This window comes from Herbaspirillum sp. Sphag64 (assembly GCF_014192645.1).
GTDB lineage: Bacteria > Pseudomonadota > Gammaproteobacteria > Burkholderiales > Burkholderiaceae_D > Herbaspirillum.
Genome location: NZ_JACHYE010000009.1, coordinates 57,672 through 115,342, shown reverse-complemented (window position 1 = coordinate 115,342; position 57,671 = coordinate 57,672). Strand labels below are relative to the sequence as shown.

Sequence of the window (57,671 nt, the reverse complement as noted above, 5' to 3'; positions counted from 1 at the left end):
GCGCAAGGCTGCGCGACAACTACTGGGCGACAACAAGTCTCGCGGCGATGTCATGCCCGATAACGCGCAAGTTGAAGAAGAAGTACGTCTTTATAATGAGCTTTTCTTCGGCGATACGCAGCCAGCCCGACTCTTGCAGTTAAGACAACTTGCATTGCAACTGATGCAGGATTTGTCGCACTTCAACCCCTATCTAACTGGTGCCGTGCTCAACGGTACCGCTGGCGAGCATTCCGACATTTACCTGCAGCTCTTTACCAGTAGTGCCAAGGATGTGGAGATTTTTCTTTTAAACAAGAATATTGATTTCGAGGTCAGTGAAAGTACCCACTTCAAAGGCGCAGACCGACATGCTCCAGTGGAAACGCTGAGCTTTCTGTACCGGCAGCGCGGCAACGCTCCAGAGGGCGTTCATCTTGCCGTGTATGATACCGACGACCTGCGCGGCGGACTACGCAACGGCAAGCGCGGAGAACAAGGCAAAGAGTCCGCAGAACGCGCCAATATCGAGGCGGTGCGCCGCCTGATCATGAAAGAGAACGATGAAAACTCGTAACCTGTTGATTTTTATCATTGTTGCCGTGATTGCAGCAGGCATAGGTGCCTATGTCAGTCACCAGCGCACTACAGTCAAGCTCGCCACAACGGCGACCGATCCCGCATTGGCAGCACTGTTTGCACAAACCCTGCCTGACAGTCATGGCAAGCCACAAGCCTTATCACAATGGCAAGGAAAGCCGCTGATCATTAACTTCTGGGCTACATGGTGCGCGCCATGTGTTCAAGAAATGCCGGAACTGGCTGCCATGCAGAAAGAAATCACCCCGGTCCAGATCATTGGCATCGGCGTCGACAGTCAGGAAAACATCGCGCAATTTGCAGAAAAAATGCATATCAATTATCCTCTCTATGTTGCCGGTACCGGTGCCACGGAATGGATGCGACAATTCGGCAATTCTGCCGGTGGTTTACCTTTCACGGTATTGGTCGGACTGGACGGCAATGTCAAAAAAGTCTATCTTGGCCGCCTCAACTTTGAGCAGTTACGCCAAGATCTGAAATCCCTGTAAAACACTCAAATCAAGTTTCTCTTGCCAAATGCAGTCATTTGACGGCAAAATGCGCGCATCGCCGTCAAACGGAGCTTTATCTCAATGGCAAAACACCTTCTCCTCCTGAATGGCCCCAACCTGAATTTACTGGGGACGCGGGAGCCTGAAGTCTACGGTTCGACGACCCTGGCAGACATTGAACAGCGTGCTTCCTTGCAAGCCAGCAAGGCCGGTGCGACGCTCAACAGCTTCCAGAGCAACCACGAAGGCGCCCTGATTGACCGTATTCACGCCGCACGTCAAGAGGGCGTCGATGCAATCGTGATCAACCCGGGCGGACTCACCCACACCAGTGTTGCCCTGCGGGATGCGCTGGCTGGCGTGGCTATTCCTTTTGTGGAAGTGCATATCTCGAACGTCCATCAGCGCGAATCCTTCCGCCATCACTCCTATCTGTCAGGCATTGCCAAGGCAGTGTTATGTGGTTTCGGTGTCGATGGGTACCGCCTCGCAATTGATCACCTGTTACAAGTATCGGCTTAGGTTCAGCTTAGCTTCATTTCATCCACATCGCCACTGTCTGAGGCGATGTTGGGTTAATCAAATGCATTTTTCTTGCTACTAATTACTTACTGAGGAATTCACATGGATTTACGGAAACTCAAAACGCTGATCGACCTGGTCGCCGAATCTGACATCGAAGAACTGGAAGTCACCGAAGGCGAAAGCAAGGTACGTATCGTCAAGTCGTCAGCGACACCGCAAAACCAGGTCGTGATGATGCAGCCACAAGCGTCCTATCCACAAACACTGCAAGCCGCTCCTGCTGCTGCACCTGTGGCAAGCGCCGCACCGGCAGCCCCTGTCGTACCAGAGGGTCATATCGTCAAGTCGCCAATGGTCGGCACCTTCTACCGCTCTTCGGCGCCAGGCTCTCCCGCTTTCGTGGAAGTGGGCAAGGAAGTCAAGGAAGGCGATACGCTGTGCATTATCGAAGCAATGAAGCTGCTCAACGAAATCGACGCCGACAAATCCGGCGTGATCAAGCAGATCCTGGTTGAAAACGGCCAACCGGTCGAATTCGGTCAACCGTTGTTCGTGATTGGCTAAATCCTGCCAGAACGGAATCGGGGATGGCACGCCGGGCTCGGCAGGCATCATTAAATGCCGTCGCCGTCCCGAACTCCCTGGCGGATCTGGTTATCTGACTCTAAACGCTTGACTCTTGGCGAAGCACATTTCCTCTTATGTTTGAAAAAATACTTATCGCCAATCGTGGCGAAATTGCCCTTCGTATCCAGCGCGCATGCCGCGAAATGGGTATCAAGACCGTGGTCGTGCACTCCGAGGCCGACCGTGAAGCAAAATACGTGAAGTTGGCAGATGAATCAGTATGTATCGGCCCCGCACCTTCCGCGCTGAGCTATCTGAACATGCCGGCCATCATCAGCGCCGCTGAAGTTACCGATGCGCAGGCGATCCACCCCGGTTATGGCTTCCTCTCTGAGAATGCCGACTTCGCCGAACGGGTTGAGCAATCCGGCTTCGTCTTCATTGGTCCGCGTGCAGAAAACATCCGCATGATGGGCGACAAGGTCTCGGCTAAACAAGCCATGATCCGCGCTGGCGTGCCATGCGTACCTGGCTCGGAAGGTGCGTTGCCAGACAATCCAAAGGAAATCGTTCAAATTGCACGCAAGATCGGTTATCCGGTCATCATCAAGGCAGCTGGCGGTGGCGGTGGACGCGGTATGCGCGTGGTGCATACCGAAGCGGCACTGATCAATGCGGTCACGATGACCAAGACGGAAGCTGGCGCTGCGTTCGGCAATCCCGAAGTCTATATGGAGAAATATCTGGAAAATCCACGTCACGTGGAAATCCAGATTCTGGCCGACGAACACAAGAATGCCATCTGGCTGGGCGAGCGCGACTGCTCGATGCAACGTCGCCACCAAAAGGTTGTCGAAGAAGCACCAGCACCCGGTATTCCACGCAAAATCATCGAAAAGATCGGTGAGCGCTGCGCCGAAGCTTGCCGCAAGATGAATTACCGCGGCGCGGGTACCTTTGAATTCCTCTACGAAAACGAAGAGTTCTACTTCATCGAAATGAATACCCGCGTGCAGGTTGAACATCCGGTCACAGAAATGATCACCGGCGTCGATATCGTGCAGGAGCAGATCCGTATCGCTGCCGGCGAAAAGCTGCGCTACCGTCAGCGCGACATCGAACTCAAGGGCCATGCCATTGAGTGCCGTATCAACGCTGAAGATCCGTTCAAGTTCATCCCGTCGCCAGGTCGCCTGACCGCCTGGCACGTACCTGGTGGTCCTGGTATCCGGGTTGACTCGCATGCCTATGCCGGCTACTTCGTTCCGCCAAACTATGATTCGATGGTGGGCAAAGTGATCTCCTATGGCGCAACGCGCGAACAGGCAATCCGCCGGATGCAGATCGCGCTGTCGGAGATGGTGGTTGAAGGTATTCAGACCAACATCCCGTTGCATCGCGAACTAATGGTGGATGCCCGCTTCATCGAAGGTGGCACCAATATTCATTACCTCGAGCATAAACTGGCAGAACGTCCCGCGACGCCGCCAGCGGCCGAGAAACCTGCGAAGAAGTGAGCGATGGGCTGGACCGAAATTGTGATTGAAGTCACGCGCGACCAGGCTGAGGCCTTGTCGGACGCGTTGATGGAAGCTGGTGCCTTGTCGGTGTCGGTAGAAGATGCTGACGAAGGCACACTGGCAGAGCAGCCGCTGTTTGGCGAACCAGGGATGGAGCCAACGGAAGCCGCCTGGGAGCGTAGTCGCGTCGTGGCGCTGGCCGATATCGATGCCGACCATGCCGCGCTGGTCAATGCGGCTGGCGCTGCCATCGGTGCCTCTGCCAGCTTGCCATTCACGCTGCGCTCAGTGGCTGATCAAGACTGGGTGCGCCTGACGCAATCGCAATTCGATCCTATCCATATCGGCAAACATATCTGGGTCGTGCCAAGCTGGCACGACGCGCCAGAGCCCGATGCGCTGGTTCTGGAGCTTGATCCAGGGCTGGCCTTTGGTACCGGCAGCCACCCAACCACGCGCTTGTGCATGGAATGGCTGGAGCAGCATGTCAGTGCCGAGACCGGCAATCTGCTCGATTACGGCTGTGGTTCCGGCATTCTGGCGCTGGTCGCCAAAAAACTGGGCGTGCAGCACGTGATTGGGGTCGATATTGACCCGCAGGCACTGGAATCGGCGCACTTCAATAGCGAACGCAATACCTGCGAAATCGACTACTTCCTGCCAGAAGCATTTGCACAGCAGTCCCCAGAAGGCGAAACCTATAACGTCGTTGTCGCCAATATTCTAGCCGGCCCTTTGCAACTGATGGCGCCAATGTTGGCAGGCCGCGTTGCGGCAGGTGGTTCGCTGGTCTTGTCGGGTGTGCTGGATCGGCAGGCAACCGAAGTGATTGCAGCCTACTCACCTTATATCACCCTGCAGATCTGGGCCGAGCACGAAGGCTGGGTCGCGCTTAGCGGCCAGCTGCCTGCTGCCTGAGAATGCAACGCGGCAGGGTGACATGCTTGTTGGTGTGCTTCGTGTCTGGTAGCGAGGCCTGCTGATGAAATTGGCAACCCAGTGCCCGTTCTGCCAAACCACCTTTCGGGTAGCGCCTGAGCAATTGACGTTGCGTGGCGGTCTGGTACGTTGCGGCCACTGCAAGGAAGTCTTTGATGGTAACCAGTATCTGGTCGCACCAGATCTGCCGATCAGCCCGCCAGACACCCAGCAAATTCTGCAGCCGACAATAACACCGGAGGGCCTGCCTTCCGCCCCTTCTGCTCCATCCTCTCTCGCCCCCGAAACGAATGCACCTGCAGAGGTTCCACCATGGATGGCCGCCAGTCTCGCGGACACCTTTGCCAGTGTTGCAGCGGCAACCAGTGATGCGCCATGGGGTGCGCCAGAAGAAACAACTTCACCTGTCCCGCTACCGCTCCCACAGACCGCAGCAGCCAATCAGGAAGCCGACGGCGTTGAGCCAATATCGATATCCCCTGACCAAAGCTCTGGTGCAAATAAGGATGAGGTTTTGTCTCCGCGTACTGCAGAAGCAGAGGCCGATACACTGGCAGCGACGTCGGATATGGCAGTCGTTGAATATGTAGCAATCCCGGTCGCCACCAAGGAAACGGACGTCGAACATAGCGATGTGCCATCCGGGGAAGAAGACAAAGAAACGCACCAAGAAGTGCACAAAGAAATTCACAAAGAAGCACGCCAAATAGTGGAAGTAGAAGCGGAAGAAGAAGACCGAGAAGAACAAGTAGACGAAGATGAGGACGCCGAGCCACCCGGCTTCGTCCGGCGCGCCGAGCGGCAGGCACGGCTCGCTCGGATTGCCCGTATTGGCATGGCGATCGGTACCGTACTGCTGGTCATCGCGCTGTTGCTACAAGGAGTCTATCTCGGACGCAACCAATTGGCAGTCTGGCTGCCAGCCACGCGCGCGCCCTTGTCTGCGATGTGCGAACGCCTGCACTGCAGGATCGGATTACCCAGCAGCATCGGGCAACTCTCCCTGGAATCCAGCGAGCTGCAACTGATTCCGCCCAACCAGAATATCTATAGCCTGAACCTGCTGCTGCGTAACCGCAGCACGTCCGCTGAAACCTGGCCCTACATCGAGCTGACGATCAATGATGCTGACGACAAACCAATCACCCGGCGGATTTTTCTGCCCAAGGAATACCTGGGCTCCCCCCAACAGGTAAGCGACGGTTTTGCCGCCGAGAGCGAGCAGCCAGTGAAGCTGACCTTCGAATTGGCGCAATCGACGGCTGCCGGCTATCGGGTCTATCTGTTTTTTCCCTGAAGCAGCCTCAGCAGGCTAACTAGACTAGCTTGCTACCAGTCAGCGATGATCAATGGCTGATAACGATTGCTAACTAACGACAATCCACAGCAAGTCGGACCTGATTCTTCTACAATGCAGCATCCTCAAATTTTTTAAAGACTTCTCTCATGAGTTCACTTATCTGCGGCTCGTTGGCGTTCGACTCGATTATGCAATTCGAAGGACGTTTTGCCGAGTCACTGTTGCCCGAACAGTTGCACAAGATCAACGTCTCGTTTCTGGTTCCAGCGATGCGTCGCGAGTTTGGCGGTTGCGCCGGCAATATCGCCTACAACCTCAAACTACTTGGTGGCGAGCCGCTGATCATGGCTACCGCTGGTCAGGATGCAGCACCCTATCTGGAGCGGCTCGCTGCGCTGGGCATCTCGACTCGCTGTGTGCGCGTAATTGAATCGTCCTATACCGCACAATGCTTTATCACTACCGATGCTAGCAGTAACCAGATTACTGCGTTCCACCCTGGCGCCATGACCTATTCGCATGAAAACAAGGTTGCCGATGCGGGGCCAGTCAAGTTTGCCATCGTGGCACCAGATGGCCGGGATGGCATGCTGCAACATGCCGAGCAAAGCGCTGCACTGGGCATTCCACTGATTTTTGATCCGGGCCAAGGCTTGCCGATGTTCAGCGGTGATGATCTCAAGCATTTCATCGACCTGGCAACCTACGTCGCCGTCAATGATTACGAAGCCGAGTTGCTGATGGCACGTACCGGACTGACACTGGAGCAGATTGCGCAGCAGGTGTCGGCATTGATCGTGACACGTGGAGAGCAGGGCGCTGAAATTTTCACCGGCGGCCGAAAAATCGACATCCCTTGTGTTCCTGCAGCGACGATTGCCGATCCGACTGGCTGTGGCGACGCCTTCCGCGCCGGCATGCTGTTTGGATTGACCAAGGGAATGGATTGGGAAACCACCGGACGCCTGTCGAGTTTGATGGGGTCGATCAAGATCGCCTCGCAAGGTCCGCAGAACCATGCGCCATCACTGGCAGAAATCGAAGAACGCTTTCACCAAAATTTCGGTTATCGCTTTGCCTGATCGGGACGGCAACTGGCACCAGTTTTCTTCACTCAATGCATTGAAAGGATTGTTCATGAAACGTTTGATCTCCACACTGGCCATCTCCTTGAGTGCATTGTCTGCCAGCCAGATGGCATGGGCCGAGTTGAAAGCGGGTGACAAAGCACCGGATTTTTCGGCGCAGGTGGCCTTGGCTGGGCAAGTTTCCACTTTTACGCTCGATGAGGCGCTCAAGAAGGGGCCTGTCGTGCTCTACTTCTATCCTGCGGCCTTTACCACTGGCTGCACAATTGAGGCCCATCTGTTCGCGGAAGCGACCGACAAGTTCAAAGCGTTGGGAGCAACGGTGATCGGCGTCTCCAACGACAGTCTGGATACGCTCAAACGCTTTTCGGTCAGTGAATGTGGTGGCAAGTTTGCGGTAGCTGCCGATACCGACCAAAAGATCATGAAATCGTATGACTCGGTATATCTGTTCAAGACCAATTACGCCAATCGTGCCTCGTACGTCATTGCGCCAGATCACACCATCCTCTACGAGTACACCAGCATGAGCCCGGACAAGCATGTCGCCAATACCCTGGCTGCGGTGCAGGAATGGGATGCAAAGAAGAAGTAAGCGACAGAAGAAGCTGATGATGCAGGCAGATGGCAGCCGCTAATGCGCTGCCGCCCGGCTTGTTCAGAGCAGCATGAAGATCAGACTTTCCACAACACGGGCAGCGATCTGCAACAGAATCAGCGCAACCAGTGGTGAAAGATCAATGTTACCGATCAGCGGCACAACGCGGCGCAATGGGCGCAACAGCGGCTCATTAAGGGCGCGCACAAAGGGGGCCAGCGGCGCGTACGGATTAACCCAGCTGAAAATAGCCTCAATGATCAACGTCGCGATAAAGCCGTAGAAAATCCACTGAGAAAAACGCAGTAGTGCAAACAGGACGATCGGCTGAAAGGCGAATCCTGAACTGATACCGACGTTCGCAATGATCGAGAGCAAAACGATCAGAAACGCGCCAAACAGACTCGCCCAATCATAGCCACCAACACCGGGCAACACCCGACGCAGCGGCTTGACCAGCCAATCCGACAGCTGGAACACAAACTGCCCGACGGATGCAGGAGGCCGCACCTGCACCACCTGGGTCCAGAAGCGCAACAGAAGTACACCCGCCAGAACGCTGGCAATGGTATCCACGATCAACACGAAAATGCTATGCAACACGGTTACTCTCCATTCGTAGCAAGATCGAATTCGACACATCATCGATTCGATTGTCAGCGCCCATACTAAACCATCTCAACCATCGTCTGTAGATCGCCATGTGGGGATGTCGAAGAAATCGACAAGATAAAAAAACCGCTGCATAACCCACCTCGGTGAGTCACGCAGCGGCATCGCACCCGATTGCTCGGGGCTCAGGCACCGTCTGATTAAGGACGGCTTGTGCCTGTTGGGAAAGGCCAAGCTGCTGCTGGATTAAGCACAGTCTTGACTGCAGGTGCCGCAGCTGCAGGCTTAGCGGCTGGCTTCTTGGCAGTTGCCTTCTTCGCTGCAGGCTTGGCGGCTGGCTTAGCGGCTGCTTTCGCTGCTGGCTTGGCTGCTGCCTTAGTTGCTGGCTTAGCGGCTGCTTTTGCTGCCGGCTTGGCTGCTACCTTGGCAGCTGGCTTCTTAGCGGCAACGGCCTTCTTCGGCGCTGCTACCTTCTTAGCTGCTGGCTTGGCTGCTGCTTTCGCTGCTGGCTTGGCTGCTGCCTTGGCGACTGGCTTCTTGGCGGCGACTGCCTTCTTCGGTGCTGCTGCCTTCTTCGCTACTGGCTTGGCTGCTGTCTTGACCACTGGCTTCTTGGCGGCGACTGCCTTCTTCGGTGCTGCTGCCTTCTTCGCTACTGGCTTGGCTGCTGTCTTGACCACTGGCTTCTTGGCGGCGACTGCCTTCTTCGGTGCTGCTGCCTTCTTTGCTACTGGCTTAGCCGCTGCCTTGACGACTGGCTTCTTGGCGGCGACTGCCTTCTTCGGCGCTGCTGCCTTCTTCGCTACTGGCTTGGCTGCTGCCTTCGCTGCAGGCTTAGCTGCTGCCTTGACGACTGGCTTCTTAGCGGCGACCACTTTCTTGGCGGCTGCCGGCTTCTTTTCAGCAGGCTTTTTCGCCGCTGCTTTCTTTGTTGCTGTTGCCATTTTGTTTCTCCTTCTTCACGTGATGGAAAAAATCAAGCTTGATTTAAGAAACCCGCCCCTACCATCGCGATGATGTGGGCGGATTATTCATCGGCACAAGCAAGCATCTGCTTGCGCTAATGAATTCGGCTCCAGCTGAACTGCTGCATCCCCTCACCTATGCAGCGCTTCAGCTATCTTGGTGGCATCTGTTTGCTCTCGCCTGGACATCCGATTCAGTGATCAACAATCACAACAAGCGGCACCAACAGCATCAAAACAGCACAACCAAAAAAAACGCCAGCGGGATAATCGCTAGCGTCAGGAATACACTTCCTGAAAAACCTTCAGGTTTTTCAAAGGAAAAACCGCCTGACCCGACAATTTCGGGTAAAGCGGCGATAACAGAGAAGATCGCAGAGAAGAACGATTCGGTCTTTTACTGTTCATTAAATTTGGCGACAGCCTTTCCATTTTTGGCAGTCTGATATCTTGCAAGCTACCAGACTGCTGTGTGCCTCGCAGATCTCGCTGAAGAGCGTTGACGAGATTGGCACTTCGGGCACTTCATTCCCAGTTCAGCGCGCCTCCGGTTTGATATTCGATGACGCGGGTTTCAAAGAAGTTGCGCTCCTTCTTCAAATCGATCATCTCGCTCATCCACGGAAACGGATTTTCTTCTTGCGCGAACAGCGGGTCGAGACCAATTTGTTGTGCGCGACGATTAGCGATGAATCGTAAATAACCTTTGAACATCGGCGCATTCAAACCGAGTACGCCTCGCGGCATTGTATCCTCTGCGTAACGATATTCCAACTCTACTGCGCTTAAAAACAACGATTTGATCTCGTTGCGGAACTCAGGTGTCCACAGATGAGGATTCTCCATCTTCACTGTGTTGATGAGGTCGATACCAAAATTGCAGTGCATCGATTCATCGCGCAGGATGTATTGATACTGCTCAGCTGCACCCATCATTTTGTTCTGACGACCGAGCGCCAGAATCTGGGTGAAGCCAACATAGAAGAACAGACCTTCCATGATGCAGGCGAAGACGATCAATGACTTCAGCAGCTTCTGGTCATTCTCTGTCGTGCCAGTGGTGAATTCCGGATCGGTGAGTGTATTGATGAAGGGGATCAGGAACTCATCCTTGTCACGGATCGATTTGACTTCGTGATACGCGTTGAAAATTTCACCTTCGTCCAGGCCCAACGACTCGACGATGTACTGATAAGCGTGGGTATGGATGGCTTCTTCAAAGGCTTGGCGCAACAGGTACTGGCGGCATTCCGGTGCGGTAATGTGGCGATAGGTACCAAGCACGATATTGTTGGCGGCCAGCGAATCGGCTGTCACAAAGAAGCCCAGATTGCGCTTGACCAGACGACGCTCGTCTTCAGTCAGGCCATTTGGATTTTTCCACAGTTCAATATCGCGCTGCATATTGATTTCCTGTGGCATCCAATGGTTGGCGCAACCAGCCAGATATTTATCCCAGGCCCATTTGTACTTGAACGGGACCAGCTGGTTGACGTCGGTATGGCCATTGATAATGCGCTTGTCGGCAGCATTGACACGGCGCGACGCATCGACTGGTTCAGACGCACCGTTCGCAGCCGCGTGCACGGGGGCAGCCTGGAACTGTGGCTGCGCGATGTGCGGGGCACGGGGCGCAGCTGGCGCCGGAGCAGCCTTCACTTCATCATCCCAAGAGAGCATTTTTAATCCTTCACTATATTTACTGAAACGTCGCTCCCGATGAGATCAGGAGCGACTATCTGACGATCCACTCTACGCAAAGGTGACGCACTTGACTGTCACCTTGCGTGAGACGGCGCCTTATTGGCAAGCCTCGCACTCTTCAAAACCTGCATCGCCTGGACGCATGGTGCAGACCGGACCATCTGCTTCCAGCGCAGCGCCTGGGGCTGGCATGACATAGGCACCAGAAGATGCAGCCGGAGCCGATGCTGCACTTGCCGCGGCATGACCAACACCACCATCAACCGCTACCGCGTTGAGTGCACCAACCTTGGAGGTCGACTTCTCGGTGTGGGTGGCGCCGATGGTACGCAGGTAATAGGTGGTCTTGAGGCCACGCAACCATGCCAGCTTGTAAGTCTCATCCAGACGCTTGCCAGATGCTCCAGCCATGTAGATGTTCAGGGATTGGGCCTGATCGATCCATTTTTGACGGCGCGATGCAGCTTCCACCAGCCAGGACGGTTCCACTTCAAAGGCGGTGGCGTAGATCTCACGCAGATCCTGTGGGATACGGTCGATCTTGGCCAGGCTGCCGTCGAAGTACTTCAGATCCGAAATCATGACTTCGTCCCACAGACCGCGAGCCTTTAGATCACGGACAAGGTACTCATTGATCTCGGTAAATTCACCGGACAGATTCGATTTCACATACAGGTTCTGATAAGTCGGTTCGATGCAAGCCGACACGCCGATGATATTGGAAATCGTCGCCGTCGGAGCGATTGCTACGCAATTCGAGTTACGCATGCCGAATTCAGCGATACGTGCACGCACCTTGCTCCAGTCCAGCGTTTCCGAGGTATCGGTTTCCAGATAGCCACCACGCTCTTGTGCCAGCAACTTCAGGGAATCCTGCGGCAGGATGCCACGATCCCACAGCGAACCTGGATAGGAGCTGTAACGACCTCGCTCTTCTGCCAGTTCTGTCGATGCCAGGTAAGCGTAGTAGCAAACAGCTTCCATCGAACGGTCAGCGAATTCCACGGCGTCCATCGAAGCGTAAGGTACGCGCTTGATGTGCAGGCAATCCTGGAAGCCCATGATACCCAGACCAACCGGACGGTGACGCAGGTTCGAGTCACGTGCCTTCTTGACGGCGTAATAGTTGATGTCAATCACGTTGTCGAGCATGCGCATCGCAGTGCTGATGGTCTTTTGCAGCTTGACATGGTCGATTTCGCCGTTCACCAGATGCGCTGGCAAATTGACCGATCCGAGATTGCAGACTGCGATTTCGGACTCATTAGTGTTCAGGGTGATTTCAGTGCACAGGTTCGAGCTGTGGACCACACCAACGTGTTGCTGTGGCGAACGGATATTGCAAGGATCCTTGAAGGTGATCCATGGATGGCCGGTTTCGAACAGCATCGACAACATCTTGCGCCACAAATCCATTGCCTGGACTTTTTTGAACAGCTTCAACTCACCACGTGCTGCCTTGGCTTCGTAGCCGATATAGGCTTCTTCGAAGGCGCGACCAAACTTGTCATGCAGATCAGGCGTATCCGATGGCGAGAACAGGGTCCATTCACCCTTTTCCATGACACGCTTCATGAACAGATCAGGGATCCAGTTCGAGGTATTCATGTCATGAGTACGACGACGATCATCGCCAGTGTTCTTGCGCAGTTCGAGGAATTCCTCGATATCCATATGCCATGTTTCCAGGTAGGCGCAGACCGCGCCTTTGCGCTTACCACCCTGATTGACAGCAACTGCCGTGTCATTGACTACCTTCAGGAATGGCACCACACCTTGTGATTTGCCGTTGGTGCCCTTGATGTGCGCACCCAGCGAACGTACCGGAGTCCAGTCATTACCCAGGCCACCTGCATATTTGGCCAGCAGCGCGTTTTCCTTGATAGCTTCGTAGATGCCATCCAGATCATCGGCTACTGTGGTCAGGTAGCAAGACGACAATTGCGAACGCAAGGTGCCAGAGTTAAACAGCGTCGGTGTCGAGCTCATGAAGTCAAACGACGACAGCAGATTGTAGAACTCGATAGCACGCGCTTCACGGTCGATTTCGTTGAGCGACAGACCCATCGCCACACGCATGTAGAATGCCTGTGGCATTTCAATACGGGTACCCTGGATATGCAGGAAGTAACGGTCATACAGGGTTTGCAGACCGAGATAGCCAAATTGCAGGTCACGTTCTGGCTTGATCGCGTCGGCCAGCTTCTTGAGGTCGAACTGGGCCAGCTTGGTATCGAGCAGTTCAGCATCAATACCCTTTTTGATGTAGCGGGCGAAGTAGTCGAGGTAGGCGGCAGGCGCATCTGCCTGCGCGACTTCACGACCAAATACTTCCTTACGGATGGTGTGCATGAGCAGACGTGCGGTCACCTGACTGTAGGCCGGGTCTTTTTCCATCAACGCACGGGCGGCCAGAATTGCCGACTTGTGCAGCTCTTCGACTGGCACATTGTCGTACAGATTCTTGACGGTCTCGGCCAGGATGGCTTCTGCATCGACGTGTTTTTCCAGACCGACGCAAGCGGCTGTGATCAACTTGCGTACTTCGTTGATATCCAGCGGACGGACCTGACCATCTTCCACGACATGCAGTTGCGGCGCGGCAAATTCGGTCTTCACGTCAGCATTTTTCTGTGCGCGTTCTTCCATGCGCTTGGCACGATAGAGTACATAAGCACGGGCGACGTCGTGTTCACCGGAACGCATCAGCGCCAGTTCGACCTGATCCTGGATATCTTCAATATGGAAGGTACCGCCGGTCGGCTGACGACGTACCAGCGCCGAAACAACATTGGTGGTCAGTTGCTCGACCATTTCGCGCACGCGGGCCGAAGCAGCACCCTGACCGCCATTGACCGCCAAAAATGCCTTGGTAACAGCGATCGAAATCTTCGATGGCTCAAAACCAACCACCGCGCCATTACGACGGATGATCCGGTACTCGCCCAGACCGGAACCCGGCTTGACCAACTGGGCAGTCACTGTGTCGTCAATCTGTGTCGCAGCAGACATGCCACCAAAATCAGCAGACGATGTGCTGGAAATTTCTTGTGTAGAGCGCACTGAGCCTCCTTAAACCATGAATAGGCGGGCAGCATTGCTGCCCACATTGTAATTAGACCTCCAAGCTACAAGGAGATCACGTAAAAACCAGAGCAGGACGAACACCATTGCGCTGGCACCACATGGGTGCCAAGAGACCAAAGTGCTGCCTGTTCCAAAAAATTAGATAGAGAGGACTGCTAAGACATCGTTTGAAGTGTTACTGGTATCGCTACCGCACCGACACCTCCTCGTGAGCCGTGCCCCTCTTCACGCCAGCTGCTGCGGGCATAAAGAACGCCTCAAAAGGTTTTACTGCTACCTCAAAACAACCAAAGAATCACTTACCAAAAACACTACATCTAGTTCCAAAGCATTAATTGAGACTAATTCTAGTGTCTGAACTGAGGAGACGCAACCGCTATTTCTAGTTATTTTTCTATGTTTTGCGCTTGACTTCCGTCAATGCCAGAAACCACGCGCAATTGCGCCGTATCACTGTGCGCAGCCAAATTCTGGCGATAGCGGGCCCAGTCAAAAAATGGCCCCGGGTCGGTCTTCCTGCCCGGAGCAATATGCTCATGCCCCATCACATCGACGATGGGATAACGGCGCTGCAAGGCGGCCGTCAGCTGTACCAATACCGCGTATTGCGCATCAGCAAACGGCACAAAGTCGGTCCCTTCCAATTCAATACCGATCGAAAAATCGTTACAGCGCTCGCGCCCATGAAATACAGAGATGCCCGCATGCCAGGCGCGCGCATTGGCAGACACAAACTGCACCAGTTGACCGTCGCGTCGAATCAGGAAATGCGCCGATACCCGCAAATCGCGCAACTGCTCGAAGAAGGGATGTGCCGCGTGATCGAGCTGGTTACAAAATAATGCCTCTATATAAGAGCCACCAAATTCACCGGGCGGCAGACTGATATTGTGAATTACCAGCAAATCGACTGGAATACCAGCGGTACGCGCATCAAAATTGGGCGAAGGCCGATGTTGCGCCTGCAAACACCAGCCAGCAGCATCGAGCTCCAAGCCAGGCGCCAGCGATGGCACTGCCGAGGCGCCCATGTTAATGCGACGCCAGCCGCAGATGTTCCTCACTGCAGAACACCAGCCCACCGGAATTGGTTACTGCTTCCGAGACCGGAAAGTGAATATGGCAATGCGCACATTGCACCATGGTTTCAGGTAGTGCCTTAGCCTGCCGTCGAAACGGGCCACGCCCGCCCTGCGTACCGGCGGGACGAGTCCCTCCTGACATTGCCGTCAGCGACTTCTTTGCACGCTGAATCCAGACTACGACCGCAGCCGCAATCACCAACCAAATAAGAATTTTCATACCAATACCCGATGCAGTACCACTTCCAGCACAAAGCGGCTACCAACGTAAGCGAGCAGCAGAATGGCAAACCCGGTCAGCGTGAAACTGAGCGCTGTGCGCCCGCGCCAACCTTGCCACCGGCGTCCCGCCAATAACAATCCGAACAACCCCCAGGACAACAACGTAAAAATGGTCTTGTGATCCCATCTGAAGGGCTTACCGAATAACTGTTCGGAAAAAACGACCCCCGACAAAACGGTCAGGGTAAGCAATACAAAGCCGAAGCCGATGAGCCTGAACAAAATTTTCTCCATCGTCAGCAACGCTGGCAAACGATCGAGCGCGGCCGCAAACCAGCCACCGGAAAGCGGTCTGGAACGGGTATGCAGGCGCGACTCCTGCAACACCATCAGGACAGCATGAAAGGCGGCAATCGTCAGCGTACTGTAGGCCAGAATAGAAATGGCGATATGTCCTAAAAACCAGTCAGACTTACCAATCAGATCAACCATATTGCCAGGAAACATGCTGGGCAACACCACTGCCACGGCGGCAACAGGCAGTACCAAAACACGCAGGCTATCGAGCGAAAAATTGCGGTTTTCCAGCCAATAAGCTGCGACCGAAACCCACATCGTGGCCGATAGCATGACGGCAAAGCCAACCCGCACGGCGTCGACAGCAAACATGTCGGAAATCAGCGCACCACCGTGCAGCAGCCATCCGATCACCGTACCGATGGAGATTGGCACACGGCGCTCCGAAGGCAGGATGGCGCAAATCAGATAGAGCAGCGCAGCCAGTATGAAGAAGTAAGTTCGCATCAGCTAAGTTTACACCATGTCGCCCCTTCCCTGACTTGCCTTGGGGTGGCGCTGCCCGCTCTTGCCGCGACGCATGGAGCAATGCCTTGCCGTTCAGCCCGATGCGGGCGTTAGCAAGTGCTCAGATGGCGCTGCCAATCGGGTAAAATGTTGGTTTATTCAGCGCTGCGCCCAGACTAATCCCCGCAGCCGCTCCTATTTCTTCTGTCCAACGGTTCATCATGCTCGACAATCTGACCCAACGCCTTGCCAAAGTCGTCAAAACCATGCGCGGCGAGGCGCGCCTGACCGAATCCAATACTGCCGAGATGCTGCGCGAAGTGCGCCTGGCCCTGCTGGAAGCCGACGTTGCACTGCCTGCCGTGCGTGAATTCATCGCCCGCGTCAAGGAAAAGGCTGTCGGCGAGGAAGTGATCGGCTCACTGACTCCTGGCCAGGCGCTGGTCGGTGTCGTACAGCGCGAGCTGGCCAGCCTCATGGGCGCCGACCTCGGCCCCGCAGCATCGCAGCTTAATTTCGCGACACAGCCCCCGGCCATTATTCTGATGGCCGGCTTACAGGGCGCCGGTAAAACGACCACGGTCGGTAAACTGGCCAAGTATTTGCGTGAAAATACCAAGAAAAAGATCCTGACCGTCTCCGCCGACGTCTACCGGCCAGCCGCAATCGGCCAGCTGGAAACCGTCACCAAGCAGGCGGGCGCCGACTTCTTCCCGACCCAGCCGACCGACAAGCCGGTCAATATTGCGCTGGCTGCACTGGACTATGCCAAGCGCCATTTCCACGACGTCCTGATCATCGATACCGCCGGCCGTCTTGGTATTGATGAAGCGATGATGCAGGAAATCAGCGCTGTCCACGCCGCTGTCAAACCGATCGAAACACTGTTCGTCGTCGATGCCATGCTGGGTCAGGATGCCATCAATACCGCCAAAGCTTTCAGTGATGCCTTGCCGCTGACCGGTATTGTGCTCACCAAACTCGACGGCGATTCCCGCGGTGGTGCTGCGCTATCGGTGCGCCATATCACCGGCAAGCCGATCAAGTTTGCCGGTGTCGCCGAGAAACTGGACGGCCTGGAAGCATTCGATCCCAACCGCATGGCCAACCGTATTTTGGGCATGGGCGACATCCTGGCGTTGGTGGAAGAAGCGCGTAAGGGTGTGGACGTTGCCGCTGCACAGGATCTGGCGCAAAAAATCAAAGGTGGCGGCAAGTTTGATCTCAACGATTTCAAAGCACAGATCAGCCAGATGAAGAAAATGGGTGGCCTCTCTGGTCTGCTCGACAAGCTGCCGGCGCAAATGCAGCAGGCGGCAGGTAATGCCAACATGGATCAGGCAGAGAAACAGGTGCGCAGGATGGAAGGCATCATCAATTCGATGACCTTGCAGGAGCGCGCCAAGCCCGAGCTGATCAAGGCTTCCCGCAAACGCCGTATTGCTGCTGGTGCCGGGGTACAGGTTCAGGAAGTCAACCGCATGCTGGCCCAGTTTGAACAGATGCAATCAATGATGAAGAAACTCAAAGGCGGCGGCATGATGAAAATGATGCGTAATATGAAGGGCATGATGCCGGGCATGCGCTGAAACTCGAGTCGACAAAAGGCTTGAATAGAGAAATTCAAAGAAAAATATCAGCATCAGTAGCAGTCTGCAACGCGGCTCGTTTTTCGGCTAGCGTTGCGCGCTGGTCTTTTGTCTAAAAAAGCGGCAAAAAACACTTGCATCGCCGGGAAAACCTCACCACTATTGATGTTGCGTGATTGACGCAAGCATATTTCCCGATTGTTTTTCTTTGTCGTTTCTCGTTTTTCCTTCTAAAGGAGGCTTACCGATGGCCACAGCCAAAAAACCAGCAGCCGCAGCGAAGAAGCCAGTAGCAAAAGCAGCCCCCAAAAAAGCAGTCGCAAAACCAGCAGCAAAACCCGCAACAAAGACAGCAACCAAGACAGCAACCAAGACGGTTGCCAAGGCAGCTCCGAAAGTGCCTGCAAAAACGGCCGCGAAACCTGCCGCCAAGGCTGCTCCCAAAAAAGCCAGTACTGCGGCAAAGAAACCAGCTGTTAAACGTACCCCCAACGCCGCCTTCATGAAGCCACTGACACCGTCAGCAGCACTGGCAGAAGTGGTAGGCGCCAAGCCATTGCCACGGACCGAAGTCACCAAGAAGGTCTGGGAGTACATCAAGAAGCACAAACTGCAAAATGCTGAGAACAAGCGAAACATTGATGCCGATGACAAGTTGAAGGTCATTTTCGGTGGTAAGAAGCAGGTTTCCATGTTTGAGATGACCAAGCTGATTTCCGCTCACCTGGCGTAACGCCTGGGATCGGGCGCAACTGCCCAGCAAAAACGCCCGCATGATGCGGGCGTTTTTGTATCTTGCTCTCGATTCTCTACGGATTCAACTGAACCAAGCCGTATTCAGCTCATGTGGCAATGCGATCAGTCATCAACACATCAGCAACCGCAGATCATCAGTTCCTGGGATTATTGGTCAGGCCAGCTTGCCCTGGATGAAGGCCAGCGCATCAGCCAGTGGTACGGCTGTTGCTGCCGTATCCCCGCGGCCCTGATATTCAATCTGACCATCCTTGAGGCCACGATCACCGACCACGATACGATGCGGCACACCGATCAGCTCCCAGTCGGCAAACATGGCGCCCGGACGCCCACCCCGATCATCCAGCACAACATCCACGCCAGCAGCCTGCAAGGCCTCATACAGTTTGTCGATTTCTGCTTTGACTGCCTCACTGCGGTCATAGCCCATCGGGCATAAAACGACTTCAAACGGTGCCAGCGCAGCGGGCCAGACAATCCCTTTTTCGTCGAAATTCTGTTCAATGGCAGCGCCGAGGATACGGGTAATACCAATACCGTAACAGCCCATTTGCAGTGGTTGCGGTTTACCAGCCTCATCCAGATAGGTGGCCTTCATCGATTCAGAATAGGCGGTACCGAGCTGGAACACGTGACCGACTTCAATGCCGCGCTGGATCGCCAGCACACCCTTACCATCCGGAGAAGCATCACCTTCGACCACATTACGCAAATCAGCTACTTGTGGCTCGGGTAAATCACGGCCCCAGTTGGCACCGGTAAAATGGAAATCTGCCTCGTTGGCACCGCAAATAAAATCGCTCATGTTGGCAACGGTGCGGTCAGCCACGACCTTGACCGGCTTTTTGGTGCCAATTGGCCCCAGATAGCCTGGCGGGGTACCAAACCACTCGACGATTTCAGCTTCATTGGCAAAACGATAATTACCAAGGCCTGCTACCTTGCTCGCCTTGACCTCATTGAGCTCATGGTCGCCGCGCAGCAGCAACAGCCAGACTTCCTTCTCAGCCGGCGTCTCCTTCTCGACAGTGAGCACAATCGACTTGATGGTTTGCTCCAGCGGCAACTTCAGCAATTCAGCCACGGCTTCGCACTTGGCTTTGCCAGGAGTAGCAGTCTTGGTCAGCGCCGCAGTCGGTGCCGGACGGGTTGCGTTCACGGCGAGTGCCTCGGCCGCTTCCATATTGGCGGCATAGTCCGAACTCGGACAATAGACCAGTGCATCCTCACCTGTGGCGGCAATCACATGAAACTCGTGTGAACCAGAACCACCAATGGCGCCATTGTCGGCTGCGACGGCACGGAACTGCAGGCCGAAACGGTTGAAAATACGAACATAGGCGTCGTACATGATCTGATAAGACTTCTTCAGGCCATCGACATCACGATCGAAGGAATAGGCATCCTTCATAGTGAATTCACGGCCACGCATGAGGCCGAAGCGAGGGCGGCGCTCGTCGCGAAATTTGGTCTGTATATGGTAGAAGTTGACGGGCAACTGCTTGTAGCTACGCAATTCGGTGCGCGCAACGTCCGTCACCACCTCTTCCGAAGTTGGCTGAATCGCAAAATCGCGGCCATGACGATCCTTCACGCGCATGAGTTCAGGACCCATTTTGTCCCAACGACCAGTTTCTTGCCACAACTCGGCAGGCTGCACGACCGGCATAAGCAATTCGATCGCGCCGGATCGGTTCATTTCCTCACGCACAATCGCCTCGACCTTGCGAATGACGCGCAATCCCATCGGCATATAGGTATAGATGCCGGAGCCCAATCGCTTGATCATGCCAGCCCGCATCATCAGTTTATGACTGACGATTTCGGCATCGGAAGGAGCTTCTTTCAGAGTGGAAATAAAAAATCGGGAGGCGCGCATGACGATGAGTTCTTTTTAAAAGAGGAAGGTTATAATCGATGTAATTTTAAAGGATTAGCTGGCTGATGCGCCCACTCTTTGCACAATTGATCGCAGTTTCGCGACCATTGACAGGCTTCAGGCAGGTCGATGAGCGAACACTTGATGCACCCCTTACAGGTGCGTGCTGACCATGATTTGATTTCTGGTAGCACAGACCGGATCGGGCAAAGAGGAAGCCCTGCCGCAGAAAGTTTTGAGGTACAACATGCTGGATCGAGAAGGCTTTCGCCCGAACGTCGGCATTATCCTGCTCAATGCCCATAATGAGGTGTGGTGGGGCAAACGAGTCAGAGAACATTCGTGGCAATTTCCGCAAGGTGGGATCAAGCATGGTGAAACACCCGAGCAAGCCATGTTCCGTGAGCTGGAAGAAGAAATCGGGTTGCGCGCAGAGCACGTAAAGATCATCGGTCGCACGCGTGACTGGTTGCGTTATGAAGTACCCGACCATTTCATCAAGCGTGAAATCCGGGGGCATTATCGCGGCCAGAAGCAAATCTGGTTCCTGTTGCGTATGGTTGGTCGCGATTGTGATGTCAATTTACGTCTCACCTCTCATCCCGAGTTCGATGCCTGGCGATGGCATGACTACTGGGTGCCGCTGGATGCCGTTATTGAATTCAAACGCAATGTCTATCAGCAAGCGCTCAAAGAGTTATCACGCTTCCTGGCACGCCCTGCCATGCCACATCGACGTGGAGAGCAGGCAGGTAAGTCTGCTGGAGCGCAAGCAATCAAGTCAGATCATAGCGACTGCATCGAGTCAGGGAACGCCGATAACCGAGCAGAAGTTGCCACTCCGCCACTACAGATCAACATAAAGTAAACTCTCATGCCTCAACGCTCGCTAACTTTGTCTACTGCTCTTTTTTCTACACGCCGTATTGCGCGAATTCTGGTTGCCGGGATATTGCTATGCTCAGCCACAGTGAGCATTGCCGCCCAGCCAATGGGCTATGACGAAAACGAAGATGACGTACCATTCCAGGATGAAAAGGCCTGGCAGGAAAGCGCGGTGCAATTACCGGCTGCACCACAACAAGAAAATCTGGTTTCGTATTTTGTGAGCCCTCTTGCAACCGCGACGTCCTATGTTGACATCAGCTCACTCAGTGTCGGCGGCGACAATGTCGTGCGCTTCACGCTGGTAACCAAAACCTCTGGCGGAGCAACCAACACCACCTACGAAGGCATCCGCTGCGAAACCTTTGAAAAGAAGATTTACGCCTTTGGCCGCCCGGATGGGAGCTGGTCACCCGCTCGTCAACCAAATTGGAAACGGATCATTGATTACGGCAGCAATCGCCAGGAAGCCGCGCTATACAAAGACTACTTTTGTGAAAATGCGATTCTCGCAGGCAATCTCAAGAGCATTGTTTCTCGCTTTAACTTAAAAAAGCCGATTACTTCGACCTACGATCACTAAATTAAAAAAGGGCGCATGTCTTGCGCCCTTTCTTTAGTTTTTCTTTGGCTTTTTTTCCTGTTTTCTACTACGCATCACCACATCAGGATTACAGCAGCACCAGATTATCGCGATGGATCAATTCTGATTCCTCCACAAACCCCAGAATTGCCGGTATCTCAGCAGAAGGATGGCGCATGATACGACGTGCGTCCGAACTGGCATAGTTGCTGATGCCGCGTGCAATAGCGCGACCCTGCGCATCAACACACGTAATCACATCACCGCGACCAAATTCACCCCGCACATCGGTTACACCGATAGGCAACAACGATTTACCCTCAGCCGTCAGCTTCTGAACAGCGCCATCGTCCAGCACAACCTGTCCCGCTGTCTGCAAATGATCAGCCATCCACTGCTTGCGCGCGGTCAGCTGCGCAGTTTGCGCCGTCAACTGTGTACCAATCGCCTCACCTGCTGCGAGCCTGCTCAATACGTGCTCCTCACGTCCCCAAGCAATCACGGTATGTGCCCCGGAAGTTGCCGCTCGCTTGGCCGCAAGTATTTTAGTCAGCATACCGCCCCGACCGATACCGGTACCAGCTCCACCTGCCATGGCCTCCAGCGATAAATCACCTGCCTTGGCTTCATGCACGAATTGCGCTGCCGGATCGCGACGCGGATCGGCTGTATAGAGTCCTCGCTGATCCGTCAGAATAATCAACGCATCGGCTTCGATCAGATTGGAGACCAATGCACCCAGCGTGTCGTTATCACCAAACTTGATTTCATCGGTAACGACCGTGTCGTTCTCATTGATGACGGGAACGACGCCAAAACGCAGCAGCGTAAACAACGTGGAGCGCGCATTGAGGTAGCGCTCGCGGTCCGCCAGATCAGCATGCGTGAGCAATACCTGTGCAGTACCCAACCCAAAGCTGCGGAAACTGCTCTCGTAAATTTGTGCCAACCCCATCTGACCGACCGCCGCGCAGGCCTGCAACTCGTGCACACCACTAGGGCGACGATCAAAACCGAGCCGCTGCATGCCCTCGGCAATGGCACCGGAGCTGACCAATACCACTTCCTTGCCGAGGCCGCGTAAATGCGCAATTTGCTCAGCCCACCTGGCAATGGCTGTACTATCGAGCCCCTTGCCATCATTGGTCACCAGTGATGACCCCACCTTGATGATCAGCCTTTTGGCTTGTTGTATGACGGATTGCATATTCTTGTCAGAAATCGAGAGGGCAACTCAGCAGAGGAAAATCGTCATCTGCAACCGCAAACTGGAAATGCCGTGCCTTCGATACTCAATGAGCATGAAACACGGCAATCCGGGGGCAGAGTTTAATCGATTACCTTGAAACGTGGATCGTCTGGATCAATAGAGGAGATGCCGCGTGCTTCTTCCGTCATCTGGGTCTCTTCTGCGCGATGTTCTTGCTGACGCTTGGTTTCCAGATAACCGTAGATTTCATTGATCAAATCTTCGCAGCCATCACGGTTCAATGCCGAAATTTCAAACACCGGCCCCTTCCAGCCAAAGCGTTTGACGAAGTCTTTTACGCGTTTGGCACGCTCCGCCTCTGGAATGACATCCAGCTTGTTGAGTACCAACCAGCGTGGCTTCTCAAACAACGAATCGTCATACTTCTGCAATTCCTTGACGATCGCCTTGGCTTCCTTGACCGGATCAACCGTATCTTCGAACGGGGCCAGGTCAACGATATGCAACAGCAAGCCGGTACGCTGCAAGTGACGCAGGAACTGTACGCCGAGGCCAGCACCATCGGCAGCCCCTTCGATCAAACCAGGAATATCGGCAATGACGAAACTCTTTTCATGGCTCACACGCACTACGCCCAGATTGGGATGCAGAGTCGTAAAGGGATAGTCGGCGATTTTCGGACGCGCATTCGATACGGCAGTAATGAAGGTCGACTTGCCAGCATTGGGCATGCCCAACAATCCAACATCTGCCAGCACCTTGAGCTCCAGACGCAATTCACGACGCTGACCTTCCTTGCCTTCAGTCTTTTGACGTGGCGCACGATTGGTCGATGTTTTGAAGTGAATATTACCCCAACCACCCTCGCCGCCAAGTGCCAGCAATACTTGCTGACCATGATCGGTCAAGTCGGCGATATGTTCGCCTGTATTATTGTCAACGATGAGGGTGCCAACCGGCATACGCAAGAAAATGTCATCAGCACCTTTGCCATAGCAATCCGAGCCGCGGCCATTTTCGCCATTGCGGGCTTTGTGCAGCTTGGAATAACGGTAGTCGATCAGGGTATTGACGTTACGATCCGCAACCGCCCAAATGCTGCCCCCCTTGCCACCGTCACCGCCATCGGGACCACCGAATGGACGGAATTTTTCACGACAAAAACTGGCAACACCATTACCGCCGTCGCCGGCGATGACTTCAATTTTTGCTTCGTCGATAAACTTCATAATTTCTACCGCTAACCTAAAAGTAAGAAGCTCTGCTTAAACCTGGCAAGCGGTAAGGAATGCGGACAAAACCGGTCGCCGGAGACAGTGTCCGAAGGCAGGCAAAAATACGCCGCCACAGGCTCGGAACACGCGTAGCTTAGGCAGAGATTCCTGAAGCTACAAGTACAGCAACCGATCACCTGCACCTTTGACAAAAGGTCGGCCGGTATGCCGCCATCTGGATAAAACCAACAAGCTGAAACTAAAAAAGGCTCCACCAGAGGCAGAGCCTTTAAAACATCTTGCATTCTGCTGCGGCACTATCGCATTGCCACAAGCAGATCGTACTTAACTAGCAATGCCCAATTAAGCAGCAACAACAGTAACGTACTGACGCTTGGCAACGCCCTTGATCACAAACTGAACTTTACCTTCAGTCAGTGCGAACAAGGTGTGATCCTTGCCCATACCAACGTTTTCACCAGGATGAACCTTGGTGCCACGTTGACGAATGATGATACCGCCGGCATTGATAGCCTGGCCACCGTAGACCTTGACGCCAAGTCGTTTCGACTCTGAATCACGGCCGTTGCGCGTGGTGCCGCCGCCTTTTTTATGTGCCATTTATATGACTCCTTTTGATCTAAGTTTGACCTGCGCCAATTAGGCGTTGATCGAGACGATTTGCAGTTCGGTGTAGTTCTGACGATGGCCTTGACGCTTCTGGTAATGCTTACGACGACGCATTTTGAAGATCTTGACCTTATCGTGGCGACCTTGCGCTATAACAGTAACCAGCACCGTTGCACCCTCGACCAACGGCGCACCGAATTTAACGGTATCGCCTGCGCCCACTGCGAGCACTTGATCCAAAGTGATTTGGGAGCCAATGTCTGCCGGTATCTGTTCTACTTTAAGTTTTTCACCAGCAGCAACTTTATATTGTTTGCCGCCGGTTTTTATGACCGCGTACATGTGAAACCTCATCGAATGAATAAAAAAAATTTCCTGCTTCTTTCCGTTTTCTTTTTCCCGCGCCATCCAAGAATGACTGAACCTGCCAGAGCCTTGTTCCAGCGCTAAACGCGCGAGAAAGAGACTTTTGAATCGGGAAAACTTCCAATTATACATAGACTTATCTTACACGTCAAAAGTACTTGACATCTGAAAGCAACACCTCCCCCAAAAATAGCAACGCGGCAACTTCACTTGCCAAACAGACAATCACCCCTCCCACGCGTACTTGACGAGGGATACATCTGTCAGGCTTTGTCATCGTATAATCATGCCAATCTTGATTTTTTCACAGGTTCAGCCTTGTCCGCCGCTCTCCAATCTGCTTCGCCAACTTCCTTCATTGACCCGATAGCTGCCGACATGGGCGAGGTCAATACCGTTATTCGCCAGCAACTTTATTCAGAAGTCCCGCTGGTTAACCAGGTGGCTGAATACATCATCAGTGCGGGCGGCAAGCGTATCCGTCCGGTATTGGTTTTACTGATTGCCAATGCTTACGCTTACCAGGGTAAGGCGCACCATAGTCTGGCCGCGGTGATTGAGTTCATCCATACCGCTACGCTGCTACATGATGACGTGGTGGATGAGTCGTCCTTGCGGCGCGGCAAGCAAACCGCCAATGCCCTGTTTGGCAATGCTGCCTCTGTGCTGGTGGGCGACTTCCTCTACTCGCGCGCCTTCCAGATGATGGTCGGCGTTGGCAATCCGCGCGTCATGCAGATCGTAGCGGATGCAACCAACGTAATCGCAGAAGGTGAAGTGCTGCAACTACTCAATATGCACAATCCGGATGTGGACGAGGCAGCTTACCTGCGCGTCATCCGCTCCAAGACGGCAAAATTGTTTGAAGCTGCAGCCGAGCTCGGTGCGCTGATAGCGGGTGCCAACGACGCAGAAATTGAAGCTGCCGGTGAATATGGCCGCTCCCTCGGCACCGCTTTCCAACTCATTGATGACGTACTCGATTATTCCGGCAATGCTGCGGAAATCGGTAAAAACGTCGGCGATGACTTGCGCGAAGGCAAGCCAACCCTGCCACTGATCTATTTGATGGAACATGGCACTGCCGAGCAACGCGAGCTGGTACGCACCTGTATTGAAAATGGCGACGAACAGCATTTTGATCAGATTCTGGCAGCCATCACCAGCTCAGGCGCACTCGACTACACCCGCCAGGAAGCGCAGAAAGCATCTCAACGTGCAACCGATGCGGTGATGTCCTTGCCCGATAGCATCTACAAAAATTCTTTGCTAAAATTGGCTGCGTTCGCGGTAGACCGAAATCACTGAAACGGCCGTCGGGGTGTAGCTTAGCCCGGTAGAGCGCTACGTTCGGGACGTAGAGGCCGGAGGTTCGAATCCTCTCACCCCGACCACCCGAGAAAAACTCATCAACTTCCTTACGGGGACTCCTTGGATACCGTGCCCATATGGGTGCAAATTCTTGCACTGGCACTTCTGATTCTTTGCTCGGCGTTCTTTTCGATGACCGAGACCGCGCTGATGGCTGCCAACCGGCATCGCCTCAGGCATTTGGCCAAACACGGCAACCGTCGCGCCATTACCATTCTCTGGCTACTGGAACGTACCGACAAACTACTGTCGCTGGTACTCATTGCCAATACCCTGATCAATGCGCTGGCAACAGCATTGGTGACGGCGCTGGCGATCACCGTGTTCGGCAACCATGAAAAAGTCATCACGCTCGCGACTGCCTGCGTCGCAGGATTGCTGATCATCTTCGCGGAAATCGTCCCGAAGGTGATCGGCGCCACCTATCCTGAACGCATTTCCCTATTCACCAGCTTTGTACTCAAGCCACTGATGCGGCTGGCACGTCCCTTGATCTGGTTCGTCAATCTGTTCGTGTCTGGCATTCTGCGCATTCTGCATATCAAGGCTAGCGGCAACTCGCATGATCAGCGACTGTCACCGGAAGAGTTACGCTCGATCGTGCTCGAAGGTGGCAACTTTATTCCGCAAAAGCACAAGAGCATCTTGCTGAATCTGTTCGACCTGGAAAAAATCTCGGTCGAGGACGTCATGACACCCCGGGCACAGGTTGAGGCACTGAATCTGTCGGCGCCGATTGATGAAATTCGCCATCAACTGGCCACCTGTTATCACAACAAGCTGCCAGTATTTGAAGGCGAAATCAATCAGATGATCGGCATCCTGCACGTGCGCAAGGTCGTCACCCTGCTCAGTCAGGAAGAAGACATGTCCAGCGATGATCTGCGCGCCTTGTTGAGTGCGCCGTACTTCATCCCGCAAGAAACCGACGTTTTTACTCAACTGCAATACTTTCAGGAAAACCATGAGCGACTGGGGATCATTGTCGATGAATACGGTGAAGTCCAGGGGCTAGTCACGCTGGAAGACATCATCGAAGAGATGATCGGTGAATTCACGACCTCGGTGCCTGGTGCCGCTCGCGCTGACAGTTTCAGCTGGAACCAGGAGGGTGAATGTCTACTGGAGGGCTCAGCCACGCTGCGTGACATCAACAAGCGGCTAGGTCTGAACCTGCCACTGGATGGCCCAAAAACGCTCAATGGTTTGCTGCTCGAATTGCTACAAGACATTCCGGACACCAGTGTTTGCGTCAAGATCGATAACTGTGTGATTGAAATCGTGCAGGTACAAAATCAGGCCATCAAGGTTGTCAAACTGATCGCCGCAAAAGCAAAGTAGTGCCGCAAAACCGAAATTAAACGATATACAGCGAGACATTCCGGTCGCAACATCCTTGCATCCGGGCTGTCGGCTTACCACCGCAAGCCTTTTCCTTTTACAGAAATGCACTGGCATCACAACGCCGATGCAAACTGCTTGCGGTGAATCCCATGCCTCCTTCTGTTCCAACGTCCTCATCTTCCGGCGCCGATGCCGACGATGCACCCGCAGTGCGTTATCTGCAAAAAATATTGCTCGATGCAATTCGGCTCGGTGCTTCCGATTTGCATCTGGAGCCATTTGAACATGGTTGCCGCTTGCGCTTCCGCATCGACGGTGCATTGCGTGATATCGCAGAGCCGCCATTAAGCCTACGCGATAAACTGGCCTCACGCATCAAGGTGCTGGCGCGTCTGGATATCGCCGAAAAGCGCGTCCCGCAGGATGGCCGCATGAAGCTGACGCTATCGAAGTCGCATGCGGTGCAGTTCCGCGTCTCCACCTTGCCAACCTTGTTCGGCGAAAAGGTCGTCATGCGCGTGCTCGACGCCACACAAGCCCGGCTCGATCTGAGTGAACTCGGCTACGCGCCTGCGCAAGAGAGTCTGCTGCGCGAAGCAATCACGCGTCCGCACGGGATGGTGCTCATGACCGGCCCGACCGGTTCCGGCAAGACGGTCTCACTGTATAGCTGCCTGCATCTGCTGAATCAGCCGGGGGTCAATATATCTACCATCGAAGATCCGGTCGAGATTCCTCTGCCGGGCATCAATCAGGTTAACGTCAACGAACGCGCAGGCCTGAGTTTTCCGACGGCCTTGCGCGCCTTTCTGCGACAGGATCCAGACATCATGATGGTCGGTGAGATACGTGATCTGGAGACGGCTGACATAGCCGTCAAGGCAGCCCAGACGGGCCATCTTGTGCTCTCAACACTGCATACCAATGATGCCCCGGCGACGCTGACACGCTTGCTCAACATGGGCGTACCGGCTTTCAATATTGCCTCTTCAGTGATCATGATTACCGCGCAGCGGCTGGTACGACGGCTGTGCAGTTGCAAACAGGAGCATCACATGACGCTGGCTGCGCGGCAGGCAGCTGGCATGACTGAGGCCATCCAGTCCAGTCTCAGTGAGCTCAGCAACAGTGGCCTGATCTTCAAGCCAAACGGCTGCAAAGATTGTGGCGGCAGCGGCTATCGGGGACGCACCGGGATCTATCAGGTCATGCCCATCAGCAACGCCATCGAGAGTCTGATTCTGGCACATGCAGCCACTCCTGATATTGCCGCCCAAGCACAACGGGATGGAGTGCTGTCATTGCGCCAATCAGGCTGGAAGAAGGTTGCTGAAGGCATGACCAGCGTGGATGAAATCATCGCTTGTACAGGTATATGAATAACGCAGCCAAAACCCCGGCCAAGCGCTGGTATCTGTGGCAAGGTAAAGATCAACAGGATCGTATGCAGCGCGGCGAAATATTCGCCACCGGCACGGCGATGGTCAATGCACAACTACGACGACAGGGAATCATTTCAGCGCAGGTACGCATAAAACCACGCAGTCGTGTGCAGGCCATTCGAGAGAAGGAAGTGGCACTGTTCACACGGCAGCTTGCGGCCATGCTCAAGGCCGGCATTCCACTGCTGCAAAGCTTTGAAATCGTTGCCCGGAGCCAGTCCAACGAGACCCTGGCCAAGCTGATCCGCACTCTGCGCGACGATATCGAGACCGGTAGCAGTCTGCATCAGGCGCTGGCACGTCATCCAAAGCAGTTTGACGCGCTCTATTGCAATCTGGTGGCTGCTGGTGAACAGGCTGGGATGCTCGATACGCTACTGGCCAGCCTGGCCAATCACAAGGAAAAAATCCTTCATATCAAAAGCCAGATACGTACCGCCATGATCTATCCAGCCGCCATCATCGCCTGTGCCGTGCTGGTCACGGCCGTCATCATGATCTGGGTAGTGCCTTCATTCAAACAGGTATTCAGCAGTTTCGGGGCGAGCCTGCCATGGGCCACTCAGGTCGTCATCTACGCCTCGGATTTTCTGGTCAGTGATGGATGGATACTGGCAGCTCTTGCTGTACTCATGAGTACGCTGCTCATGCGACTATGGCGAAAGTCGCCGATCTGGCGCCATCGTGCTGCATATGGATTGCTGCGCCTGCCGCTATTGGGGAGGATAGCCCGCAATAGTGCGATCGCACGCTGGACCAGAACCCTGTCGACCATGTTTGGTGCCGGGGTACCGCTGGTGGATGCCTTGCGCGCGGTTGCCGGCGCCAGTGGCAACGCCGCATTTGCCGACAGTACTGCCGTCATCGTACAGCAGGTAAGCGATGGCGTCAGTCTGGCAGCATCGCTCGAACAGACGGCGTTGTTTCCCGGCATGGTGGGGCAAATGGTCGCTATCGGCGAAGAATCAGGGACACTCGATCAGATGCTGGACAAGGTTGCCGACTTCTACGAAATCGAGGTCAACGAAGCCGTCGCCTCACTCTCGATCATGCTGGAACCGATTATCATGCTGGTGTTGGGGGTAATCATCGGCGGGCTGGTGATTGCGATGTACCTGCCTATTTTTAAACTGGGATCGATTGTTTGATGTTCTCTTCATCTCCACCATTGGCATCTTTGCTGAATCTGACCGCGGGCCATAGCGGCATGGAGCTCGTCATTGCTGCAATCATTGGACTGCTGCTCGGCAGTTTTCTGAATGTGGTCATTCACCGGCTGCCACTGATGATAGAGCGTGACATCGCCAACTATCTAGCGCAGGAAACCGGCCAGGCATTACCCCACACTGATCGTTTCAACCTGCTCACGCCACGCTCAGCATGCCCGCACTGCGGCACGCCTATCGCCGCCTGGCACAATATTCCGGTGCTCAGCTATCTGATGCTAGGTGGTCGCTGTAGACACTGCAAGACGCGTATTTCATGGTGTTATCCCGCTGTCGAACTGCTCAGCACCATCCTGTCGGTGCTGATGGTTGTGCATTTTGGCCTTGGTATCAAGGGAATCGCTGCAATACTGCTGGTGTATTTCCTGATTGTCTTGAGTTTCATTGATGCTCGTACACAATTGCTACCCGATAGCCTAACCTTGTCTTTGCTGTGGCTTGGGCTGATCGTCAATCTGTATGGGCTCTTCGTGCCGCTTCAGGATGCTGTCATCGGCGCGGCAGGAGGCTACCTGACATTGTGGACAATTTACTGGATACATCGCCTCATCAGTGGCAGGGAAGGCATCGGCTTCGGCGACTTCAAACTGTTCTCGGCACTTGGTGCCTGGCTGGGCTGGCAGGTATTACCATTGCTTCTCCTATTCGCTTCTGGCGTCGCTGCCGTAATCGGTGTTGCCCTGCTCCTGACCGGCAGACATGCGCGCCATCAGACGCTGCCATTTGGTCCCTATCTGGCATTGGCAGGCGGGCTGATGCTACTGTATGGTCCTGACTGCTGGACGCTGCTGCTACCAGAACTTCATCGATAATGCGCTTCCCATGACGACCCCGACCACACCCCAGACTAACAATCACACCACGCCGGATGCCTCGCGGTTTTCAATTGGCCTGACGGGCGGCATCGGTAGTGGCAAGACGACCGTAGCCAATCTTTTTGGTGAGCGCGGCGCCAGCATCATTGACACGGATCTGATTGCTCACGCCCTTACTGTGCCGGGTGGTGCGGCCATCGAAGCGATCCGGCGGGCTTTCGGGGATACCTTTATTGCTACCGATGGTGCCATGGATAGAGCCAGAATGCGCGCTCATGTGTTCGCCAATCCAGCTGCACGACATCAGCTCGAAGCAATTCTGCATCCCTTGATCAGATCTGAGACTGCTCGCGCTGCAGCAACTGCTACAGGGAGTTACCTGATATTTGTGGTGCCATTGCTGGTCGAGTCGCGCCAGTGGGTGGGACGTACTTCGCGCATTCTGGTCATTGACTGCAGCGAGGAAATCCAGATTAAGCGGGTCATGCAGCGCAATGGCATGGCACAGACGCAGGTAGAGGCCATCATGCAGGCGCAGGCCAGTCGCACCGAACGCCTGGCCGTGGCCGATGACGTGATCGAAAATAACCTCGACAGCAGTCATCTGATTCCGCAAATCGAACAACTGCACCAAGCTTATCTGGCGATGGCAAAATCTGAAACTGAAAACAAATAGCGCTGGGCATTTGTAATTTTCGCCCGCATGGGTCAGAATCACATAAATTGGACGCGTTTTAACAATATCTCAACATTCTTCGATATTCGAGGACGTATTTGCGGAACGCGTTGTCGAATCCGGTTCAACTATAAAGGGACGCAGCTTTGATCGTTTACGAATACCCTTTCAACGAACGTATTCGCACGCTGTTGCGGTTGGAGGATCTGCACGAAAAGTTCGTGTTCTTCCTGCATCAGGAAAGCCCGCTGCAACATCACGTCGCACTCTCCACGATTTTCGAAATGCTCGAAGTGGCAGGCCGTGCCGACCTCAAATCAGATCTGCTGCAGGAACTGGAACGCCAAAAGCAAATTTTGCTGGCGTATCAGTCCAATCCCAACGTCGAGCCGGAGATGCTCAATGCGATCCTCGGCGAAGTTGACCGTGCCAGCGCTTCGCTTTCTGCTTCGCAAGGGAAGACCGGCCAGAATATTCGCGACAACGAATGGCTCATGAGCATCCGCGGCCGCACTATCATTCCGGGCGGCGCCTGCGAATTTGATCTGCCCTCCTACTATGCTTGGCAAAAACGCTCCCCAGAGCAACGCTTTGCTGATATCTCCAACTGGTTCGCGCCTTTGGTACCCCTGTTTGATGCGGTGACCATTGTGATGCGCTTGCTGCGAGAATCCGGTCATGCAGTTAAAATCAATGCAGATGGCGGTAGTTACCAGCAAATGCTGCAAGGAAAGATCTATCAGATGTTGAGATTGGTGATTGATGAAGAGCTGGGAGCTATTCCCGAAATTTCAGCCAACAAATACATGTTGTGGGTACGCTTTACCTCACAGGATGGCGACATGAAACCAAAACCATTTGAGGGTGAAGTCCCATTTGAACTGGCTTTGTGTGGTTTTTGAAGAGAATTTAGTATGGCAACCATCGTAGACTGCCCGACTTGCGGCACCAAAGTGGAATGGACAGAAAAGAATAAATTCCGCCCGTTTTGCTCCGACCGTTGCAAACAAATTGATCTCGGCGCCTGGGCCGAAGAAAAGTACACCATTCCTGCGGTCAACCTGCCAGATGATCAGGATGACGGCAATGCCTCAAGCTCCTCACTGCAATAACCTGTACCCGCCGACCTGATTCAGGTTGGTACCGGGAAACGCAGCCTGTCTATCCATTCCAGCAGGGGAATCGTTGCTGGCAGCAATGGCTCCACATCCACGCTACCTTGCCACGCAAATGCCTGCCCTTCCAGGCTTTGCGGCTCACCACGCCAATCCCGTGCAATATAAAAATGCAAACGGACATGCGCATGCGGATAGACGTGCTGTACACCGCACCAAGGTTCCGCCGATAGTATGTCGATACCCAGTTCCTCCTGAAACTCCCGTTTGAGCGCATCGATAATCGCTTCACCGGGCTCAACCTTACCGCCAGGAAACTCCCAGTAACCGGCATAGGGCTTGCCATCCGGCCGCTGGCCCAGCAGCACATCGCCGTTAGGCTTCATCAGAATGCCAACGGCTACATCGATCGGAGCAGACACGATTTCAGTGCTATCAACCATCAGGACTTGGCCCTTCCTGCGTAATCCTTAGCAAACTGCCACGCCACACGTCCGGAACGCGAACTGCGCTGCAAGGCCCAACGCAAGGCATCGCCGCGAGCAGCCTCAATCTGTTCTGCATCGCAGCCAAAATGACGCAACCAGTGGGCGACGATGTCCAGATAATCGTCCTGCTTGAATGGATAGAAGGTCACCCACAAGCCAAAACGTTCGGACAGGGAAATTTTTTCTTCTACCGTTTCGCCCGGATGCAAATCCCCATCCTCGGTATGTTGATACGTCGCATTATCAGACAGGCGCTCTGGCATCAGATGACGGCGGTTGGAGGTGGCATAGATCAGCACATTCTCGGATTGCGCAGCAATACTGCCGTCGAGCGCGACTTTCAGGGCCTTGTAGCCGCCCTCACCTTCCTCGAAGGACAAATCATCACAAAAAATGATAAAACGCTCCGGACGCGCCGACACCAGCTCCACAATATCGGGCAAGTCGTGCAAATCGTCCTTATCCACCTCGATCAGACGCAAGCCTTGGTCAGCATACTGGTTCAGGCAAGCCTTGATCAACGATGACTTCCCCGTGCCACGGGCACCGGTGAGCAAGACATTGTTGGCTGGTCGCCCTTCGACAAACTGGCAGGTGTTCTGATCAATCAATTCCTTTTGCGGAGCGATATTGTGCAGATCCGACAAGGCAATCGGTGCAATATGCCCGACCGACTGCAGATAGCCCGGCGCATTCCCGAGCCGGCCACGCCAGCGAAAGGCAATCCCCTTATCCCATCCAGTAGACGCCGCAGCAGGCGGCAACATGGCTTCAATACGGGCCAGCAAAGCCTCAGCGCGTTGCAGAAATTGGTCTAGTTGGGTCATAACAGAAGGACAAAGGAAATCGGAAGATCAAATTGTGCAGCAAAGCCCGACAGCAACAGATGAATAAAATTCGTGGAAATACAGACCATGCGACCCACTGAAACTGAATTCGGTCAGGGCCGTAGCGAACGGGTCAAGGTCGGAGTAAGAAGCGCAGCCGTACGCGAGTACGGTGAGCATCGCAGTTCCGAGATTGCCCCGCGCAGTAGGCCCTGGCCGAATTCACGAGCGGTAGTCGGCATTGATGGTGACATACTCGTGCGACAAGTCGCAGGTCCAGACCGAGGCCTTGACCGCGCCACGCCCCAGCTTCACCCGCACCACAATCTCACTCTTCTTCATCACGCGCTGCCCGTCTTCTTCGCGATAGTCAGGATTACGGCCACCGTTCTTGGCAACCCACACGTCGTCCAGATACAGATTCAGGGTCGATACGTCCAGATCATCGACACCAGCGTAACCAATTGCAGCCAGAATACGGCCCAGATTTGGATCGGAAGCAAAGAATGCAGTTTTTACCAGCGGCGAGTGCGCGATCGAATAGGCGATCTTGCGGCACTCTTCCACACTCTTGCCTTCTTCTACCGTGACTTCGATGAACTTGGTTGCACCTTCACCATCGCGGATAATCTGGTGCGCTAGATGTTGCGACAGCGACGTCACCGCTACTGCCAGCTCGCGATACTCAGGACTGTCTGCGCTGGTAATCTCCAACTCACCGGCACCTGTAGCAATCAGCATGAAGGAGTCATTGGTCGACGTATCACCATCGATGGTGATGCAATTGAACGACTGATCAGCAGCATCCTTAACCAGTTGATTGAGCAAAGCTTGCGGTACCTTGGCATCAAATGCCAGAAAGCCCAGCATGGTCGCCATGTTTGGCTTGATCATCCCGGCGCCCTTGCTGATACCGGTCATCACAACCTGCTTGCCGCCGATGGTCACGGTGCGCGACGCAGCCTTGGGCTGGGTGTCGGTGGTCATGATTGCTTCGGCGGCATTGAACCAGTTGTCTGCCTGCAGATTCGTGATGGCAGCAGGCAACCCGGCCTTGATGCGATCAACCGGCAAAGGCTCCAGAATCACACCGGTCGAGAACGGCAGAATTTGCGAAGCCTTCAGGCCCAGCAGGCTAGCCAGTTCAGCACAGGTCTCATTGGCGCGCGCCAGCCCTTCTTCACCGGTCCCGGCATTGGCATTGCCAGTATTGACGATCAACGCACGAATCGGCGCAGCAGCGCTCACTTGTGCCAGATGCGTCTTGCAGATCTGCACTGGTGCTGCACAGAAACGGTTGAGCGTGAACACACCGGCAACAGTTGCCGTTGGTACCAGCTTCATGACCAGCAAATCCTTGCGATTGGCCTTGCGTACACCGGCTTCGGCGTAACCCAGCTCAATGCCGGCAACAGGTTTGAGGTCAGCGGAAACAGGAATGGGAGAATTGATGGCCATGATGTTCTAGTCCGGGATCAGGAAAAAGGAGTGGGTAAGACAAATTTGAGAACGTTATTGTAGCGGTATCAGATGACCGCCACGTTGTTTCCTGCACGATATTGCTGAGATCCACTGTGATCCGCAGTCAGCCGGGCGCCAACGGATCAGGGCATCAGGTTCTTGACGACGACAAACCAGTGGCGTCGCACTGTGGGAATGACACGACCATCCCAGGTCAGCGGAATCATTGATTCGGAGACCGAATTGTAGACATTGCCACCAATCACGCCGGCCCAGCCCAATAGGGGATGCAGTTCATAGACCAGATCACAATGCCCGGGCAGACCGGGGTGGATCGCTGCAATGGTGTCGACTGTATTATCGTCACGCGAGGTACAGATCAGATCGCCCGGCGTCACCGGCTGCGTGCTGACAGGACGCAAGACGAATATAGGATCAGGCGCTTCCTGCCGTTGCTTCAGGTAACTCAGATAATTGAAATGGGCTTCGCTACGCTGGAAGTCATTATCTGCAACACCCGCTTGCTGCATCAGATACGAGATGAAGGCTGCCGACCACGGCTGCTGGGTATCAGCACCGGTGTAACTCCGGCCTACCGACTGCCAATACAAGGCAATACGCTGCACAGCGTCGCCCTCGTCCTCCAGCAGCCCCAGACGCGGTGCACTCGGTGGCTCCTGACGCATGTCAATTTGCTGGCGGCCAAAAAATTGCCACTCCTTGTTGGCCGCTGCGAGCAAGGCAGAGCGCCGTGGCTGCCCAGTTTTCGCAGGCAGATCGGAGACCGAAGGCACCGGCACACTACTGCAAGCTGTCAGCATGGACATCAGAATCGCCACCATGGGAAGCAGCCAGCGGTCCACATTGCCTGCCATTACTACACCTGCCTTCGCATTGCATTGGTTTGACATTGCATTCAAAAATAAAAAACCGCGCTCAGTTTGAGTGAGCGCGGCTTGGTTTACAGCTTGCGTCGTCCGTGTCGTAAATCAGGACAACTTGCCATGGCATTGCTTGTACTTCTTGCCACTACCGCATGGGCAAGGATCATTGCGACCGACCTTCGGCAAAGCATTGACCTGTGGCTGCGCAGCGCTGCTATCGGGGACCGCAGTCGGTGCCAGCAACTCTTCAGGAGCCGCATTGGCATCAAAGTCAGCATGCTGGAAGTGGACGTTTTCGACATGCGACTGCGCCATGTTTTCTTCGGCCTCTTCGATTGCTTCACGACTTTCGATACGCACGGTCATGACGATCTTGATCACCTCATTCTTGATCAGGTCGAGCATCTGCGCAAACAGCTCAAATGCTTCGCGCTTGTATTCCTGCTTCGGATTTTTCTGTGCGTAGCCGCGCAGGTGGATACCTTGACGCAGATGATCGAGCGCCGCCAGATGTTCACGCCAGTGGCTGTCAATGCTCTGCAACATGACACTGCGCTCGAAACCACTAAAGGCTTCCTTGCCAACCACATCAATCTTGGCACTGTAGGCGGTCTCAGCAGCCGACAAGACACGGCCCAACAGATCTTCCACGCTCAGATCAGGCTCGGCTTCCAGAATCTCGGTCAGTGGTACGGCCAGTTGCCATTCGCTTGCCAGTGCGGCTTCCAGAGCAGGGATATCCCATTGTTCTTCAACCGACTCTTGCGGAACGTGGGTGTGGAACAGCTCAGTAAAGACACCTTCACGCAGCGAGGTAATCATTTCTGACATGTCAGCAGCTTCAAGCAACTCATTACGTTGCTGGTAAATCACCTTGCGCTGATCATTAGCCACGTCGTCATATTCCAGCAATTGCTTGCGGATGTCGAAGTTGCGTGCCTCTACCTTGCGCTGTGCCGATTCAATCGAGCGTGTAACGATCCCTGCTTCAATAGGCTCGCCTTCAGGCATCTTCAGACGTTCCATGATGGCGCGCACACGGTCACCCGCGAAAATGCGCAGCAAGGCATCGTCAAGCGACAGATAAAAACGCGAGGAACCCGGATCGCCCTGACGTCCGGAACGACCGCGCAACTGATTGTCGACGCGGCGTGATTCATGACGCTCGGTACCGATGATATGCAAGCCGCCGGCAGTCACGACGTGGTCGTGCAGCGATTGCCATTCGCTGCGCAGCTTCTCAGCCTGTGCCTGCTTGTCGGCATCCGACAAAGCAACGTCGGCTTCGATGATCTGAATTTGCTTTTCCACATTGCCGCCCAGCACGATGTCGGTACCACGACCGGCCATGTTGGTGGCAATGGTAATCATCTTGGGACGACCGGCCTGCGCAATGATTTCCGCTTCGCGTGCATGCTGCTTGGCATTGAGAACATTGTGCGGCAACTTGGCTTGATGAAGGATGCCAGACAACAGCTCGGAATTCTCGATCGACGTGGTACCGACCAACACCGGCTGTCCACGCTCGTAGCAATCCTGAATATCCTTAAGCATCGCCATATACTTCTCTTGGGACGACTTGTATACCTGATCCTGGCGATCCTTGCGGGCACTGGGGCGATTCGGCGGAATCACGACGGTTTCCAGGCTATAAATTTCCTGGAATTCGTAGGCTTCCGTATCGGCCGTACCAGTCATGCCGGACAACCTGCTGTACATGCGGAAATAATTCTGGAAAGTGATCGAGGCCAGCGTCTGGTTTTCGTTCTGGATCTTGACCTTTTCCTTGGCTTCCACTGCCTGATGCAGGCCATCGGACCAGCGGCGACCCGTCATCAGACGGCCGGTAAATTCGTCAACAATTACCACTTCACCGTTCTGCACCACGTATTGCTGATCCTTGTGATACAGCGTATGCGCACGCAAGGCCGCGTACAAATGATGCACCAGCGAGATATTGGCGGCATCGTACAGCGAGGCCCCTTCAGGCAACAAACCCATGCTGGTCAGAATCTGTTCGGCTCTTTCGTGACCTGCTTCAGTCAGCAATACCTGATGACCCTTTTCATCCTTGGTGTAGTCACCTGGCACTTCCACCTTACCCTTGCCGTCGGGGGTTTCTTCACCGATCTGCTGTGTCAGCAGTGGTGGTACTTCGTTGATCTTGTGGTATAGGTCAGTATGGTTCTCTGCCTGACCGGAAATGATCAGCGGCGTACGGGCTTCATCGATCAGAATCGAGTCAACTTCATCGACAATCGCAAAGTTCAGACCACGTTGTACGCGGTCATCACTGTCGAAAACCATATTGTCGCGCAGGTAATCGAAACCAAACTCATTGTTGGTACCGTAAGTGATGTCTGCAGCGTAAGCGCCTTGCTTGAGGTCATGATCCATCTGCGACAGATTGATGCCGGTGCTCAGACCCAGCCAGCCATACAGGCGCCCCATCCACTCAGCATCACGTTGTGCCAGATAATCATTGACTGTCACTACGTGCACGCCCTTGCCCGACAACGCGTTCAGATACGCCGGCAGCGTCGCCATGAGCGTCTTGCCTTCGCCGGTGCGCATCTCGGCAATCTTGCCAAAGTGCAACACCATGCCACCAATCAACTGAACATCGAAGTGACGCATCTTGAGCACACGTTTGCTGGCCTCGCGGCAGACGGCAAAGGCTTCCGGCAGAATCTCGTCCAGCCCGGTTCCGTTGGCCACGCGCTGCTTGAATTCAGGTGTCTTGGCTTGCAGTTCGGCGTCAGTGAGCTTCTCGATGGCCGGCTCGAGCGCATTAATTTGACGGACAATTTTTTGATATTGTTTGAGCAGACGCTGATTGCGGCTACCGAAAATCTGGGTCAGTAATGACATGCTTGGATTCTAAAAAAGCGCCGAAAAAATGACTCTGCGTGTGTTTTCTTGCACGCGCGGAACCGGAATAAGGCTGGCAGATGCCCGCTGAAGCTAATAAACCTTGGATTTTAGCACGCCGCCCCGCCCACAACAGTGTTGACACTGACACCACAAGTGTCGCCAGAATCAACCAGGGAGCGCTACGTGCACTACTTATCCCTGGGTAGATCAGGCCAACCGCGAAAGATTCAATACCGCGACGCGACCATTCCTAATGCCCGGCCACAAAGACTGGCGCCGCTTTGGGAGCAGTGCCACCGAGCGCCAGGAACTTACGCGGATCCTGAGCAACGCCGCGAATGCGCACCTCAAAGTGCAGGTGTGGACCGGTCGAACGACCCGTCGTCCCGATATCGGCAATATGCTGGCCACGCTTGACGATGTCGCCGACCTTGACGTAAAGCTGCGACGCATGCGCATAGCGGGTGATGAGATCATTGCCATGGTCAATTTCGAGCATGTTGCCAAATTGATAATGATATTCCGCAGCAATCACCACGCCGGCAGCTGCAGCAACGATGGGAGTACCAATCGGCCCCGGGAAATCCAGCCCTTCATGAAACGCGTTATGGCCGGTGAATGGGTCGATACGCCAGCCGAAACTTGATGAATTGTAGGCAACATTGACTGGCGGGTTGGTCGGCAACAACCTCGATTTGATCCGGTCGCTCATGAGACTCGATTCCACCGCATTGAGATAGTCGCTGCGATGGCCGACATCGACGGATAGGGCATCCAGCATTTTTTGCACTTCACTCATGCTGAAATCACGTCCCGGCCCACCGATATCAGAAGTCTCCATACCGCCACGGCCGGGCTTTTCCTTGAAGTTGAATTCTTCCGGGCGCACGCCGGCAAGTCCCTGAACACGTTCACCAAGCGCATCCAGACGCATCAATTGCGCCTGCATCTCGCCCAATTTGACGGCCATGACGGCAAGATTTTCCTTCAGATACTTTTCCCGCTGATCATCTTCTCTTTGCGTCATCGATACCATCAGCTTGTGCAACATCGGCGACCCTTCGCCATCGCCAGCATTGCGCAGTACCAGGTAAGAGATCAGTGCAGAACATCCGAGGATGGTGACAACAAAGAGCGACAGGAGCAGCAGGATATGCCTGGAAGTCAGGGTAACGGAGCGCGCGCGGGTCAGACGGGGGTGCAACAGAATAATTTGCATCTTTACTCCTGTGACTCCCATCCTTCAAGGATGAGATGTGATAAGGTTTAAAGATGAAGTATCCCTCCACATTTACCCCTTATCGCCGAGGTCCTTCGGCTGCGCAATTGATGCGCAAACCGAGAGACGCGACAGACTTTTTGCGGTCTGATAATGCAATGGCAGCCTTGATGCCTGCAATCACCCGTATGGCTACACTGCAAAAAGCGTGCGCTGCCATCCTGCCGGCTATATTTTCGTCCTGCGATGTCATGAATTTCGAGGCTGGGCAACTGGTCCTCAGTACACCCAACGCTGCACTTGCAACAAAGCTTAAGCAACAGCTCCCGAAACTGCAGGATCACCTGTTAAAAGATGGATGGCAGGTTAATGCAATCCGTATCAAAGTGCAAGTTGGCAAAAACTATGTCGTGCCCGTCGCCCGCAAACAATTGAGCTTGTCCAGCAAAGCCGTTTCTGCGTTCGCAGAACTCAAGGATGCGCTTGATGATTCGCCCCGAAATCAGGCACTCAAGGCTGCGCTGGCCAACATGGTGCGCCGAAATGCGGGCAATGAATAGACCGCGAACAGACAAAAAACGGACCGCCATTATTTGAGCAGGATCCTTAGAAACAAAAAGGCCGTCAGCATCAACTCTGACGGCCTTTCTCTTTGTATCAACGCACCAAACTGGATTTACGCACCCGCATTAAACGGAATCAGTGGAGATCAGTTCAATGCCCACTCCTGCTCAGCCTGCATCACGTACGTCCGCGGTGCAGTTTCGAGGCTGTCAAAGCTGACGATCTCGTAGGCATCCGGTTGTGCCAGCAAGGCACGCAAGAGCTGATTGTTCATCCCGTGACCAGATTTGTACGCATCATAGCTTGCCAGCAGCGGATGACCGATCAGATACAGATCGCCGATGGCGTCCAGAATCTTGTGGCGCACAAATTCGTTGTCGTAGCGCAAGCCATCTGCGTTGAGAATACGATATTCATCCATCACGATCGCATTCTCAAAAGAGCCGCCGCGAGCCAAGCCCATACCACGCAGGGTTTCTACATCCTGCATGAAGCCGAAGGTGCGCGCACGCGCGATTTCCTTGACGTAGGACTCTAGCCCGAAATCAACCTCAGCAGTCTGTCCGGTGCCATCCACAGCAGGATGATTGAATTCGATGAAAAACTTTAGCTTGAAGCCGTTGTAGGGATCAAGACGCGCCCATTTTTCCTTGGCGCCTTCACCTTCACGGACTTCCACCGACTTGAGTACACGAATGAATTTCTTGGCGGCATTCTGTTCCTGCAGGCCAGCTTGCTGGAGCAAAAATACAAACGAAGAAGCCGATCCATCCATGATGGGGATTTCTTCGGCGGTCAGGTCGATGTACAGATTGTCGATACCGAGACCTGCGCAGGCCGACAGCAGATGCTCAACGGTCGATACACGTGCTCCATCTTTGGACAGCACCGATGCCATCCGCGTATCGCCAACGCCGGTCGCTGATGCCGGAAAATCGACCACGGGATCGAGATCAACACGGCGAAACACGATACCCGTGTTGATAGCAGCCGGACGCAGTGTCAGCTCGACTTTGGTGCCGGAATGCAAACCTACGCCAATAGTATTGACGAGTTTCTTGATGGTGCGCTGTTTTAACATCCATCCATTATAGCCAAGATGAGGATGGTACTGCTGCCGGCTTGCCAGTCACTGTTGCAAAAATGTATTGACATGCGGCAACGCCTCGATGCGGGGAGTTAAATACCTGCAAAGGCCGTAAATAATTTCCATAAAAAAGCCGCCAACAAATGTGGCAGCTCGTGCTGCGGTAGCGACACTGTGTTGCTATCAGCCCAGTTGGGAGAGCAAGGTTTGTGCATCAGACACTTCGAACTTGCCCGGTGCCTCAATATTGAGCTGCTTGACCACACCGTCTTCAACCAGCATAGAGTAACGCTGGGAACGGATGCCCATGCCTTTTTCGCTGAAATCTGCGGCCAAACCAACTGCCTGGGTAAATTTGGCGCTGCCGTCAGCCAGCAGGCGTACGACGCCGGTGGCTTTTTGATCGCGACCCCAGGCACCCATCACAAATGCATCATTGACCGAGATAGCCCAGATTTCATCGACGCCCTTGGCTTTGAATTGAGGAGCCAGCGCGATATAACCAGGCAAATGCTTGGCCGAACAGGTTGGTGTAAATGCGCCCGGGACGGCAAACAAGGCAATTTTCTTGCCCTTGACCAGATCAGCCACCTGGAACGAATTCGGTCCCAATGCGCAACCTTCTGTTTCAGTGTCGATGAATTCAGCCAGCACGCCTTCTGGCAGGCGGTCGCCAATCTTGATAGTCATAGTGATGTCCTTCTATTGATTACAAATACGGATGAAAGCAACAATGGTAGTGCATTGTGCAAGGCAAAAAAACGCCGCGCTCTTCATGCAAAGGCGCGGCGCGCAGACATGAGTATGCCTGTTTATGACTATCACTGCTGCGCGGCGACAAGTGCCCGAACAGGCCTTGTCGCCGCGCCAGCTTGCTGACGAGAATCAGTCAGCCTGCTTACGCAGGAAAGCTGGAATGTCGTAAGTTTCCATTCCGTTCTTTTCCAGTGCACGCACAGTATCGGAAGCCGACTCGCGACGCCATACGGCAGGCGCCTTCATACCACCGAAAGCAGCACCAGCACCTTGCGCGGCACCGCTTGTCGCGCCATTGAGCACACCAGTGGCTGCCATCATTGGCTCATTGTGCGTACCAGTACGCAACATTGGCGACTGCACCAGTTGTACCGACTTGCGGGCACGGCCCAGGCCGGTTGCTACAACGGTCACACGGATATCATCACCCATGGTGTCGTCATAGGCGATACCTTGAGCGATAGAAGCATCAGCAGCGGCAAACGCGCGTACTGTCGCCATGACTTCCTTGATTTCCTTACCCTTGAGGTTACGGCTGGCTGTCACATTGACCAGTACGCCACGCGCGCCCGACAAATCGATACCATCCAGCAGAGGCGATGCGACCGCCTGTTCTGCTGCCACGCGAGCGCGATCTACACCGGATGCCGTTGCAGTACCCATCATGGCCTTGCCTTGCTCGCCCATGATGGTCTTGACGTCGTTAAAGTCAACGTTGATATGACCTGGCACATTGATGATTTCAGCAATACCGGCAACCGCGTTGTTGAGCACGTCATCGGCGTGACCCAGCCATTCGATCATGCTGTCATCTTCGTAAATCTCTTCGAGCTTCTCGTTGAGAATGATGATCAGTGAATCAACGTGCTGGCTCAATGCTTCCAGACCTTGATCAGCGATATCCATGCATTTCTGTCCCTCGTACGAGAAAGGCTTGGAGACCACAGCAACGGTCAGTGCACCCAATGACTTGGCCACTTCGGCCACGACAGGAGCAGCACCTGTGCCAGTACCACCACCCATACCGGCAGCGATAAACACCATGTGCGCGCCACGCAGTGCATCTTCGATACGCGAACGGGTTTCTTCAGCCAGACGGCGGCCAACTTCTGGCTGCATGCCTGCGCCCAGACCGGTTTCACCGATCTGGATCACATTGTCGGCCTTGGATTGCTTCAAGGCTTGGGCATCGGTGTTGGCAGCAATGAATTCAACGCCGGACACGCCCTTGTTGATCATGTGCTGCACCGCATTGCCGCCTGCGCCACCGACGCCCACGACCTTGATGATCGTGCCGAGGGTGGCATTGTCGAGCATATCTATTTCCATGATGACTCCTTAAATTAATGGTATGCAGCTTGCAGTTGATAGGCATCACGCGGTGTGACGACTAGCAACTGACAACTGCGCTTTACTGATTCACATCACCCCAGTTTCTGAAAATGATTTACTGCTACTACTTCAAAACTTGAAAAACCAAAACTTGAAAATCTAAAACTTAAAAATTCCCTAAAAACCATTCCTTCATGCGCTGCCAAATTGCTTTGACCGAGCCTTCCTGTCGGGTCACGATGTAACCACGCAGATACTGCTTTTTTGCTTCCAACAACAATCCCAATACGGTCGAATAACGGGGGCTGCGCACCACATCGGCGAGCTGACCGCTATACTCCGGGGTCCCCAGTCGGGCCGGCTTGAGGAAAATATCCTCTGCCAGCTCAATCATTCCCGGCATCATTGCTGAGCCACCGGTGAGTACGATGCCCGACGACAGCACCTCTTCGTAACCCGACTCGCGCACCACCTGATGCACCAGCGCAAACAGCTCTTCTACGCGCGGTTCAATCACGGCGGCCAACGCCTGACGCGACAAGGTGCGCGGATTGCGGTCACCCAAGCCCGGCACTTCCAGGGTTTCGCCCGGATCCGCCAGAATCTGCTTGGCAACGCCGTAACGCAGCTTGATTTCCTCTGCCTCCAATGTCGGCGTGCGCAAGGCCATCGCGATGTCATTGGTAATCTGGTCGCCGGCAATCGGGATCACGGCGGTGTGACGAATCGCCCCTTCGGTAAACACGGCCACGTCGGTGGTACCACCGCCGATATCCACCAGCACTACGCCCAGTTCACGCTCGTCCGGTGTCAACACCGAATCAGCCGAGGCCATCGGTTGCAAAATCAGATCGGATACTTCCAAACCGCAACGGCGCACGCACTTGACGATGTTCTGAACCGCAGACACGGCACCAGTGACGATATGCACCTTCACTTCCAGCCTGATTCCGCTCATACCGATTGGTTCGCGCACATCCTCCTGGTTATCGACGATGAATTCCTGCGGTACGGTATGCAGCAATTGCTGGTCAGTTGGGATGTTGACTGCCTTGGCGGTTTCGATAACGCGCGAGACGTCCGCAGCGCTGACTTCCTTATCCTTGATCGCCACCATGCCGCTGGAATTGAAACTACGGATATGACTACCGGCAATCCCGGTATAGACATTGCGGATCTTGCAGTCGGCCATCAACTCAGCCTCTTCGAGGGCGCGCTGAATCGACTCTACGGTAGCCTCGATATTGACCACGACCCCCTTCTTGAGCCCCTTGGATTCGGACTGGCCCAGACCGATCACCTCATGGCGACCATCCTGCAATACCTCAGCCACTACGGCCACCACTTTGGAGGTGCCGATGTCGAGGCCGACGATCAAATTTTTGGCGTCTTTTGTCATATTATTCCGCTTATTTTTTCTTTCCGTTCAATGCTGCCAATACCAAACCATCGGCCTTCAATGCAAGGCCATTGGGATAACGCATGTCAACATCTTCAATCTTGCCCTGCAACCGATCCAGCAACTGCGGATACACCGCCACCAGTCGCGCAATGCGCTCCTTGAGCGTCGCGTCGCTGTCGGACCTGCCCAACTGCACTGTCATCCCGTTATCAAGCTTGACCGTCCAGGCATAGCGATTCGACAGTGCTACCGCTTGCGGCGTCAGCTTGATCGGTGCAAACCATTGCTTGAACTGTTCAAACCGCGTCGCCACATCTTTCTCACTACCCTCCGGCCCATCAAACTCAAGCAAGGCACCGTCATCCTCGGCTTCTGCCAGATTGGCCGTGAATACATCACCCTTGACCGACAATAAACGTCCTTCATCACCCCAGGTACCGAGTGCGCGATGCTCTTCAACCGTCACGATCAGCTTGTTCGGCCATTCGCGGCGCACCATCGCCTTACGCACCCACGGTACCGATTCAAATGCCTGACGCACGGCATTGAGATCGGCGGTAAAAAAATTGCCCTGGATTCTTGGCAAGGCACTGGCACGAATCGTCAATGCATTGACACGTCGCAGCGGCGCATCCATCTCACCTTCAACCCGAATCGTCTTGAGCGTGAACATCGGCCGTTGCACCACCCACCAGGTACCAGACGCCAACAATGCGAGCAACACCAATACCAGCAAGGTATTGGTGATGGCATTCAACATTTTGACGTCTTGCCACATGGCTCCCGTTTACTCCTGATCCGTCACATCGGCAGCCGCGCTCACCTGCGGCTTCCAGTCACTTGATGGCTGCAGATCCAGCGCCGCCGAGCGCAGGATTTCGCAGCACAAATCTTCATAGCTCAAACCGGCCTGCTTGGCTGACATCGGCACGAGCGAGTGACCAGTCATTCCCGGCGAAGTATTGATCTCCAGCAGGAACGGTTCGTTGTCACTGGCACGCAGCATGAAATCCACACGCGCCCAGCCGCGGCAACCCAGTGCATTGAATGCACGCTCTGCCAGCGTCTGGATGCGCTCAGTCAGCGCCGCGTCCAGCGGTGCCGGGCACAGGTACTTGGTCTCATCGCCAAAGTACTTGTGCTGATAGTCGTAGTTGCCGTCCGGCGCACAGATCTCGATCACGGGCAATGCACGCGCATTGCGGCCCTGTCCGAGAACTGGCACAGTCAGCTCGCGTCCGCGTACGAACTCCTCTGCCAGCACGATGGCGTCATATTTGGCACAGAGTGCAAAACCTTCCTGCATCTCGGAATAACCGGCAACCTTGGCGATACCAATAGTCGAGCCTTCATGCGGTGCCTTGAGCATCAGCGGCAAACCCAGTACATCGGGAACCTGGCGCAGTTCCTCTAACGAGGTGCTGCGGTCCAGCTCCAGAAAACGCGGTGTTGGCAAACCGTGACCGAGCCAGATCCGCTTGGTCATGATCTTGTCCATCGCGATGGCAGACGACATCACACCAGGACCGGTATACGGAATACCAAGCTGCTCCAGCGCGCCTTGCAGTGTGCCGTCTTCGCCATAACGTCCATGCAGGGCAATGAACACACGATCAAAACGTTCGGCAGCGAGTTCTGCCAGACTGCGTTGCGCCGGATCAAACGGATGCGCATTCACGCCCTTGCTTCGCAGCGCCTGCAAGACGCCGGTACCTGACATGATCGAGACTTCGCGCTCGGCAGAACGACCACCGAAGAGCACACCGACCTTGCCAAATTGCTGTGCCGAGAAATTGCTCATCATGCCCCCTGTGCAGTCAGTTTGGCGGGTACGCCACTGATGGAGCCGGCACCCATGGTCATGACGACATCGCCGTCGCGCACCACATTGAGGATGGTGGCCGGCATGTCTGCGATATCTTCAACAAACACCGGCTCCACCTTGCCTGCGACGCGCAGCGCATGCGCCAGCGCACGGCCATCGGCGGCCACGATTGGCTGCTCACCGGCGGCATAGACTTCACCCAATACCAGCACGTCAGGCGAGGACAGCACCTTGACGAAATCCTCGAACAGATCGCGGGTACGGGTATAGCGATGTGGCTGGAATGCCAGTACCAGGCGGCGTCCCGGGTAAGCACCACGCGCTGCAGCAATGGTTGCGGCGGTTTCCACCGGGTGGTGACCGTAGTCATCGACCAGTGTGAAGGAACCTGCCGGCTTGCCGTCTGCATCCTTAAGCGGCACATTGCCGTAACGCGTAAATCGACGACCAACTCCATTGAATTCGGTCAGTGCCTTTTGCGTGTCAACATCGGCCACATCGAGTTCGCGGGCAATCGCAATCGCCGCGCAGGCGTTCTGGACGTTGTGCATACCTGGCTGATTCAGACTGACCTGCATCGGTGCGTAACCGTCCTGAATTGCGGTGAACTCCATCTTGCCATCGACTGCCCTGGCATCAATGGCGCGAATATCAGCGTCTTCATGGAAGCCATAAGTAAGGATAGGCTTGGAGATCATCGGCATGATTTCGCGAACGTGTGGATCATCCAGGCACAACACCGCCACACCATAAAACGGCAAGCGCTGCGTGAATTCCACGAATGCCTGCTTGAGCTTGGCAAAGTCGTGGTTGTAGGTCTCCATGTGATCGGCATCGATATTGGTGATGACTTCAATCACGGGGGTCAGATTCAGGAATGAGGCATCCGACTCATCGGCTTCAGCCACGATGAAGTCGCCAGAACCCAGTTTGGCGTTGGCACCGGCACTGGTAAGGCGGCCACCAATCACAAACGTTGGGTCCAGCCCTCCTTGTGCCAGCACGCTGGCCACCAGACTGGTGGTAGTGGTCTTGCCGTGGGTGCCGGCAATCGCGATACCCTGCTTCAGACGCATCAGTTCGCCTAGCATCACGGCACGTGGCACGATCGGAATGTGCTTCTTGCGTGCAGCCAGTACTTCCGGATTGTCGGCCTTGACGGCGGTCGAGGTGACGATGGCATCCGCGTCGGCAATGTTATCAGCAGCGTGGCCGTAGAGAATGCGCGCACCGAGCTGCTCGAGCCGTTGCGTTGCTGCGTTGCTGCCGAGGTCGGAACCGGATACGCCATAGCCCAGATTAAGCATGACTTCGGCGATGCCGCTCATGCCTGAGCCACCGATACCGACAAAATGTATATTTTTAACCCGATGTTTCATTGCTTCACCAATTTTTCCAGCACCTGCGCGATTGCCTCGTTGGCCTCGCGCCTGCCTTGTTCGTAAGCCGCCTGCGCCAGTGTGAGGCAGGCCGGCCGATCCAATGTCTGTAACAACTGCGCCAGACTATCCGGCGTCAGTTCTGTTTGCGGTAGATGTACGGCTGCCTGTGCCTGCGCCATCCACTTGGCGTTATCACGCTGGTGTGAGGTAGTTGATGCGACTAGCGGCACAAGAACACTGGCCACGCCTGCTGCGGTCAGCTCCGAAATCGTGATCGCACCGGCACGGCAAATCACCAGATCGGTCTGCGCGTAGCGGCGCGGCATGTCGTCGATAAAATCAAGCACTTCGGCGCTCACGCCCGCTTGCGCATAGGCTGCACGCAATGCTTCGATATGCTGCTTGCCGGACTGATGCGTCACCTGCACGGGCAACGAGGCAGGTAATCTGGCCAGCGCTGCCGGCACACATTCATTGAGTACCTTGGCACCCAGACTGCCACCCACCACCAGAATTCGCAGTGGTCCGCTGCGCTGGGCATAGCGCGGTTGTGGCGCACCCAGATCGATGATTTCCTGGCGCACCGGGTTACCGGTCACTTCTGCCTTGCTTGCCGCCTTGCCAAAATCGGCAGGAAAGCCAAACAAAACCTTGTCCGCCAGCGGTGTCAGTGTCTTGTTGGACAAGAGCAACGCTGCATCGGCATTGACCAGTGCCAGCGGCACACCGCGCAAGCGCGCCATCAATCCACCCGGCACCGTCACGTAACCACCCATGCCCAACACCACATCGGGCTGCCGCTTGCCAATAATGCGCAGGCAGGTAGCAAAGCTGGCAACCAGACGCCACACACCCTTGACCGTGTGCTGCCAGCCCTTGCCACGCAATCCGGCGAAGACGATCGTGTCCATCTCGACGCCATGGCGTGGCACCAGATCGCGCTCCATACCATGCGTGGTACCCAACCACGAAACGATCCAGCCGCGCGCACGCATGGTCTCGGCTATCGCCAGACCCGGGAAGATGTGACCACCAGTCCCGGCGGCCATAATCAACAGACGCTTGGGCGCGGTCATAGACGGCCTCCCCGCATCAGCACCCGGTTTTCATAATCAATCCGCAACAAAATCGCCAGTCCTACACAATTAATCAACAAACCCGAGCCACCGTAGCTCATCAGCGGCAAAGTCAAACCCTTGGTCGGCAGCAAACCCAGATTGACGCCCATGTTGATGAAGGCCTGCACGCCCAGCCAAATGCCAACACCCTTGGCCACCAGCCCAGAAAAGGTCAGATCCAGTGCAATCGCCTGCCGACCAATCTCAAAGGCATGCTTGACCAACCAGTAGAACAGCAGCACAACGACCAAGACGCCAACAAAGCCCAGCTCCTCACCAATGACCGCTAGCAGGAAGTCGGTATGCGCCTCCGGCAGGTAATGCAGTTTCTCGACACTGCCGCCCAGACCAACGCCAAACAGCTCGCCGCGTCCAAAAGCGATCAGCGAATGCGACAACTGATAAGCCTTGCCCTGTGCGTTCTCCTCAACCCACGGGTTGAGGTAGGCAAAGATCCGTTCACGCCGCCACGGCGACAACACAATCACGAGCGAGAAAATACCGACCAGCGTGGCACCAATACCGCCGAACCAGACGCCGTTGATCCCGCCCAAAAACAGAATACCCATGGCGATGCAGACGATCACGCCGAACGCGCCCAGATCGGGCTCCAGCAGCAGCAGCAAACCAACCACGCCAACCGCTACCGTCATCGGCAGGAAACCCTTGGTCAGCTTGTGCATCACCTCCTGCTTGCGCACCGTGTAATCGGCTGCGTACAGGACAATGAACAGCTTCATCAGTTCCGACGGCTGCAGGTTGAACACCTTGAATGACAACCAGCGCTTGGCGCCATTGACACCCTTGCCGATGCCGGGGATCAGCACCATTGCCAGCAACACCAACGTGCCAACAAACAAATAGGGCGCCATCTTTTGCCAGGTTTCGATCTTGACCCGGAACACCAGCAACCCAAGCAGCAGGGATACTGCAATGAACACCGCCTGCCGCACCAGGAAATAGGAAGTCTTGTAATTCGCGTATTTGGGTGAATCGGGTAAGGCAATCGATGCTGAATACACCATCACCATGCCAAACAACATCAGCAGGATCACGACCCAGACCAAAGGCTGGTCGTACTGCATCATCCGCGAGCGCTGTTCAATCCCGCTGATACCCTTGAGGCTGCCACCGGCATAGGCGCTGTCCCGCATGCCTCCACGCGCGCGCCCTGCGACCGCCTCTTTCGGGCTGAACCAGCCGGTAATGGATGACAGGCTCAGTTTCATCACATCACCTCACCACGTGAGAGCGCCAGTTCACGCACGGCATCCACAAACACTTCAGCCCGATGGGCATAGTTGCGGAACATGTCCAGACTGGCGCAAGCAGGCGACAGCAGGACAGCTTCTCCGGCACGCGCTATCTCACCAGCTTTTTGCACAGCTTCTTCGAGCGAGTTGCAATCGACCAGAGTAATACCCGTCGCTGCTACCGCGCCGCGAATCGCAGCGGCGTCGCGACCGATCAGGAATACGGCACGCCCGTACTTGTTCAGCGGCTCTGCCAGTGGCGTAAAGTCCTGGCCTTTGCCGTCGCCGCCGGCAATCAGTAACAGCCGGTTTGGCTTGCCGCCATGACCGAGCCCGTTCAATGCGGCCACCGTCGCCCCGACATTGGTACCTTTGCTGTCGTCGTAATATTCAACGTCCTGAATCGTGGTAACCAGTTCGACCCGATGCGGTTCGCCCGCATACTCACGCAAACCGTGCAGCAACGGTGCCAGTGGCAGATCAATGGCGCGGCATAAGGCCAGTGCTGCCAGCGCATTGAGTGCATTGTGCAAGCCACGAATACGTAGCGCATCGGCTGGCATCAGGCGCTTGAGCAGAAATGGTGTTTCCTCTTTGAGGTCTTTCTTGCGACGTCCCTGTGGCTTTTCATCGTCTTCGGTCGCGACGGCATTGGCGAGCCAGAGCATGCCATTTTCGTCAACCAGACCAAAATCACCTGCCTTGCGGGGCGCATCCAACCCAAAGCTGGAGATCGTTGCCGCTACACCGCCCATCTGGATCACGCGCGCGTCGTCACGATTGAGCACGCGGATAGTGTCGTTGCCAAAAATTCTTTGCTTGTCGGCGGCATAGGCCTCCATGCTGCCGTGCCAGTCCAGATGGTCCTGTGTGACATTGAGGACGGTTGCCGCATCTGGCTGCAAACTATAAGTGGTGTGTAACTGGAAGCTCGATAGCTCCAGCACCCAGGCCTGCGGCAAATTGCCGGTATAGACGGGAGTAGCAGGCTCTGTAACCGGCAGCACGGCTTCAGTCAGCTCGACTGAAGCCACTACTTCTTCTGGTACTTCTGACACTTGTGGTACTTCAGGTACTTCTAATGCGTCTGACGTTTCCTGTACTTCTGCTGTCTGTAGCTCGTGCTCTGTCGCGACGAGGGGGACAGCCGATTCAACTGGCACTGCAGCAACTCGCGCAGCCTCGGCCTCCATCAAAGCTGCTTGCTCGCGCTCCTGCGCACGCTGCACTGCCAGGGCAGCATCTTCACTCAATGCCTGACGCAATACATCCAGCACAGCTGGGCTGATATTGCCGGCAACCTTGGTGGTCAAGCCTGCACGACGGCACAGATTGCCCGTCAGACTGGTCACCGTGGTCTTGCCGTTGGTGCCGGTGATCGCAATCACCTTGGGTGCATAGGCACGTTCGCTGCGCAAGGCTGCCAGCGCCTGGGCAAACAATTCCATTTCACCCCACAGCGGTATTTCACGCTGTGCGGCTACGCCGCTCAATTCAGCGAGTTCACGCTGCGGCGACAGCCCGGGACTGACTGCAACAACATCAATACCATCGAGCAAGGTTGCCGAAAACGGCTGTGCACCAATGAATTCAGCCTCTGGAGCGGTCGCCCGCAACTGCGCCAGACGGTCAGCGACCGCCGCTGCATCACGGGTATCGGCCACACGCACCCGGGCGCCGCAGTAGACCAGCCACTGCGCCATCGCCAGACCGGATTCACCCAGTCCCAGTACCAGAGCGTGTTGATTGACGTAATTCACTTTTGCTTTCCTGCCGTTATCTTCCGTATTTACCGCAACTTCAAGGTGGATAAACCAACCAGTACCAGCATCATGGTGATGATCCAGAACCGCACCACGACCTGGGTTTCCTTCCAGCCCTTCTGTTCATAGTGATGGTGCAGCGGCGCCATCAACAAAATCCGTTTGCCTACGCCAGTGCGCTTCTTGGTGAACTTGAAATAAGCCACCTGAATCATCACCGACAGGGTTTCCACCACGAAAATGCCACCCATGATGAACAACACGATTTCCTGACGCACAATCACGGCGATGGTGCCAAGCGCGCCACCCAACGCCAGCGCCCCGACGTCACCCATGAACACCTGTGCCGGATAGGCGTTGTACCAGAGGAAGGCCAGTCCGGCGCCCGCCATCGCACCACAGAAAATCAGCAACTCACCGGCACCGGGAATATGCGGAATCAACAAATATTTGGCATAGCTGGCACTACCGGTCAGGTAGGCAAACAAGCCCAGTGCACCACCCACCAGTACGGTCGGCATAATCGCCAGACCATCCAGACCATCGGTCAGGTTGACGGCGTTGCTGGTACCGACGATGACGAAATAGGTCAGCGCAATAAAGCCCCAGACACCGAGTGGATAACTGACTGTTTTGAAGAACGGCACAATCAGATCGGCCTTGGGTGGCAAGTCAATATTGAAACCCGACTGCACCCAGGAAACAAACAGGTCCAGTACCTTCATGTTGCTCACTTCCGAGACCGAAAATGCCAGATAGAAGGCAGCTACCAGACCGATCAGCGATTGCCAGAAATATTTCTCGCGTGAGCGCATGCCATTCGGGTCCTTGTAGACCACCTTGCGATAGTCATCGACCCAGCCGATCGTCCCAAAGCCGAGCGTAACTATCAGCACGATCCAGACAAAACGGTTGCTCAGATCAGCCCACAACAAGGTCGAGATACCAATGCCGATCAGAATCAGCACACCACCCATGGTCGGCGTACCGGACTTGACCAGATGCGTTTGCGGTCCATCGGTACGCACCGCCTGACCAACCTTCAGGCGGGTCAGCATGCGAATGACTGCCGGACCGGCGACCAGGCCGATCAGCAGCGCCGTCAACGTCGCAAACACGGCGCGGAAGGTGATGAAGTTGAATACGCGCAGGAAACTGAAATCCTGCTGAAAATTCTGAGCCAGCCAAAGCAGCATGTTAATGAGTCCCCTGTGATTGTGGCGCGGTGGACTGCGCCCCGACCAAATGCTGCACAACGCGTTCCATCTTCATGAAACGCGAACCTTTTACCAATATCGAGGCATCCGGCGTCGCCAGCTCTGCAGCGGCTGCACTGATTGCCTCGATCGTTGCGAAATGACCTGCGGAAGCGATGCTTGATACGCCCCCTGCGGCCTGATTGAATGCGGTGACAGCAAAGCTTGTGGCCTCGCCGAAACCAAGGAAATGATCGATCCCTTTTGCGCGCGCATAGGCACCTATTTCCTCATGGAACTGTTGTCCTTCGTCACCGACTTCGCCCATGTCACCCAGAACCAGCACCCGCGGTGTGGCGGCCTTGGACAAGACATCGATGGCTGCGCGAACCGAATCCGGATTGGCGTTATAGGTATCGTCAATCACTAGCGCGCCGCTACTGGCCTGCTTACGCTGCATGCGACCATTGACCGGTGCGAATGCTTCCAGACCACGCACAATTGCTTCAATTGCGATACCGGCACCCAAAGCGCAGGCAGTCGCTGCCAGTGCATTGCGTACATTGTGTTCACCGATGGCTGCCAGTCGAATCTGGAACCTCAGCGTATCGCCGCCCAGACGGGCGCGTCCCCTGATCACACTGCCAAATTCCTGTGGTGTGTAGCTTGCGCTGATATCCGCCTGTTCGGATAAACCGAAGGTGATCACACGCTGCAATCCACGCGCATTGACCAACTCGTGCCAGACCCAGGCATACTCATCCTCGGCTGGAAACACGGCCACACCATCGGCGGGCAGCGCGGCAAAGACAGCACCGTTTTCACGTGCCACGGCTTCTACCGTGGCCATGAATTCCTGATGCTCACGTTGCGCGTTATTGACCAGCGCCAGCGTCGGCTGGGCGATCTCGGCCAGCACGGCGATTTCACCGGGATGATTCATGCCCAACTCAACCACTGCTGCCTGATGTTCGGGTTGCAGACGCAACAACGTTAGCGGCAGGCCGATTTCATTATTGAAGTTACCGCGGGTCGCCATGCTGTGATCTGTGCCGAAGGCCGCCGCGAGAATCGCTGCCAGCATTTCCTTGACGGTTGTCTTGCCATTGCTACCGGTCACTGCCAGCAGTGGAATGGCAAACTGTTCACGCCAGCGGCGCGCAATTTGCCCCAAAGCAAGCCGCGTATCCGCAACCACAATGGCGGGAATTGTCAGTCCGTCAGGAATGCGTTCAACCACGACCGCAGCAGCACCTTGTGCGGCAACGGCATCGAGGAAATCATGCGCATCAAAGCGTTCGCCACGCAACGCCACAAATATACTGCCAGCAACCACTGACCGACTGTCCGTCGTCAGACCCTGCACAACCGTCGAGGTTGGTTTGCCATCAACGTTGCTGACGGGCCGATCCAGCCAGGTTGCCAGTTGTTCAATCGTGGTCTGCATCACGCACCTCCCAGCATGGTGGCGCGCGCAGCCAAAGCCAGCGCAACGTGATCGGCATCGAGGAAGGGATATTTCTTGCCGCCGATTTCCTGATAGGTTTCGTGTCCTTTACCTGCCAGCAAGACCACATCGTGTTTGGCGGCATGCCGCACCGTCCAAAGGATGGCGGCGGCACGGTCACTCATTTCGTGTGGCGTCAGACGCATCATGCCGCTCTTGATATGCGCCATGATGGTTTGCGGATCTTCGCTGCGTGGATTGTCGCTGGTCAACAGCACATGGTCCGCCAACTCGGAGACAGCCCCCATTTGCGGACGTTTACCGGGATCACGGTCGCCACCGCAACCAAAGACGCACCACAGCTCACCGCCGCGCTGGGTTGCTACAGGACGCAAGGCGTTTAGGGCTTTTTCCAATGCGTCGGGAGTATGCGCATAATCGATCACGATCAAAGGCACCTCTTGACCGCCGAATTGCTGCATCCGTCCAGGTACAGGTGTCAATGTTGCCAGCTTGGCAACGGCGGCTTCCCAGACGATACCCTTGGCCAGCATCACGCCGAGAATGCCCAGCAGATTGCTGACATTGAAATGTCCCACCAGCTGCGTCTTGACCTGTGCCGAGCCAAACGGTGAATCAACGTGGAAGCTGGTGCCATTATTGGTGCTGCGAATGGCAGAAGCACGCAGTGTTGGTACATCCGGCAAATCGACGTCGGTAATCGAATAGCCGATCACCGGTAAATTCTTGGCGTAGACGTAAGGCACCAGGCGCTGCCCCATCTGATCATCGAGGTTGATGACTGCCTGCTGCAAGCCCGGCGCATCGAACAACTGCACCTTGGCTGCCTCATAGGCCAGCATGTCGCCGTGATAATCCAGATGGTCACGGGTGAAATTGGTGAACAAGGCAACATCCACGTGCAAACCATTAAGTCGCCCCTGATCGAGACCGATGGAGGATGCTTCGATCGCCAGCACGGAAGCGCGTGCGCGACGCAGATCTGCCAGCTTGCGCTGCAACGTCAGTGCGTCGGGCGTGGTATAGCCAGTGACATCAAATGCTTGCGGCCGCCCGTCTTGGAACAATCCGACGCCGAGCGTACCAATGACTGCCGCCGGCTGCGAGGCCGAGCCCGAACTTGCCTGCAGGCGCGACAAGGCCATGCCCAGCCAGTAAGTGCAAGAGGTCTTGCCATTGGTACCGGTCACGGCAACCGTGAACATGTCCTTGTCCGGCTTTTGATAATAGTGATTGGCAACCGCACCAGCGACGTACTTCAGCCCCGTGACAGCAAAGTGCGGCAAGGTTTCCTGCTCGGGCCAGGTATAGCCGTCGGCCTCATGGACCACCGCAATGGCACCGCGCTCGATCGCATCGTTGATATAACGACGGCCATCGGCACCGCCATTGGGATAGGCAAAGAAGATATCGCCTGCCACGACCTGCCGCGAATCCGCGGTCAGTTTGGCGGTAAGGTTGTTGACGGCTGGCTCAAGTGTCTCCAGCCAGCTGATGATTTGTTGCACGGAAAGCTTGTCTGGTTGCATCACAGGCTCTCCTCGATGGCGTCTTTAGGGATGATGATGTTGGTCACGCTGGAGTC

General features: G+C 55.0%; 54 protein-coding genes, 1 tRNA gene and 1 pseudogene (2 of these 56 cut by a window edge). 24 read left to right on the top strand and 32 right to left on the bottom strand.

All coding sequences use genetic code 11. From position 1 onward, the window contains the following. From FHW66_RS14945 to FHW66_RS14905, 9 genes are all read left to right on the top strand, one after another. On the top strand, window positions 1-556 hold the 3' portion of the coding sequence (locus FHW66_RS14945) for a hypothetical protein (protein WP_183380609.1). 95 nt of this gene lie to the left of the window's left edge; 556 of the gene's 651 nt are visible here — the last part of the coding sequence; its start codon lies off the left edge, out of view; the stop codon is at window positions 554-556. After that, window positions 543-1,070: a TlpA disulfide reductase family protein gene (locus FHW66_RS14940; RefSeq protein ID WP_183380608.1), complete on the top strand. Its 528-nt coding sequence runs from the start codon at window positions 543-545 to the stop codon at window positions 1,068-1,070. Before FHW66_RS14945 ends, FHW66_RS14940 begins: the two co-directional genes overlap by 14 nt. A gap of 84 nt (window positions 1,071-1,154) precedes the next feature. Beyond that, complete coding sequence (aroQ, locus tag FHW66_RS14935) at window positions 1,155-1,595, top strand: type II 3-dehydroquinate dehydratase (protein ID WP_183380607.1); 441 nt, start codon at window positions 1,155-1,157, stop codon at window positions 1,593-1,595. A gap of 102 nt (window positions 1,596-1,697) precedes the next feature. Next, window positions 1,698-2,162 (top strand): acetyl-CoA carboxylase biotin carboxyl carrier protein, encoded by a 465-nt coding sequence (gene accB, locus FHW66_RS14930; protein ID WP_183380606.1) that lies wholly within the window; start codon window positions 1,698-1,700, stop codon window positions 2,160-2,162. A gap of 137 nt (window positions 2,163-2,299) precedes the next feature. Next, window positions 2,300-3,682, top strand: coding sequence for an acetyl-CoA carboxylase biotin carboxylase subunit (gene accC, locus FHW66_RS14925; RefSeq protein ID WP_183380605.1), 1,383 nt, complete (start codon window positions 2,300-2,302; stop codon window positions 3,680-3,682). A gap of 3 nt (window positions 3,683-3,685) precedes the next feature. Next, window positions 3,686-4,603, top strand: coding sequence for a 50S ribosomal protein L11 methyltransferase (prmA, locus tag FHW66_RS14920; RefSeq protein WP_183380604.1), 918 nt, complete (start codon window positions 3,686-3,688; stop codon window positions 4,601-4,603). A 64-nt stretch (window positions 4,604-4,667) separates the two neighbouring features. Then, complete coding sequence (locus tag FHW66_RS14915; protein WP_183380603.1) at window positions 4,668-5,921, top strand: DUF3426 domain-containing protein; 1,254 nt, start codon at window positions 4,668-4,670, stop codon at window positions 5,919-5,921. A gap of 149 nt (window positions 5,922-6,070) precedes the next feature. Continuing rightward, window positions 6,071-7,006: a carbohydrate kinase family protein gene (locus FHW66_RS14910; protein ID WP_183380602.1), complete on the top strand. Its 936-nt coding sequence runs from the start codon at window positions 6,071-6,073 to the stop codon at window positions 7,004-7,006. A gap of 55 nt (window positions 7,007-7,061) precedes the next feature. After that, entirely contained in the window at window positions 7,062-7,607 is a 546-nt protein-coding gene (locus FHW66_RS14905) for a peroxiredoxin (RefSeq protein ID WP_183380601.1), read from the top strand. A 63-nt stretch (window positions 7,608-7,670) separates the two neighbouring features. On the opposite strand, the gene FHW66_RS14900 is transcribed toward FHW66_RS14905, so the two are convergent. Together FHW66_RS14900 and FHW66_RS14895 are read right to left on the bottom strand one after the other, a co-directional pair. Beyond that, on the bottom strand, window positions 7,671-8,213 hold the full coding sequence (locus FHW66_RS14900) for a YggT family protein (protein WP_183380600.1): 543 nt from the start codon (window positions 8,211-8,213) through the stop codon (window positions 7,671-7,673). A gap of 209 nt (window positions 8,214-8,422) precedes the next feature. After that, window positions 8,423-9,166: a histone gene (locus FHW66_RS14895; RefSeq protein ID WP_183380599.1), complete on the bottom strand. Its 744-nt coding sequence runs from the start codon at window positions 9,164-9,166 to the stop codon at window positions 8,423-8,425. A 74-nt stretch (window positions 9,167-9,240) separates the two neighbouring features. Here FHW66_RS14895 and FHW66_RS14890 point away from each other — a divergent pair, with 74 nt between their 5' ends. Next, window positions 9,241-9,633 (top strand): hypothetical protein, encoded by a 393-nt coding sequence (locus FHW66_RS14890; RefSeq protein WP_183380598.1) that lies wholly within the window; start codon window positions 9,241-9,243, stop codon window positions 9,631-9,633. Between the two features lie 79 nt (window positions 9,634-9,712). Here FHW66_RS14890 and FHW66_RS14885 read toward each other — a convergent pair whose 3' ends face one another. The 5 genes from FHW66_RS14885 to FHW66_RS14865 form a co-directional block, all read right to left on the bottom strand. Beyond that, window positions 9,713-10,867 carry a ribonucleotide-diphosphate reductase subunit beta gene (locus tag FHW66_RS14885; RefSeq protein WP_183380597.1) on the bottom strand — a complete coding sequence of 385 codons (1,155 nt, stop codon included), beginning with the start codon at window positions 10,865-10,867 and terminating at the stop codon, window positions 9,713-9,715. A 120-nt stretch (window positions 10,868-10,987) separates the two neighbouring features. Beyond that, on the bottom strand, window positions 10,988-13,903 hold the full coding sequence (locus FHW66_RS14880) for a ribonucleoside-diphosphate reductase subunit alpha (protein WP_221197014.1): 2,916 nt from the start codon (window positions 13,901-13,903) through the stop codon (window positions 10,988-10,990). 461 nt (window positions 13,904-14,364) lie between these two features. Further along, window positions 14,365-15,009, bottom strand: a complete 645-nt coding sequence (gene ampD, locus FHW66_RS14875; protein ID WP_183380664.1) for a 1,6-anhydro-N-acetylmuramyl-L-alanine amidase AmpD — start codon at window positions 15,007-15,009, stop codon at window positions 14,365-14,367. Window position 15,010: 1 nt separating this feature from the next. Beyond that, window positions 15,011-15,280 (bottom strand): PP0621 family protein, encoded by a 270-nt coding sequence (locus FHW66_RS14870; protein ID WP_183380595.1) that lies wholly within the window; start codon window positions 15,278-15,280, stop codon window positions 15,011-15,013. Then, a complete protein-coding gene (locus FHW66_RS14865; protein WP_183380594.1) occupies window positions 15,277-16,086 on the bottom strand; it encodes an inner membrane protein YpjD in 810 nt (269 codons plus the stop codon). Before FHW66_RS14865 ends, FHW66_RS14870 begins: the two co-directional genes overlap by 4 nt. Before the next feature lie 221 nt (window positions 16,087-16,307). On the opposite strand from FHW66_RS14865, the gene ffh reads away from it, so the two are divergent. Together ffh and FHW66_RS14855 are read left to right on the top strand one after the other, a co-directional pair. Next, a complete protein-coding gene (gene ffh / locus FHW66_RS14860; protein ID WP_183380593.1) occupies window positions 16,308-17,675 on the top strand; it encodes a signal recognition particle protein in 1,368 nt (455 codons plus the stop codon). Between the two features lie 247 nt (window positions 17,676-17,922). Next, the gene (locus tag FHW66_RS14855; RefSeq protein WP_183380663.1) at window positions 17,923-18,408 is read left to right on the top strand and encodes an SWIB/MDM2 domain-containing protein; all 486 of its coding nucleotides are present in this window, start codon (window positions 17,923-17,925) and stop codon (window positions 18,406-18,408) included. 177 nt (window positions 18,409-18,585) lie between these two features. On the opposite strand, the gene FHW66_RS14850 is transcribed toward FHW66_RS14855, so the two are convergent. After that, window positions 18,586-20,310, bottom strand: coding sequence for a proline--tRNA ligase (locus FHW66_RS14850; RefSeq protein ID WP_183380592.1), 1,725 nt, complete (start codon window positions 20,308-20,310; stop codon window positions 18,586-18,588). A gap of 247 nt (window positions 20,311-20,557) precedes the next feature. Between FHW66_RS14850 and FHW66_RS14845 the strand changes: the two genes are divergently transcribed. After that, window positions 20,558-21,178, top strand: coding sequence for an RNA pyrophosphohydrolase (locus tag FHW66_RS14845; protein WP_255458992.1), 621 nt, complete (start codon window positions 20,558-20,560; stop codon window positions 21,176-21,178). 6 nt (window positions 21,179-21,184) lie between these two features. Beyond that, the gene (locus FHW66_RS14840; protein WP_183380591.1) at window positions 21,185-21,778 is read left to right on the top strand and encodes a CNP1-like family protein; all 594 of its coding nucleotides are present in this window, start codon (window positions 21,185-21,187) and stop codon (window positions 21,776-21,778) included. Between the two features lie 88 nt (window positions 21,779-21,866). Here FHW66_RS14840 and proB read toward each other — a convergent pair whose 3' ends face one another. The 4 genes from proB to rplU form a co-directional block, all read right to left on the bottom strand. Then, on the bottom strand, window positions 21,867-22,985 hold the full coding sequence (proB, locus tag FHW66_RS14835; RefSeq protein ID WP_183380590.1) for a glutamate 5-kinase: 1,119 nt from the start codon (window positions 22,983-22,985) through the stop codon (window positions 21,867-21,869). A 122-nt stretch (window positions 22,986-23,107) separates the two neighbouring features. After that, entirely contained in the window at window positions 23,108-24,217 is a 1,110-nt protein-coding gene (gene cgtA, locus FHW66_RS14830; protein ID WP_183380589.1) for an Obg family GTPase CgtA, read from the bottom strand. Between the two features lie 348 nt (window positions 24,218-24,565). Beyond that, the gene (rpmA, locus tag FHW66_RS14825) at window positions 24,566-24,823 is read right to left on the bottom strand and encodes a 50S ribosomal protein L27 (protein ID WP_007878065.1); all 258 of its coding nucleotides are present in this window, start codon (window positions 24,821-24,823) and stop codon (window positions 24,566-24,568) included. 39 nt (window positions 24,824-24,862) lie between these two features. Beyond that, a complete protein-coding gene (rplU, locus tag FHW66_RS14820; RefSeq protein ID WP_007878066.1) occupies window positions 24,863-25,174 on the bottom strand; it encodes a 50S ribosomal protein L21 in 312 nt (103 codons plus the stop codon). 402 nt (window positions 25,175-25,576) lie between these two features. Here rplU and ispB point away from each other — a divergent pair, with 402 nt between their 5' ends. The 9 genes and pseudogenes from ispB (at window position 25,577) to yacG (ending at window position 33,184) form a co-directional block, all read left to right on the top strand. Beyond that, window positions 25,577-26,506, top strand: coding sequence for an octaprenyl diphosphate synthase (gene ispB, locus FHW66_RS14815; protein WP_183380662.1), 930 nt, complete (start codon window positions 25,577-25,579; stop codon window positions 26,504-26,506). 9 nt (window positions 26,507-26,515) lie between these two features. Continuing rightward, a tRNA-Pro gene (locus FHW66_RS14810) sits at window positions 26,516-26,592 on the top strand. 37 nt (window positions 26,593-26,629) lie between these two features. After that, entirely contained in the window at window positions 26,630-27,910 is a 1,281-nt protein-coding gene (locus FHW66_RS14805) for an HlyC/CorC family transporter (protein ID WP_183380588.1), read from the top strand. Between the two features lie 107 nt (window positions 27,911-28,017). Next, window positions 28,018-29,292: pseudogene (locus FHW66_RS14800) on the top strand (GspE/PulE family protein); the annotation flags it as partial. Further along, window positions 29,289-30,503 (top strand): type II secretion system F family protein, encoded by a 1,215-nt coding sequence (locus FHW66_RS14795; protein WP_183380586.1) that lies wholly within the window; start codon window positions 29,289-29,291, stop codon window positions 30,501-30,503. The pseudogene FHW66_RS14800 and the gene FHW66_RS14795, both read left to right, overlap by 4 nt. After that, the gene (locus FHW66_RS14790) at window positions 30,503-31,393 is read left to right on the top strand and encodes an A24 family peptidase (protein ID WP_370543475.1); all 891 of its coding nucleotides are present in this window, start codon (window positions 30,503-30,505) and stop codon (window positions 31,391-31,393) included. The genes FHW66_RS14795 and FHW66_RS14790 overlap by 1 nt, the downstream gene beginning before the upstream one ends. A gap of 10 nt (window positions 31,394-31,403) precedes the next feature. Then, window positions 31,404-32,072 (top strand): dephospho-CoA kinase, encoded by a 669-nt coding sequence (gene coaE, locus FHW66_RS14785; RefSeq protein WP_183380585.1) that lies wholly within the window; start codon window positions 31,404-31,406, stop codon window positions 32,070-32,072. Between the two features lie 146 nt (window positions 32,073-32,218). Continuing rightward, window positions 32,219-32,974: a cell division protein ZapD gene (gene zapD / locus FHW66_RS14780; RefSeq protein WP_183380584.1), complete on the top strand. Its 756-nt coding sequence runs from the start codon at window positions 32,219-32,221 to the stop codon at window positions 32,972-32,974. Between the two features lie 12 nt (window positions 32,975-32,986). Further along, the gene (gene yacG, locus FHW66_RS14775; RefSeq protein ID WP_183380583.1) at window positions 32,987-33,184 is read left to right on the top strand and encodes a DNA gyrase inhibitor YacG; all 198 of its coding nucleotides are present in this window, start codon (window positions 32,987-32,989) and stop codon (window positions 33,182-33,184) included. A 20-nt stretch (window positions 33,185-33,204) separates the two neighbouring features. Here yacG and FHW66_RS14770 read toward each other — a convergent pair whose 3' ends face one another. The 6 genes from FHW66_RS14770 to FHW66_RS14745 form a co-directional block, all read right to left on the bottom strand. Continuing rightward, window positions 33,205-33,630 carry an NUDIX domain-containing protein gene (locus tag FHW66_RS14770; RefSeq protein WP_183380582.1) on the bottom strand — a complete coding sequence of 142 codons (426 nt, stop codon included), beginning with the start codon at window positions 33,628-33,630 and terminating at the stop codon, window positions 33,205-33,207. Further along, window positions 33,630-34,502 (bottom strand): ATP-binding protein, encoded by an 873-nt coding sequence (locus tag FHW66_RS14765; RefSeq protein ID WP_183380581.1) that lies wholly within the window; start codon window positions 34,500-34,502, stop codon window positions 33,630-33,632. Before FHW66_RS14765 ends, FHW66_RS14770 begins: the two co-directional genes overlap by 1 nt. Window positions 34,503-34,724: 222 nt before the next feature. Beyond that, window positions 34,725-35,960, bottom strand: a complete 1,236-nt coding sequence (argJ, locus tag FHW66_RS14760) for a bifunctional glutamate N-acetyltransferase/amino-acid acetyltransferase ArgJ (protein ID WP_183380580.1) — start codon at window positions 35,958-35,960, stop codon at window positions 34,725-34,727. 146 nt (window positions 35,961-36,106) lie between these two features. Then, on the bottom strand, window positions 36,107-36,838 hold the full coding sequence (locus tag FHW66_RS14755) for a DUF2272 domain-containing protein (protein ID WP_183380579.1): 732 nt from the start codon (window positions 36,836-36,838) through the stop codon (window positions 36,107-36,109). 114 nt (window positions 36,839-36,952) lie between these two features. Beyond that, window positions 36,953-39,718 (bottom strand): preprotein translocase subunit SecA, encoded by a 2,766-nt coding sequence (secA, locus tag FHW66_RS14750; protein ID WP_183380578.1) that lies wholly within the window; start codon window positions 39,716-39,718, stop codon window positions 36,953-36,955. 253 nt (window positions 39,719-39,971) lie between these two features. After that, window positions 39,972-40,940, bottom strand: a complete 969-nt coding sequence (locus FHW66_RS14745) for a M23 family metallopeptidase (RefSeq protein WP_183380577.1) — start codon at window positions 40,938-40,940, stop codon at window positions 39,972-39,974. A gap of 170 nt (window positions 40,941-41,110) precedes the next feature. On the opposite strand from FHW66_RS14745, the gene FHW66_RS14740 reads away from it, so the two are divergent. Next, complete coding sequence (locus FHW66_RS14740; RefSeq protein ID WP_370543474.1) at window positions 41,111-41,500, top strand: DciA family protein; 390 nt, start codon at window positions 41,111-41,113, stop codon at window positions 41,498-41,500. Window positions 41,501-41,649: 149 nt separating this feature from the next. Here FHW66_RS14740 and lpxC read toward each other — a convergent pair whose 3' ends face one another. The 14 genes from lpxC to FHW66_RS14670 all read right to left on the bottom strand — a co-directional run. After that, the gene (gene lpxC, locus FHW66_RS14735; RefSeq protein ID WP_183380575.1) at window positions 41,650-42,585 is read right to left on the bottom strand and encodes a UDP-3-O-acyl-N-acetylglucosamine deacetylase; all 936 of its coding nucleotides are present in this window, start codon (window positions 42,583-42,585) and stop codon (window positions 41,650-41,652) included. Window positions 42,586-42,774: 189 nt separating this feature from the next. Further along, window positions 42,775-43,281 (bottom strand): peroxiredoxin, encoded by a 507-nt coding sequence (locus FHW66_RS14730; protein ID WP_183380574.1) that lies wholly within the window; start codon window positions 43,279-43,281, stop codon window positions 42,775-42,777. Between the two features lie 195 nt (window positions 43,282-43,476). Further along, complete coding sequence (gene ftsZ, locus FHW66_RS14725; protein ID WP_183380573.1) at window positions 43,477-44,676, bottom strand: cell division protein FtsZ; 1,200 nt, start codon at window positions 44,674-44,676, stop codon at window positions 43,477-43,479. A 169-nt stretch (window positions 44,677-44,845) separates the two neighbouring features. Beyond that, window positions 44,846-46,078, bottom strand: coding sequence for a cell division protein FtsA (gene ftsA / locus FHW66_RS14720; protein WP_183380572.1), 1,233 nt, complete (start codon window positions 46,076-46,078; stop codon window positions 44,846-44,848). 10 nt (window positions 46,079-46,088) lie between these two features. Beyond that, window positions 46,089-46,859, bottom strand: a complete 771-nt coding sequence (locus tag FHW66_RS14715; RefSeq protein WP_183380571.1) for a cell division protein FtsQ/DivIB — start codon at window positions 46,857-46,859, stop codon at window positions 46,089-46,091. A gap of 9 nt (window positions 46,860-46,868) precedes the next feature. Continuing rightward, window positions 46,869-47,885: a D-alanine--D-alanine ligase gene (locus FHW66_RS14710; protein ID WP_183380570.1), complete on the bottom strand. Its 1,017-nt coding sequence runs from the start codon at window positions 47,883-47,885 to the stop codon at window positions 46,869-46,871. After that, on the bottom strand, window positions 47,882-49,285 hold the full coding sequence (murC, locus tag FHW66_RS14705) for a UDP-N-acetylmuramate--L-alanine ligase (RefSeq protein WP_183380569.1): 1,404 nt from the start codon (window positions 49,283-49,285) through the stop codon (window positions 47,882-47,884). The genes FHW66_RS14710 and murC overlap by 4 nt, the downstream gene beginning before the upstream one ends. Continuing rightward, window positions 49,282-50,364 carry an undecaprenyldiphospho-muramoylpentapeptide beta-N-acetylglucosaminyltransferase gene (murG, locus tag FHW66_RS14700; RefSeq protein WP_183380568.1) on the bottom strand — a complete coding sequence of 361 codons (1,083 nt, stop codon included), beginning with the start codon at window positions 50,362-50,364 and terminating at the stop codon, window positions 49,282-49,284. The genes murC and murG overlap by 4 nt, the downstream gene beginning before the upstream one ends. Next, window positions 50,361-51,635, bottom strand: coding sequence for a putative lipid II flippase FtsW (ftsW, locus tag FHW66_RS14695; RefSeq protein WP_183380567.1), 1,275 nt, complete (start codon window positions 51,633-51,635; stop codon window positions 50,361-50,363). The genes murG and ftsW overlap by 4 nt, the downstream gene beginning before the upstream one ends. Continuing rightward, window positions 51,635-53,419 carry a UDP-N-acetylmuramoyl-L-alanine--D-glutamate ligase gene (murD, locus tag FHW66_RS14690; protein ID WP_183380566.1) on the bottom strand — a complete coding sequence of 595 codons (1,785 nt, stop codon included), beginning with the start codon at window positions 53,417-53,419 and terminating at the stop codon, window positions 51,635-51,637. Before murD ends, ftsW begins: the two co-directional genes overlap by 1 nt. Before the next feature lie 29 nt (window positions 53,420-53,448). Then, window positions 53,449-54,618, bottom strand: a complete 1,170-nt coding sequence (gene mraY / locus FHW66_RS14685; protein ID WP_183380565.1) for a phospho-N-acetylmuramoyl-pentapeptide-transferase — start codon at window positions 54,616-54,618, stop codon at window positions 53,449-53,451. A 1-nt stretch (window position 54,619) separates the two neighbouring features. Next, window positions 54,620-56,065, bottom strand: a complete 1,446-nt coding sequence (gene murF, locus FHW66_RS14680) for a UDP-N-acetylmuramoyl-tripeptide--D-alanyl-D-alanine ligase (RefSeq protein WP_183380564.1) — start codon at window positions 56,063-56,065, stop codon at window positions 54,620-54,622. Further along, window positions 56,065-57,615 carry a UDP-N-acetylmuramoyl-L-alanyl-D-glutamate--2,6-diaminopimelate ligase gene (locus FHW66_RS14675; RefSeq protein ID WP_183380660.1) on the bottom strand — a complete coding sequence of 517 codons (1,551 nt, stop codon included), beginning with the start codon at window positions 57,613-57,615 and terminating at the stop codon, window positions 56,065-56,067. The genes murF and FHW66_RS14675 overlap by 1 nt, the downstream gene beginning before the upstream one ends. Next, window positions 57,615-57,671 carry the end of a penicillin-binding protein 2 gene (locus tag FHW66_RS14670; protein ID WP_183380563.1) on the bottom strand. It continues 1,725 nt past the right edge of the window, so only the last 57 of its 1,782 coding nucleotides appear in the window; its start codon lies beyond the right edge, outside the window — the gene reads right to left on this strand; it ends in the stop codon at window positions 57,615-57,617. The genes FHW66_RS14675 and FHW66_RS14670 overlap by 1 nt, the downstream gene beginning before the upstream one ends.

Excerpts from the sequence above, each read along its gene's own strand:
- FHW66_RS14940 (WP_183380608.1), top strand. The coding sequence starts at position 543 with ATGAAAACTCGTAACCTGTTGATTTTTATCATTGTTGCCGTGATTGCA.
- aroQ (WP_183380607.1), top strand. The coding sequence starts at position 1,155 with ATGGCAAAACACCTTCTCCTCCTGAATGGCCCCAACCTGAATTTACTG.
- accB (WP_183380606.1), top strand. The coding sequence starts at position 1,698 with ATGGATTTACGGAAACTCAAAACGCTGATCGACCTGGTCGCCGAATCT.
- accC (WP_183380605.1), top strand. The coding sequence starts at position 2,300 with ATGTTTGAAAAAATACTTATCGCCAATCGTGGCGAAATTGCCCTTCGT.
- prmA (WP_183380604.1), top strand. The coding sequence starts at position 3,686 with ATGGGCTGGACCGAAATTGTGATTGAAGTCACGCGCGACCAGGCTGAG.
- FHW66_RS14915 (WP_183380603.1), top strand. The coding sequence starts at position 4,668 with ATGAAATTGGCAACCCAGTGCCCGTTCTGCCAAACCACCTTTCGGGTA.
- FHW66_RS14910 (WP_183380602.1), top strand. The coding sequence starts at position 6,071 with ATGAGTTCACTTATCTGCGGCTCGTTGGCGTTCGACTCGATTATGCAA.
- FHW66_RS14905 (WP_183380601.1), top strand. The coding sequence starts at position 7,062 with ATGAAACGTTTGATCTCCACACTGGCCATCTCCTTGAGTGCATTGTCT.
- FHW66_RS14895 (WP_183380599.1), bottom strand. The coding sequence starts at position 9,166 with ATGGCAACAGCAACAAAGAAAGCAGCGGCGAAAAAGCCTGCTGAAAAG.
- FHW66_RS14885 (WP_183380597.1), bottom strand. The coding sequence starts at position 10,867 with ATGCTCTCTTGGGATGATGAAGTGAAGGCTGCTCCGGCGCCAGCTGCG.
- FHW66_RS14880 (WP_221197014.1), bottom strand. The coding sequence starts at position 13,903 with ATGTCTGCTGCGACACAGATTGACGACACAGTGACTGCCCAGTTGGTC.
- ampD (WP_183380664.1), bottom strand. The coding sequence starts at position 15,009 with ATGGGCGCCTCGGCAGTGCCATCGCTGGCGCCTGGCTTGGAGCTCGAT.
- FHW66_RS14870 (WP_183380595.1), bottom strand. The coding sequence starts at position 15,280 with ATGAAAATTCTTATTTGGTTGGTGATTGCGGCTGCGGTCGTAGTCTGG.
- FHW66_RS14865 (WP_183380594.1), bottom strand. The coding sequence starts at position 16,086 with ATGCGAACTTACTTCTTCATACTGGCTGCGCTGCTCTATCTGATTTGC.
- ffh (WP_183380593.1), top strand. The coding sequence starts at position 16,308 with ATGCTCGACAATCTGACCCAACGCCTTGCCAAAGTCGTCAAAACCATG.
- FHW66_RS14855 (WP_183380663.1), top strand. The coding sequence starts at position 17,923 with ATGGCCACAGCCAAAAAACCAGCAGCCGCAGCGAAGAAGCCAGTAGCA.
- FHW66_RS14850 (WP_183380592.1), bottom strand. The coding sequence starts at position 20,310 with ATGCGCGCCTCCCGATTTTTTATTTCCACTCTGAAAGAAGCTCCTTCC.
- FHW66_RS14845 (WP_255458992.1), top strand. The coding sequence starts at position 20,558 with ATGCTGGATCGAGAAGGCTTTCGCCCGAACGTCGGCATTATCCTGCTC.
- FHW66_RS14840 (WP_183380591.1), top strand. The coding sequence starts at position 21,185 with ATGCCTCAACGCTCGCTAACTTTGTCTACTGCTCTTTTTTCTACACGC.
- proB (WP_183380590.1), bottom strand. The coding sequence starts at position 22,985 with ATGCAATCCGTCATACAACAAGCCAAAAGGCTGATCATCAAGGTGGGG.
- cgtA (WP_183380589.1), bottom strand. The coding sequence starts at position 24,217 with ATGAAGTTTATCGACGAAGCAAAAATTGAAGTCATCGCCGGCGACGGC.
- rpmA (WP_007878065.1), bottom strand. The coding sequence starts at position 24,823 with ATGGCACATAAAAAAGGCGGCGGCACCACGCGCAACGGCCGTGATTCA.
- rplU (WP_007878066.1), bottom strand. The coding sequence starts at position 25,174 with ATGTACGCGGTCATAAAAACCGGCGGCAAACAATATAAAGTTGCTGCT.
- ispB (WP_183380662.1), top strand. The coding sequence starts at position 25,577 with ATGGGCGAGGTCAATACCGTTATTCGCCAGCAACTTTATTCAGAAGTC.
- FHW66_RS14795 (WP_183380586.1), top strand. The coding sequence starts at position 29,289 with ATGAATAACGCAGCCAAAACCCCGGCCAAGCGCTGGTATCTGTGGCAA.
- FHW66_RS14790 (WP_370543475.1), top strand. The coding sequence starts at position 30,503 with ATGTTCTCTTCATCTCCACCATTGGCATCTTTGCTGAATCTGACCGCG.
- coaE (WP_183380585.1), top strand. The coding sequence starts at position 31,404 with ATGACGACCCCGACCACACCCCAGACTAACAATCACACCACGCCGGAT.
- yacG (WP_183380583.1), top strand. The coding sequence starts at position 32,987 with ATGGCAACCATCGTAGACTGCCCGACTTGCGGCACCAAAGTGGAATGG.
- FHW66_RS14770 (WP_183380582.1), bottom strand. The coding sequence starts at position 33,630 with ATGGTTGATAGCACTGAAATCGTGTCTGCTCCGATCGATGTAGCCGTT.
- FHW66_RS14765 (WP_183380581.1), bottom strand. The coding sequence starts at position 34,502 with ATGACCCAACTAGACCAATTTCTGCAACGCGCTGAGGCTTTGCTGGCC.
- argJ (WP_183380580.1), bottom strand. The coding sequence starts at position 35,960 with ATGGCCATCAATTCTCCCATTCCTGTTTCCGCTGACCTCAAACCTGTT.
- FHW66_RS14755 (WP_183380579.1), bottom strand. The coding sequence starts at position 36,838 with ATGGCAGGCAATGTGGACCGCTGGCTGCTTCCCATGGTGGCGATTCTG.
- secA (WP_183380578.1), bottom strand. The coding sequence starts at position 39,718 with ATGTCATTACTGACCCAGATTTTCGGTAGCCGCAATCAGCGTCTGCTC.
- FHW66_RS14745 (WP_183380577.1), bottom strand. The coding sequence starts at position 40,940 with ATGCAAATTATTCTGTTGCACCCCCGTCTGACCCGCGCGCGCTCCGTT.
- FHW66_RS14740 (WP_370543474.1), top strand. The coding sequence starts at position 41,111 with ATGCCTGCAATCACCCGTATGGCTACACTGCAAAAAGCGTGCGCTGCC.
- lpxC (WP_183380575.1), bottom strand. The coding sequence starts at position 42,585 with ATGTTAAAACAGCGCACCATCAAGAAACTCGTCAATACTATTGGCGTA.
- FHW66_RS14730 (WP_183380574.1), bottom strand. The coding sequence starts at position 43,281 with ATGACTATCAAGATTGGCGACCGCCTGCCAGAAGGCGTGCTGGCTGAA.
- ftsZ (WP_183380573.1), bottom strand. The coding sequence starts at position 44,676 with ATGGAAATAGATATGCTCGACAATGCCACCCTCGGCACGATCATCAAG.
- ftsA (WP_183380572.1), bottom strand. The coding sequence starts at position 46,078 with ATGACAAAAGACGCCAAAAATTTGATCGTCGGCCTCGACATCGGCACC.
- FHW66_RS14715 (WP_183380571.1), bottom strand. The coding sequence starts at position 46,859 with ATGTGGCAAGACGTCAAAATGTTGAATGCCATCACCAATACCTTGCTG.
- FHW66_RS14710 (WP_183380570.1), bottom strand. The coding sequence starts at position 47,885 with ATGATGAGCAATTTCTCGGCACAGCAATTTGGCAAGGTCGGTGTGCTC.
- murC (WP_183380569.1), bottom strand. The coding sequence starts at position 49,285 with ATGAAACATCGGGTTAAAAATATACATTTTGTCGGTATCGGTGGCTCA.
- murG (WP_183380568.1), bottom strand. The coding sequence starts at position 50,364 with ATGACCGCGCCCAAGCGTCTGTTGATTATGGCCGCCGGGACTGGTGGT.
- ftsW (WP_183380567.1), bottom strand. The coding sequence starts at position 51,635 with ATGAAACTGAGCCTGTCATCCATTACCGGCTGGTTCAGCCCGAAAGAG.
- mraY (WP_183380565.1), bottom strand. The coding sequence starts at position 54,618 with ATGCTGCTTTGGCTGGCTCAGAATTTTCAGCAGGATTTCAGTTTCCTG.
- murF (WP_183380564.1), bottom strand. The coding sequence starts at position 56,065 with ATGCAGACCACGATTGAACAACTGGCAACCTGGCTGGATCGGCCCGTC.
- FHW66_RS14675 (WP_183380660.1), bottom strand. The coding sequence starts at position 57,615 with ATGCAACCAGACAAGCTTTCCGTGCAACAAATCATCAGCTGGCTGGAG.